The organism is Blautia sp. LMAG:89 (genome assembly GCF_008679485.1).
In the GTDB taxonomy this organism is placed as follows: Bacteria; Bacillota; Clostridia; order Lachnospirales; family Lachnospiraceae; genus Blautia_A; species Blautia_A fusiformis.
Genome location: NZ_NANC01000003.1, coordinates 57,501 through 115,171, shown reverse-complemented (window position 1 = coordinate 115,171; position 57,671 = coordinate 57,501). Strand labels below are relative to the sequence as shown.

49 protein-coding genes, 1 tRNA gene and 1 rRNA gene (2 of these 51 cut by a window edge) are annotated in these 57,671 nt (G+C 46.1%); 5 read left to right on the top strand and 46 right to left on the bottom strand.

Annotated elements, in window-relative coordinates:
• A protein-coding gene (gene tnpA, locus CCC70_RS00775; RefSeq protein WP_118625308.1) for an IS200/IS605 family transposase crosses the window boundary here: on the bottom strand, positions 1-289 show its 5' portion. Its footprint begins 143 nt before the window's first position; 289 of the gene's 432 nt are visible here — the first part of the coding sequence; the start codon lies at positions 287-289; its stop codon lies beyond the left edge, outside the window.
• 29 nt (positions 290-318) lie between these two features.
• A complete protein-coding gene (locus tag CCC70_RS00770) occupies positions 319-963 on the bottom strand; it encodes a hypothetical protein (RefSeq protein ID WP_118625134.1) in 645 nt (214 codons plus the stop codon).
• Between the two features lie 762 nt (positions 964-1,725).
• Between CCC70_RS00770 and CCC70_RS00765 the strand changes: the two genes are divergently transcribed.
• Positions 1,726-3,405 carry a CapA family protein gene (locus tag CCC70_RS00765; protein WP_330577114.1) on the top strand — a complete coding sequence of 560 codons (1,680 nt, stop codon included), beginning with the start codon at positions 1,726-1,728 and terminating at the stop codon, positions 3,403-3,405.
• A gap of 146 nt (positions 3,406-3,551) precedes the next feature.
• Here CCC70_RS00765 and glgB read toward each other — a convergent pair whose 3' ends face one another.
• The 6 genes from glgB to CCC70_RS00735 form a co-directional block, all read right to left on the bottom strand.
• Positions 3,552-5,438, bottom strand: a complete 1,887-nt coding sequence (glgB, locus tag CCC70_RS00760; protein ID WP_021653063.1) for a 1,4-alpha-glucan branching protein GlgB — start codon at positions 5,436-5,438, stop codon at positions 3,552-3,554.
• A 210-nt stretch (positions 5,439-5,648) separates the two neighbouring features.
• Positions 5,649-7,055, bottom strand: a complete 1,407-nt coding sequence (locus CCC70_RS00755) for a polysaccharide deacetylase family protein (protein ID WP_118607951.1) — start codon at positions 7,053-7,055, stop codon at positions 5,649-5,651.
• Between the two features lie 227 nt (positions 7,056-7,282).
• Positions 7,283-8,617, bottom strand: a complete 1,335-nt coding sequence (tig, locus tag CCC70_RS00750; protein WP_118607952.1) for a trigger factor — start codon at positions 8,615-8,617, stop codon at positions 7,283-7,285.
• 78 nt (positions 8,618-8,695) lie between these two features.
• Entirely contained in the window at positions 8,696-10,195 is a 1,500-nt protein-coding gene (locus CCC70_RS00745) for a polysaccharide deacetylase family protein (RefSeq protein ID WP_021653067.1), read from the bottom strand.
• 53 nt (positions 10,196-10,248) lie between these two features.
• Entirely contained in the window at positions 10,249-11,733 is a 1,485-nt protein-coding gene (locus CCC70_RS00740; RefSeq protein ID WP_330577113.1) for a polysaccharide deacetylase family protein, read from the bottom strand.
• Positions 11,684-11,887 carry a hypothetical protein gene (locus CCC70_RS00735; protein WP_021653069.1) on the bottom strand — a complete coding sequence of 68 codons (204 nt, stop codon included), beginning with the start codon at positions 11,885-11,887 and terminating at the stop codon, positions 11,684-11,686. Before CCC70_RS00735 ends, CCC70_RS00740 begins: the two co-directional genes overlap by 50 nt.
• A gap of 94 nt (positions 11,888-11,981) precedes the next feature.
• Here CCC70_RS00735 and CCC70_RS00730 point away from each other — a divergent pair, with 94 nt between their 5' ends.
• On the top strand, positions 11,982-12,422 hold the full coding sequence (locus tag CCC70_RS00730) for a type IV pilin (RefSeq protein ID WP_021653070.1): 441 nt from the start codon (positions 11,982-11,984) through the stop codon (positions 12,420-12,422).
• A gap of 99 nt (positions 12,423-12,521) precedes the next feature.
• On the opposite strand, the gene CCC70_RS00725 is transcribed toward CCC70_RS00730, so the two are convergent.
• The 9 genes from CCC70_RS00725 to CCC70_RS00685 form a co-directional block, all read right to left on the bottom strand.
• Complete coding sequence (locus tag CCC70_RS00725; protein ID WP_021653071.1) at positions 12,522-12,968, bottom strand: DUF1934 domain-containing protein; 447 nt, start codon at positions 12,966-12,968, stop codon at positions 12,522-12,524.
• Between the two features lie 32 nt (positions 12,969-13,000).
• Positions 13,001-13,822 carry a glutamate racemase gene (gene murI / locus CCC70_RS00720; protein ID WP_021653072.1) on the bottom strand — a complete coding sequence of 274 codons (822 nt, stop codon included), beginning with the start codon at positions 13,820-13,822 and terminating at the stop codon, positions 13,001-13,003.
• A 56-nt stretch (positions 13,823-13,878) separates the two neighbouring features.
• The gene (locus tag CCC70_RS00715) at positions 13,879-14,118 is read right to left on the bottom strand and encodes a hypothetical protein (RefSeq protein ID WP_021653073.1); all 240 of its coding nucleotides are present in this window, start codon (positions 14,116-14,118) and stop codon (positions 13,879-13,881) included.
• A 105-nt stretch (positions 14,119-14,223) separates the two neighbouring features.
• The gene (locus CCC70_RS00710; RefSeq protein WP_270652548.1) at positions 14,224-15,909 is read right to left on the bottom strand and encodes a GerAB/ArcD/ProY family transporter; all 1,686 of its coding nucleotides are present in this window, start codon (positions 15,907-15,909) and stop codon (positions 14,224-14,226) included.
• A 5-nt stretch (positions 15,910-15,914) separates the two neighbouring features.
• Positions 15,915-17,411: a spore germination protein gene (locus tag CCC70_RS00705; protein ID WP_110104073.1), complete on the bottom strand. Its 1,497-nt coding sequence runs from the start codon at positions 17,409-17,411 to the stop codon at positions 15,915-15,917.
• 135 nt (positions 17,412-17,546) lie between these two features.
• Positions 17,547-18,248, bottom strand: a complete 702-nt coding sequence (locus CCC70_RS00700) for a GntR family transcriptional regulator (RefSeq protein WP_022427303.1) — start codon at positions 18,246-18,248, stop codon at positions 17,547-17,549.
• Positions 18,238-19,119 carry a 4-(cytidine 5'-diphospho)-2-C-methyl-D-erythritol kinase gene (gene ispE / locus CCC70_RS00695; RefSeq protein ID WP_015525345.1) on the bottom strand — a complete coding sequence of 294 codons (882 nt, stop codon included), beginning with the start codon at positions 19,117-19,119 and terminating at the stop codon, positions 18,238-18,240. The genes CCC70_RS00700 and ispE overlap by 11 nt, the downstream gene beginning before the upstream one ends.
• Before the next feature lie 90 nt (positions 19,120-19,209).
• Positions 19,210-20,778, bottom strand: a complete 1,569-nt coding sequence (locus CCC70_RS00690) for a DUF3794 and LysM peptidoglycan-binding domain-containing protein (protein ID WP_173723148.1) — start codon at positions 20,776-20,778, stop codon at positions 19,210-19,212.
• Positions 20,779-20,781: 3 nt separating this feature from the next.
• Complete coding sequence (locus CCC70_RS00685) at positions 20,782-21,237, bottom strand: protease complex subunit PrcB family protein (RefSeq protein ID WP_237972550.1); 456 nt, start codon at positions 21,235-21,237, stop codon at positions 20,782-20,784.
• A gap of 214 nt (positions 21,238-21,451) precedes the next feature.
• Here CCC70_RS00685 and CCC70_RS00680 point away from each other — a divergent pair, with 214 nt between their 5' ends.
• The gene (locus tag CCC70_RS00680) at positions 21,452-22,192 is read left to right on the top strand and encodes a lysophospholipid acyltransferase family protein (RefSeq protein ID WP_015525341.1); all 741 of its coding nucleotides are present in this window, start codon (positions 21,452-21,454) and stop codon (positions 22,190-22,192) included.
• Positions 22,193-22,247: 55 nt separating this feature from the next.
• Here CCC70_RS00680 and pflA read toward each other — a convergent pair whose 3' ends face one another.
• The 7 genes from pflA to CCC70_RS00645 form a co-directional block, all read right to left on the bottom strand.
• Positions 22,248-22,997: a pyruvate formate-lyase-activating protein gene (pflA, locus tag CCC70_RS00675; protein WP_015525340.1), complete on the bottom strand. Its 750-nt coding sequence runs from the start codon at positions 22,995-22,997 to the stop codon at positions 22,248-22,250.
• An 8-nt stretch (positions 22,998-23,005) separates the two neighbouring features.
• Entirely contained in the window at positions 23,006-25,279 is a 2,274-nt protein-coding gene (gene pflB / locus CCC70_RS00670) for a formate C-acetyltransferase (protein WP_092073058.1), read from the bottom strand.
• A gap of 1,251 nt (positions 25,280-26,530) precedes the next feature.
• A complete protein-coding gene (locus CCC70_RS00665) occupies positions 26,531-27,856 on the bottom strand; it encodes an IS4 family transposase (RefSeq protein ID WP_287084087.1) in 1,326 nt (441 codons plus the stop codon).
• Between the two features lie 186 nt (positions 27,857-28,042).
• Positions 28,043-28,765, bottom strand: a complete 723-nt coding sequence (locus tag CCC70_RS00660; RefSeq protein WP_114001932.1) for an amino acid ABC transporter ATP-binding protein — start codon at positions 28,763-28,765, stop codon at positions 28,043-28,045.
• Positions 28,758-30,260, bottom strand: coding sequence for an ABC transporter permease subunit (locus CCC70_RS00655; protein ID WP_118609220.1), 1,503 nt, complete (start codon positions 30,258-30,260; stop codon positions 28,758-28,760). The genes CCC70_RS00660 and CCC70_RS00655 overlap by 8 nt, the downstream gene beginning before the upstream one ends.
• 15 nt (positions 30,261-30,275) lie before the next feature.
• Positions 30,276-31,133: a PfkB family carbohydrate kinase gene (locus tag CCC70_RS00650; RefSeq protein ID WP_114001933.1), complete on the bottom strand. Its 858-nt coding sequence runs from the start codon at positions 31,131-31,133 to the stop codon at positions 30,276-30,278.
• A 37-nt stretch (positions 31,134-31,170) separates the two neighbouring features.
• Positions 31,171-32,139, bottom strand: coding sequence for an SIS domain-containing protein (locus CCC70_RS00645; RefSeq protein ID WP_287084086.1), 969 nt, complete (start codon positions 32,137-32,139; stop codon positions 31,171-31,173).
• A 292-nt stretch (positions 32,140-32,431) separates the two neighbouring features.
• Here CCC70_RS00645 and CCC70_RS00640 point away from each other — a divergent pair, with 292 nt between their 5' ends.
• Positions 32,432-33,154, top strand: a complete 723-nt coding sequence (locus CCC70_RS00640; protein WP_287084085.1) for a GntR family transcriptional regulator — start codon at positions 32,432-32,434, stop codon at positions 33,152-33,154.
• Positions 33,155-33,299: 145 nt separating this feature from the next.
• Here CCC70_RS00640 and CCC70_RS00635 read toward each other — a convergent pair whose 3' ends face one another.
• The 18 genes from CCC70_RS00635 to CCC70_RS00550 form a co-directional block, all read right to left on the bottom strand.
• Positions 33,300-34,295 carry a D-alanyl-D-alanine carboxypeptidase family protein gene (locus tag CCC70_RS00635; RefSeq protein WP_330577112.1) on the bottom strand — a complete coding sequence of 332 codons (996 nt, stop codon included), beginning with the start codon at positions 34,293-34,295 and terminating at the stop codon, positions 33,300-33,302.
• Between the two features lie 252 nt (positions 34,296-34,547).
• Positions 34,548-35,243, bottom strand: coding sequence for a 50S ribosomal protein L1 (gene rplA, locus CCC70_RS00630; RefSeq protein WP_015525334.1), 696 nt, complete (start codon positions 35,241-35,243; stop codon positions 34,548-34,550).
• Positions 35,244-35,338: 95 nt separating this feature from the next.
• Positions 35,339-35,764 carry a 50S ribosomal protein L11 gene (rplK, locus tag CCC70_RS00625; RefSeq protein WP_015525333.1) on the bottom strand — a complete coding sequence of 142 codons (426 nt, stop codon included), beginning with the start codon at positions 35,762-35,764 and terminating at the stop codon, positions 35,339-35,341.
• A gap of 68 nt (positions 35,765-35,832) precedes the next feature.
• On the bottom strand, positions 35,833-36,354 hold the full coding sequence (gene nusG / locus CCC70_RS00620) for a transcription termination/antitermination protein NusG (protein WP_015525332.1): 522 nt from the start codon (positions 36,352-36,354) through the stop codon (positions 35,833-35,835).
• A 15-nt stretch (positions 36,355-36,369) separates the two neighbouring features.
• Entirely contained in the window at positions 36,370-36,576 is a 207-nt protein-coding gene (gene secE / locus CCC70_RS00615; protein ID WP_021651261.1) for a preprotein translocase subunit SecE, read from the bottom strand.
• A gap of 25 nt (positions 36,577-36,601) precedes the next feature.
• Positions 36,602-36,751, bottom strand: a complete 150-nt coding sequence (gene rpmG / locus CCC70_RS00610; protein ID WP_044961412.1) for a 50S ribosomal protein L33 — start codon at positions 36,749-36,751, stop codon at positions 36,602-36,604.
• 326 nt (positions 36,752-37,077) lie between these two features.
• A complete protein-coding gene (locus tag CCC70_RS00605; RefSeq protein ID WP_015525329.1) occupies positions 37,078-37,815 on the bottom strand; it encodes an SDR family NAD(P)-dependent oxidoreductase in 738 nt (245 codons plus the stop codon).
• Between the two features lies 1 nt (position 37,816).
• A complete protein-coding gene (locus CCC70_RS00600) occupies positions 37,817-39,634 on the bottom strand; it encodes a thiamine pyrophosphate-binding protein (RefSeq protein ID WP_118625118.1) in 1,818 nt (605 codons plus the stop codon).
• Positions 39,627-40,781, bottom strand: coding sequence for a LicD family protein (locus CCC70_RS00595; protein WP_114001936.1), 1,155 nt, complete (start codon positions 40,779-40,781; stop codon positions 39,627-39,629). The genes CCC70_RS00600 and CCC70_RS00595 overlap by 8 nt, the downstream gene beginning before the upstream one ends.
• A gap of 31 nt (positions 40,782-40,812) precedes the next feature.
• Complete coding sequence (locus CCC70_RS00590) at positions 40,813-43,092, bottom strand: LicD family protein (protein WP_118625116.1); 2,280 nt, start codon at positions 43,090-43,092, stop codon at positions 40,813-40,815.
• Between the two features lie 3 nt (positions 43,093-43,095).
• Positions 43,096-44,397, bottom strand: a complete 1,302-nt coding sequence (locus tag CCC70_RS00585) for an adenylyltransferase/cytidyltransferase family protein (RefSeq protein WP_015525326.1) — start codon at positions 44,395-44,397, stop codon at positions 43,096-43,098.
• A gap of 7 nt (positions 44,398-44,404) precedes the next feature.
• A complete protein-coding gene (locus CCC70_RS00580; protein WP_118625114.1) occupies positions 44,405-45,769 on the bottom strand; it encodes an acyltransferase family protein in 1,365 nt (454 codons plus the stop codon).
• Between the two features lie 114 nt (positions 45,770-45,883).
• Entirely contained in the window at positions 45,884-46,627 is a 744-nt protein-coding gene (locus CCC70_RS00575; RefSeq protein ID WP_118625112.1) for a glycosyltransferase family 2 protein, read from the bottom strand.
• A gap of 82 nt (positions 46,628-46,709) precedes the next feature.
• Complete coding sequence (locus tag CCC70_RS00570) at positions 46,710-48,086, bottom strand: sugar transferase (protein WP_118609214.1); 1,377 nt, start codon at positions 48,084-48,086, stop codon at positions 46,710-46,712.
• Between the two features lie 212 nt (positions 48,087-48,298).
• Complete coding sequence (locus tag CCC70_RS00565; RefSeq protein WP_118625110.1) at positions 48,299-49,660, bottom strand: ABC transporter substrate-binding protein; 1,362 nt, start codon at positions 49,658-49,660, stop codon at positions 48,299-48,301.
• Positions 49,661-49,802: 142 nt separating this feature from the next.
• On the bottom strand, positions 49,803-50,720 hold the full coding sequence (locus tag CCC70_RS00560) for a carbohydrate ABC transporter permease (protein ID WP_022427089.1): 918 nt from the start codon (positions 50,718-50,720) through the stop codon (positions 49,803-49,805).
• A complete protein-coding gene (locus CCC70_RS00555; RefSeq protein WP_015525321.1) occupies positions 50,720-51,583 on the bottom strand; it encodes a carbohydrate ABC transporter permease in 864 nt (287 codons plus the stop codon). The genes CCC70_RS00560 and CCC70_RS00555 overlap by 1 nt, the downstream gene beginning before the upstream one ends.
• Before the next feature lie 79 nt (positions 51,584-51,662).
• A complete protein-coding gene (locus CCC70_RS00550) occupies positions 51,663-52,799 on the bottom strand; it encodes an ABC transporter ATP-binding protein (RefSeq protein ID WP_021651250.1) in 1,137 nt (378 codons plus the stop codon).
• 648 nt (positions 52,800-53,447) lie between these two features.
• On the opposite strand from CCC70_RS00550, the gene CCC70_RS00545 reads away from it, so the two are divergent.
• A complete protein-coding gene (locus CCC70_RS00545; protein ID WP_114001939.1) occupies positions 53,448-54,041 on the top strand; it encodes a 50S ribosomal protein L25 in 594 nt (197 codons plus the stop codon).
• A 378-nt stretch (positions 54,042-54,419) separates the two neighbouring features.
• Here CCC70_RS00545 and CCC70_RS00540 read toward each other — a convergent pair whose 3' ends face one another.
• The 4 genes from CCC70_RS00540 to CCC70_RS00525 all read right to left on the bottom strand — a co-directional run.
• The gene (locus tag CCC70_RS00540; RefSeq protein ID WP_278603635.1) at positions 54,420-54,812 is read right to left on the bottom strand and encodes a hypothetical protein; all 393 of its coding nucleotides are present in this window, start codon (positions 54,810-54,812) and stop codon (positions 54,420-54,422) included.
• A 54-nt stretch (positions 54,813-54,866) separates the two neighbouring features.
• On the bottom strand, positions 54,867-55,181 hold the full coding sequence (locus CCC70_RS00535) for a hypothetical protein (RefSeq protein ID WP_278603636.1): 315 nt from the start codon (positions 55,179-55,181) through the stop codon (positions 54,867-54,869).
• A gap of 179 nt (positions 55,182-55,360) precedes the next feature.
• Positions 55,361-55,431: transfer RNA gene (locus CCC70_RS00530), tRNA-Trp, on the bottom strand.
• A 116-nt stretch (positions 55,432-55,547) separates the two neighbouring features.
• A 23S ribosomal RNA gene (locus CCC70_RS00525) occupies positions 55,548-57,671 on the bottom strand; it runs 763 nt beyond the window's last position.

Here is a 57,671-nt window from a genome sequence, read left to right as displayed (position 1 = left end):
GCCTGGCAATGTTCCCCTTCATGATCTTGATCATATCCGAGATATAAAACTGTGGTCTGCAATCTACAAGCAGATGGATATGATCCGGCATAACCTCCATTGCCAGAATCTGAAATTTATATTCTTCTGCAAGGTCACAGAGCATTTCTTTGCATTCTGCATCAATACCATCTTTTAAAACTTTTTTCCGATATTTTGTACACCATACCAGATGGTACTGCAGGGAATACACATATCCTCTACCATATGAAAGTTCATTGTTATTGATATTAAACATATTTTTATCCATGTTTTTATTATACCATATGCAAATAGAATTTACAAACATTTGTTCTGCTTATTCTCAAAAAATAGTGCGCCTAACTCATCACTGAAGTAACGAGAATGCGACGCACAGGTTTTCAATAATCTTCGTAGTTTCTCAGAATCCTCACCTATTATATGCGCCGACTCCTCGTATCTCATTACATAAAACGGAAGTAACATCAGTAAATTCTTCTCAAAAATGCTATCCTTTGTATAACGCTCCACCTTTACCGTCGGAACACGATATACACACACCTGCCCATCCGGAAGCAGCAGCTCCACTTCCTCAACATCCGGCGTATTCTTCGTAGATCTTAAATAAATTACACATGATCTCGGAAACTCCACATAAAACTTCCGTCCTACTCTCCGCCTACTCTCCAAAGCAATCGCAAAATCATACTCAAACATTCGGATCGCCATCGTAGTATCATCCGTACTCTGACACTCAATATGATACACCTTATCCCCGATCAAAAGCTTGGCATCCGTGATCAGTTCCCCGTCCTCCAGCTGATGCTCATTCCGAAGATGCACGATCTTCACATCCTTCGGATATGAGGTATGAAACACCTCGTTGATAAGCGGAACGAGCAGGTAAGTCATCTTCTCCACCATTGTCCGGAAAACATCGTCAAATATAGTATTGTTATTCATTAACACTCCTACTGATATATAAATTATACCATACAAAGAAAACATAAAAACCCCATAAAACGGATTTTCAGAACCTTCACAGTAACAAAAAAATGGAAAACGCTTCAGAACCCGAAGCTCCAAGAATGTCCATACAGACAAAAGATCTTATAAGATATACCAACCATACCATACACCAGAGAAAAAATCACGCAAAACCCATCCAAAAATTCCACCACAATTCGACACACTCCCAGTCGACAACGAAGCGCCTCGACACACTCCCAGCCGACAGCGAAGCGCCTCGGCCCACCCCCTTCCCATCAAACCACAAGGAAACTCAGCCTTTCCTCCACGCCGTCCAGCGCAGCGCTGACGGCTCATCCAACTCCCGCCCAGCCACCCTATCCCTACCGCCTTGAACCTCACAGCCCGAGCCGGGGATGCTGTCTGGTCTGCCTCTGCAGGAGGGGAGCTGATTCTTGGCTGGCGGAAATCTGCGTTGTTTTTCAAAAGTCCGCTGTCTGAGCGGCTGCAAGACGCGAGTTCGGACTTTTGGAAAACGCTTTTAGCAGATTCCCGGCAGCCTAGAAGCCAGCCCCCGACGAAGCCGCAGACCAGACAGCATCCCCGACTCGGGCGTACGTTCACCCCCACCACCCTCTTCCCACAAAAATAAAAATCTGCTATAATACAACCACACAACAAAAATCAAAAATAACAAAGCGAACAATCACCAATCAATCGCATTCAAAATCCAAAGAAAGACAAGGTAAAACATAAATGAAATTTCCACCCAACATCAAAATCCCCGACTCCCTCAAAGGAGTCTTCAAAAAAAGCTCCACCCCGGATTCCCTCAGAAAACCCCGGCGCAACCCCAAGGACAACATCCCCCTTAACTTCCGCGAACGCAGCAATGCCCGTGTAAGTCTTATGGCATCCGTCATCGTCCTTGCGATCCTGGTCCTCTTCTTCAATCAACTGGACTACCGCCTCATCCGCAAACCAGCCATAGACGCCCAGAAAAAAGCCGCGGCAGTCAAAGCCAAGGCCGATCAGGAAGCAGCCGACACCACTGCCGAAACTACCACTGCCTCCGTCATCGCAGTAGGCGACAACCTCTATCACCAGAGTCTCATCGACGCAGGAGCATCCTCTGACGGCAACTGGAACTACGACAAGATCTACACCCACATCCAGGACGCCATCAAGGACGCAGACATCAAAATGATCGATCAGGAAACCGTCTTCACAACCGACCATGACAGCGTAAGCTCCTACCCATCCTTTGCAACACCCACAGAAGTAGGAGACGCCATTATAAAAGCAGGATTCAACGTAGTAGAATCTGCCAACAACCACATCGATGACTTCGGAGAAGGCTTCCTCACAGACACACTGAACTTCTGGAAAACCAAATATCCGGATGTCACACTTCTGGGGATCCACGACTCCCAGGAAGATGCCGACACCGTCAAGATCCGTGAAGTAAACGGTATCAAGATCGCATTTCTGGATTACACCTACGGCACAAACGTAGGCGGCATTGAAGGAAAAGACTACATGATCGACATGATCCGCAAAGACAAGATCACAGCCATGATCCAGAAAGCAAAACAGCAGGCCGACTGCATCATCTTTGTAGCACACTGGGGTACCGAAGACGAAACCATGCCAAACGAATACGAAAAACAGTGGGCAGCCTACCTTATGGAGCAGGGCGTAAATGTCATCATCGGCGGACATCCACATGTACTCCAGCCATATGGCCGCCTTACTGATGACAAAGGCAATGAAACTGTAGTCTTCTACTCTCTGGGAAATTTCGTATCCACCCAGCAGAAGCTGGAAGAACTTCTCGGCGGAATGGCAAAATTCACCATTCAGAAAACCGTACAGGACGGCAAGACCTCAATTGAGATCCTGACCCCTACAGTGGAACCTCTGGTCATGCATTACAACAGCGATGCCGGTGAATTCGGACCATATATGCTTTCCGATTACACAGAAGAACTTGCATCTCAGAACGGTGTACAGTCATACATTGGTTCCGGTGTATTCACTCTTGACAACCTGAAAAAGAAGTTCAACGAGATCATGTCCATGAATGTCACTCCATCCACAGGGACCAACCTCCTGGATGTGACTATTGACACAGACCTGAACATGATCGATGCATCCGGAAATGTCGTAGAAGATACCGACTCCATCACAGCAGAAAAATATTACGCAGATAAAGGCATTGACATCACTTCCGAAGACTTTAACTCTGCTGATAATAACTCAGGCAGCACAGACGACTCCTCGGATGACGGTTCCTACGACGACAGTTATTCTGACGACGATTCCTACGATGATGGTTCCTACGACGATAGTTCCTACGACGATGGTTCCTACGACGACGGTTCCTACGACGACGGTTCCTACGATGATGGTTCCTACGATGATAGCGAAGAATAGCGATAACTCGTAACCAGTTTATACCCCGATCCATAAAATACCGGAGATCCGGCACCTCTGAAGCCAACACTTCAAAGGTACACAGATCTCCGGTATTTTTATTTTATCTTTTATATTTTCTTTCAAAGATTTCGCTATACAGAATATCAGTATGTAAATATACCAACTCCATAAGCTTCCAACGGATATGCAAAAGAAAATTCCCGGTTGTCACAATTTTTCTTTTCGGCTTTAAATACCTTGCCCTTCGGAAGAAGCCCCTGCTCATCCATGATCAGCTTGTACTGTTTTTTCTTCGGAACGCCTACACGGTAATCCGGACGTGCTACCGGTGTAAAGTTGCATACTATCAGGATATTATTACGTCTTGTAGGAGATTTTCTCACAAAGCTGAAGATACTTCTGTCGCCATCGTTGGCATTGATCCACTCAAATGCAGATGGATCATTATCTGCACCGTAAAGTGCCGGATATTTGCGGTAGATATGCAGAAGATCACTGACATACTGCTGCAGCTTCTGATGATTTTCCTCGCCAAGAAGATACCAGTCAAGCTCTCTGGCCTCACTCCACTCACGCAGCTGTCCGAAATCCTGTCCCATAAACAGAAGCTTCTTACCCGGATGCCCGAACATAAAAGTATATCCGGCCTTCAGGTTCTTGAATTTATCATCCAGCTCTCCTGGCATCTTCTCCAGCATAGAACACTTCAGATGTACTACCTCATCATGAGACAGAACCAGAACATATTTCTCACTGTATGCATAAGTCATAGAAAATGTCATCTTATTATGATTAAATTTACGGAAATATGGATCTAGCTTCATGTATTCCAGGAAGTCGTTCATCCAGCCCATATTCCACTTCAGAGAGAATCCAAGCCCGTCGTCTTCTGCCTTACCTGTTACCATCGGCCATGCGGTAGATTCCTCTGCGATCATGACAGTTCCATGATTTCTTCCGAGAACAACGGTATTCAGATGCTTAAAAAATTCAATAGCCTCCAGATTCTTGTTTCCGCCGTATTTATTGGCGATCCACTCACCGTCTTTCTTACCGTAATCCAGGTAGAGCATGGATGCAACCGCATCTACACGAAGACCATCAACGTGGCATTCCTCTACCCAGTAAAGAGCGTTTGCGATCAGGAAATTCTTCACCTCCGGACGTCCGTAATTGTAGATCTTGGTTCCCCAATCCGGATGCTCACCCTGTCTCGGATCTGCATGCTCATATACAGCAGTTCCGTCAAAGTTAACCAGTCCGTGTGCATCCTTCGGAAAATGTGCCGGTACCCAGTCAAGAATGATACCGATTTTCTGACGGTGAAGATAATCCACCAGATATTTGAAATCCTGCGGTGTTCCGTAGCGGGAAGTCGGTGCGTAATAGCCGGTTACCTGATAGCCCCAGGAACCGTCAAAAGGATGCTCTGCGATACCCATAAGCTCCACATGGGTGTATCCCATTTTTTTGACATACTGTGCAAGCTTCGGCGCCAGTTCTCTGTAGGAATAGAAACCATCCTCATCCTCTGCTGTCTGCGGATGCTTCATCCAGGAACCCGGATGCACCTCATAGATAGACATGGCACTTGTGTCCGGATCAAAGTTCTCGCGATTTTTCATCCAGGTATCATCTTTCCATTTATAGTTGGTGATATCTGTAATACGAGAGGCTGTTCCGGGACGCATTTCAGCGGCATTGGCATATGGATCTGCCTTGTAAAGCTCCTCACCATGTGCACCTGTAATGTAAAATTTATACAGCTGTCCGATCTTCGCTCCCGGTACAAATGTCTCATAAACGCCAATGGGTCCAACTTTTTTCATGGGATTCTTCTCCGTATCCCATTCGTTGAATTCACCTATAACAGAAACCGCCTGTGCATTAGGTGCCCACACTGCAAAATAAACCCCTTTTTTCCGGTTCTGCGTGTCCGGATGTGCTCCCAGCTTCCTGTAAATATCATAATTCGTGCCCTGACCAAACAGATACTGGTCAAGCTCCGTAAATTGTAATTTCTTTCCCATTTTCAGGTACCTCCCTTTATAGTTCTGCCACCGTCCATTCCCCAATTTTAAGTGGAGTTTTTATTCTATAATTATACCAATCCCCATATTTTCAGTCAAGGAAAAACCCTCTCCGGCTAATATGTGTCTATTATCCGACAGTGTCAGATAAAGTCAAAAAAGAGACCTGAATGACGCACATTTTGTCATTCAGGTCTCTCCTGTCATTTTTTAATATTCTTCGCTTCCATCGTCATAAGATTCGTCGTAGGAACCATCATCATAGCTTCCATCATCGGAAGATCCATCCGAATAATCACTTTCGTCAGAACCATCGGAATAGTCCCCTTCATCGGAAGATCCGTCACTGACATCAGATCCGTCAGAAGAATCACTTCCATCGGAGCCATCCTCAGAGGAATCCTCTGAATCGCTGGAATTTCCTGCATATCCAGCAACACGACCAGCCTGAAGAGAGCTGTCCCAGAAGTCAGAATAGGAAGCACTCTGTAACGTAACATCCTTCGCTTCTGCAAGCTCGCTGACTGTTACAAGCTTATATCCCTGGTCGATCAGTGCCGGGATCAGCTTCTCTGTGGCACACTTCACAGATGGTTCATGAATATCATGCATCAGGATGATAGAACCATCTCCCAAGGAAGAATCATTCATGATCTGATTATAATCTGCATCCGCATCCATCAGCTTCCAGTCCAGAGAATCCGTAGACCACATGAAGAAAGGCTTGCCAACTGCACTCATCTGCTCATCTGTGATCGCGCCATACGGTGCACGACATACCGTTGATGCCTGCCCACAGGCTTTTACCAGTGCATCATCCGTCTTCTGGAACTCCTGCATAACAGAATCCAGATCCATATTCGGCAGCGTCTGTTCCGGATGATCCCAAGTATGGTTACCGATCTCGCAGCCAAGCTTTACCATTCGCTGTATGGTAGATTCACGGCCCTCCACATTCTGTCCCAGCATAAAGAACGTAACATGGATATTGTATTTCTCAACAGTATCAAGAAGTGTCTCTGTATACTCTCCAGGACCATCATCAAAGGTCAGAGCGATCATCGGGCGCTTCTTGGAAGGATCATAAGAGCCATCCTCATTAAAATAATAGTCCTTCACACCTTTCTCCACCCATCCGGTCTGCATGTATCCCTTTTTATCAAAGCTGTATGTTGTTCCGTCAATATCCGCAAAACCATTTACATAATATGTACCATCTGGATTCTGATACCACTTTCCTGTAGAATCCTCATGCCATCCCGGAGTCATAACAGAAAGCCTTTCGCCTGCTGCACTGCCCTTTACCGGCATCACCGTTGCATCCGTACCGGAATCCGCGCTGTCTGTATCCGAAGCAGCCGTATCCGTCGATGCCGTACCGTCCTTCGTACTGCTGTCTGTGGAAACTCCGGCGGTATTTGCCTGGACATTTACTGTCTCCGCATCCTTATTGCTTCCGCCGCCTGCATGGTTGACGATGGGAAGAATTACCCCTCGAACAACAAAAACCAGCAGAAGAATCGCCGCAACTACACAGGTTATCCGCTTCATCATCCGCCGCCGTCTTAACTGCTGCTGTTTTCTGCGCATCCTCTCACGCAAAACTCTTTTGTCCATTTTTTACATCCCCGTTTATATACTCATATCTTTCTTTGATATTTAATGTCTGTCTTTAATCATACCGCATTTAACGCTTAAATACAATGGAAATTCCCGAAAGAATCTCTTAATTTGTTACTGTTCACTCCGTTCTCAGTAATACACTTCGCGATGCACATGTAAAAAAAATGGTACCCGAAACACATTCCGGGCACCACACTTTTTTAGCTGCTGATACTGTCAGATCACTCCTGACCCGCTGCATCCTGATCCGCCTCGCCGTCTTCCGGCACCATATCTGTAGCCTCTGCCGCTTCCAGCTCTTCATCCACGGTACCTTCCGCACTGCTTCCGTCCGAGGAAGGATCATCTCCGTTTACTCCCTGGGTATCACCGGCAGAAACCTTCTCCTCAACTGTTGCATTGTCCAGGATAAAATCTTCCACTCTGAGAAGTCCGATGGATTCATCCACGGCTGCCTGTCCGTATTTATCTACCAGCGCAGCCAGATCCTTCACACTGTATGCTTTGATCAGTTCATCCTGGATACTGAGAGATTTTTTATCTTCAAGTGTCATATTCTCCGCATCCATGATTCCCTGTACGATCAGGTTCTGCTTTACTTTAAACTCCGCATACTGACCGCTCTGCTCCTCAAAATCATCCATGGAGATTCCCTGAGCTTTTACAAAATCCTCCAGCGTCATATCACCCTGTTTTGCATAATTCTCATACAGACTGCGAAACTCTGTCTTGGCTGTATCCAGATCCTCCTGTGGATATTCCTTCACTTCAGATGCTGAGAGCACTGTGTTCCATGCAGTTTCACGCAATGTGTTCTGTGCACTTGTCTTCGCTTCATCCTCCAGTGTGGTACGGATTTCCTTCTTGTAATCATCCACACTCTTGCAGTCTGTATTCTTGGCTACCCAGATATCGGTAAGCTCAGGTGCACGCTTAAAGCTCTGCAGAGTGACCTTAAATACCACTTCCTGTCCGGCCAGCTCTTCCGAAGAGTATTCCTTCGGGAAAGTCAGATCGAGATTCTTGGTCTCACCTTTTTTCATTCCGATGATCCCGTCCTCAAATCCGTCGATAAACGTTCCGGAGCCTATGGTCAGCTCATAATTATTTGCAGTACCGCCGTCAAAAGCCACTCCGTCTTTGGTTCCCACATAATTAATGGTAACCACATCTCCGTTCTGAACACTGCCTTCCGTTACTTCCTCAGCCTTGTTCTGAAGCTCTTCCTTGATCCTTCCGTCAACCATATCATCGGTTACGGCTTCTACTGTGTTATCAAGAGTCAGTCCCTTATATTCTCCGATGGTCACATATTTGCTCACATCATCCACGGAAACAAGCCTTGTATCTCCGGAGGCTGCCTCTTCGCTGTCTTTATTGGAATCCGTTTCTTCTGACTCTTTGGAATCTGCAGATCCGGAATCTTCTTTATCTGTTGTATCCTGCGCTTCTGCTGCAGGTTTTTTGTCATCTTTCTGGTCTGTTGATGTGCCACATGCAGTGATCGCCAGTGCCGCACACAGTGCAAGAACCATGAGATATGCTTTTTTCTTCATAACCTACTCCCTTCATCAAGTACTGTCGGTTCGATTATAATCTTTTTTTATACAGATTTGTAAAGTGTGTTTGCTGTCTTACATTTCCGGTACCGGTGTCGGTCTGGAAGAATCCCACACCTCCGATACATCAAACAGGTCACTGAGCATATCCGGATTGTAATACATTCTGTATCCATCCAGATTCCGTCTTCCCTGACGGAAATATTCACTTGTGATCTGCACAAAATACTGACTGGAATCTACATTGCAGAAATAGCGGTAGCCACGGCTTTTGTAATACTCATACTTCTCATTATCCGAGGTGTATCCTTCCCAATCGCCGATATCCGCACCAAAGGCAAAAATGATCATATCGGTTTTTCCGAGGATGGGTGCCACATATTTTTCCCATTTTTTATTATCGGTCTTCAACTCCGCTGCTGTGGAGCTTGTAGCGTTTCTGTGACCCCAGGTATGGCTTGCAAATTCCCACCCGTCCTTTTTCATGGCCTTCGCCACTTTTTTGGCTGCTTTTACTTCTTTATCATAGTCAAAATCCGGATTGGCCTTGAGAAAAGCCTTCTGGTCATCCTGAAGATTCTTCTTGGTCTTATATGCCCCATCTGTACGGTAGCCCAGAACACCATTATAACCGGTCATTGCCAGGATACCCTTTCTTCCATGATAGGAAAAATCCGGATGTTCTTTGATAAAGGAATCCAGGATCGGCACCACATCGTAATCTCCGGTCACAACTGTACCGTCTGCCTTCTTATACTCGCATTTGATATCTCCGTTGTCGTCGATCACCAGCTTTGTGGCAAATCCGTCTCCGTCCATATAATGATAGTAGCTGACGTCATCCTCTGAAAGAACAAAAGGAATCTTGCCTTCCGGCAGCATGATCTTTCCCCTGCTCATGGTTCCGTCATCATTGATCACAGCCATATCATGAGGACTCACCAGTACGTAACCCTTATCATACATGATCTGGAGCATTTTTTTGAACTCACTGACTGTGGTCATCATCTGATTATATCCGGCCTCATCGGAATCTCCGTCAAAGGCCAGTGAGGTATTCACGATCAGGGAATGAAAAAATACATGGGTGATATTCTCAAGTGGATATTCCACACAGGCATCTCTTTTTTTCATGTAGGCTGCTGCTGCTTCCTGCATCTTGTCACTAGTGGCAAATTTCCAGTTGTTTTTCAACACGGAGATCGCGCCGGTGTAATCATACTGCTGTGCCAGTTTTTTGGCTTTTTTGAGAAGTGTTTTTTCGTCTGAGGAAGTACTGTCGGAGCTGTTCTCGGCAGCTTCCCTTTTCTGTGTTTCTTTTTCTGCCTTTTTTTCTTCCTTCGGTGTCTCGGTAGCTGCCGGCTGGTCCTCCGGGTCCGCTGCTACTTTGGCTTCTTCGGACTGTTCTTCTTCGGCTTCTGCAGCTTCTGCTTCCGCTTCATCAGACTGTGTATCCTCGTCATCCTGTGTCCCGGAGATCATATTGTCCACCTGAACAGTGACCGGATGGTTTCCGCCCACAAGAAGTGACGCCGCAAGCACTGTTGTCAGTACACCTGCAATTTTTTTCTTCATAATAATATATATGCCCCTTTCTAAAAGTCCCCTCGTATCTCCGGATATGACCGTTACATCGGCGGTACCGGTGTCGGTCTTGCCGGATCAAAAACATCTTTTACGTCAAAAAGATCGGATAACAGTTCCGGGTTATAATACATACGGTATCCATCCAGATTCCGTCTTCCCTGACGGAAGTACCGATCCCGGATCTGTACATAATACTGGCTGGAATCCACGTTGCAGTAATAATTATATCCCTGCCCCTTCAGATATTCGAATTTATCCCCGGAATACTCCTGGTCATTGGTAATGTCGGTTCCAAAAGCAAAAATGATAACATCCGTTCCCCCGATCAGCGGATCTACATTTTTCTTGAAACGTTCGGTATCTGCCTGAAGCTTCTCCAGTGTGACCTGTCCCACATTCTGATGTCCCCAGGTATGGCTCGCAAATTCCCAGCCTTCTGCCTTCATGGCATCGGCAACCTTTTTTGCGGCTGCCCGTTCTTTTTCCAGGCTGAAATCCGGATGTGCATCCAGCCACTGTACTTTATTTTCATCCAGATCTGCCGGACGGGTCTCATAGCTTTCGTCGGTCCGGTATCCCAGGATCCCGTTGTATCCGGTAAGTGCCAGGATTCCTTTTGCACCGCGGTATGAGAAATCCGGATGCTTTTCCACAAAACGGTCGATCAGCGGAACCATGTCATAATCTCCCACGGAGACACTTCCGTCATCTTCCACATATTCATTGCGGATCTTTCCTTTATCATCCACGATCAGCTTCGTGGCATAGCCGTCACCGTCCATGTAATGATAATAGCATACATCATCCTGTGAGAGGACAAACGGCGTTTTCCCAGGCGGAAGAAGAATCTCTCCCTCTGTGATATTCCCGTTGTCGTCTGCCTTTGCCATGTCCTTGATGCTTACCATCACATAGCCCTTGTCATACATGGTCTGCGTGATCTTGTTAAACTCATCAATGGTTGTCATGACCTGATTATAATCTGCTTCTTTGTAGTCTCCGTCAAACGCTTTGGATGGATCCTTGATCAGAATATGATAAAAGACATGTGTCACCTTTTCAAGGGGCCATGCCGTACAGGTTGCTTTTATGTCTTCGTATTTTTTTGCAGCTGCCTGCATCTTCTTATCAGAATCATAGGACGGAGCCTTTTTCAGAAGATCGATAGCTTTGTCATAGTTATATTGACTGGCCAGAAGCTCTGCCTCTGCGAGAGTATCTTTGGAAGCGGTCTCTGTATTTTTAGTACCTGCTTCTAAAGCTTTTTCTCCGGAAACGGTCTGTTCTTTCTGTTTGTCAGAAGAAACCGTCTTCTCTTTTGAAGCCTTCTCACTTCTGCCCTTCAGCGCACCGACTCCTACTGATGCCCCGACTGCGACGATCATTGCCGCTGTTATGATGGCCAGACGCTTTCTGCGTTCCTTCAGCTGGCGCTTTCTGCGGCGTTTCAATACCTCTTTCCGCCATTCTTCGTACTCAGGAGTCCCCATTTCCGGTCGGGTTCCCCCGGGCTTTTTCTCTTTCATATAATATTTCCTCCATCTCTGGTTTATCCATTACATATGTTAGCTCAAAGATAGTTATGTCCTGTATTCTCTGCAGCATACACAGATGAACTGCATCGTAATCATTATAACTGGTAACTGCTGAAATTTCCACCGTTCCACCTGTCTTTTTCACTTTTTTAATTGCCTTTTTGATGAAACAATGCTAAAATGTTGTTTGCGTAATGTAACCGATTGCGAAACAAATATATATACAGGGGGATTCTCAAATGAGTACAGTTACCATCGTTCTTCTGGTCATCCTCGTTATTCTGATCGCAGCAGTGATCGCGCTCTATTTCTTCGGAAAAAAAGCTCAGAAAAAACAGGACGAACAGCAGGCTCAGATCCAGGCTAACAAACAGACAGTTTCCATGCTGGTCATCGATAAAAAACGGATGCCGCTGAAAGATTCCGGACTTCCACAGATGGTCATCGACCAGACACCTAAGCTTATGCGCCGGTCCAAGCTTCCGATCGTAAAAGCCAAAGTTGGTCCGAAGATCAACATCCTTATTGCAGATGAAAAAGTTTTTGATCTGATCCCGGTCAAAAAAGAGATCAAAGCTGAAGTCAGCGGCCTTTACATCGTTGGCGTAAAAGGAATCCGTGGTTCTCTCGAAGCACCACAGAAGAAGAAAAAAGGCTTCCTCGCAAGATTCCGTAAATGATCAGAATCCAAAACAGCCGCCATGCTTTCAGGAATTCCCCTGATGCATGGCGGCTGTTCTTATGTAGTGTAATTATATATCTTTTATTTTCTGCAGGATCTATAAAACAAAATCCTTGCAGTCTCTTGGCTGTACCTGGATCGCCAGATAGCAGTCTGCCACATGTTCTTCATTCATATCCAGCGCATAATCTGCTTTGATCTGAAGGTTCTCTTCGCTTTCCGTCAGCTCCAGATTCGTAGCTGAGATTCCCATCTGAAGTGTTCCGTAAGGGGTAGTATAATAGGTCATGTTTTTTTTGCCCTGTTCAAATACCATGTGTACATTGACCAGTCCCTTCTTGCTGACTTCCAGACCCTTTCCGGATACTTTTATGTAATTGATGGTGGGCTCTGCTGTTTCATCCAGCAGTTCCTCATATCTGAGGTAATGAGAACCATTGCGGAAATAATACTGTCCCGGAACAATGATCTCTATAGGTTCCTGATCCCCCTGTGCATCCATCATCTGAAGCCCTCTTACATGGATCAAAACTTCTTTCTGCATTCTTTTCTCCTATCATTTATGTACAGATCTGTTTAATATTTTTCGATATCGATCTTCTGTGTTTTTTCTACGTTATACGGCAGGATGGAATTGGCAAAATCCTTAAACTTCTCTGCAAGATCACTTACATAAAAGCGATACGGGAATTCCTCCTGTGCTACCTCATTGCTGGCAAGATCCAGTCTGGAGAGTAACTTTTTAAGCTCCAGCGCCGTCTCATATGCAGGATTCACAAGGCAGACCTCCTCACCCATGATCTTGCGTATGGTAGATCTTAAAAGAGGATAGTGCGTACATCCGAGGATCAGTGTATCGATCTCCTGCTCCTGCAGCTCCTTCAGATATCTTCTGGCAACTTCCTCGGTGACCGGATCATGATACCAGCCCTCTTCTACCAGCGGAACAAACAGCGGGCACGCTTTTCCGATCACGGTGATCTCCGGATCCAGTTCCTTCAGATAAGAGGCATGGATACCGCTTCCTACCGTGCCCACCGTTCCGATAATGCCCACCCGTTTATTTCTGGTTTCCTGGGCAGCAACTTTGGCACCAGCCTCGATCACTCCAAGGATCGGGATATCCAGTTCATCCTTCACCGCATCCAGAGCAAATGCACTGGCTGTATTACAGGCCACCACAATGGCCTTCACCTTCTGTTCCTGCAGAAAATGAATGATCTGGCGGGAATAACGGATCACTGTTTCTCTGGATTTGCTTCCATAGGGAACTCTGGCTGTGTCTCCGAAATATACGATTTTTTCCGATGGGAGATTGCGCATGATCTCCCGGGCTACTGTCAGTCCTCCGATACCGGAATCAAACACACCCACCGGTGCGTTTCTGTCTATATTCATTGATCTTATCTCCTGAAATAATTAATCGAACGTGATTGGTCCGTTGAAATATTGTATCACCAATCCAGGGCTTGCGCAAGCCAGAAGGATATCTTCACCGGCTTATTTTCCCCGTTGTCCTCTGCTTTTTCAAAGCAGAATTCCGGGTAGATCGTTCCCCACCAGGCATAAAACTGTGGCTGCCGATCACCTGCAGTTCTTCTCTCCCAGGTACTCCCTGCAAGGATCACTGCCGTGAGCAAAAGGAACCCTCCTGCTTTTTTTAATACATGCTTCTTCATTTTTATATGCTCCATGAGCAAGCCCTCCTGTCAAAAATCTTCTGATGATCTTATCCAGAGATATACTGTACGATTTATCGTACTGATCATCATCTGTATTATTAACAGTCCGGCTCCCATCTATTCATTACTGCCGTAATCCACTTCCAGAAGCTCACCTTCCACCCATATCTCCGGAAGCCAGGGCAGCGTTCCATCCTGACAGAACTGATGATATACCTCCCGCAGAGTCACACCCTTCTTCTGCTGCCCGGATGTGCGGTTCTCCTGGATTCCCTGAAGGTATTCCCCTATGGAGCTTTCCCGGGCTCCCTTCCAGTGAAAAACATCTCCCAGCATATCCGTCCGGAACACGTAGACATCCTCTCCGATATGCTCTTCCTGCTTCAGATATCCGATCAGTGCTTCCCGGGATCCCTCTTCCAGAATCTGTTCATCCAGGATCAGCACTTCAAGATGACCCAGATCCAGAAATTTTTCCTGAGACCGGTTGTAAACTGCCTCGATCTCCTGAAAGTCCCGGCCGGAAAGAGTCAGCACAGAAATCGGATCTTCGTCCGGTTTTTCCTGTCCGGTAGCTGTACTCATATCCGGCATTGCATATTTCAGCACAAAGCCATTCTCTGAAACACCGGCCCCCAGTGCCAGCGGATAAGCTCTTTTTTCCGGTTCTACTGCCGCACAGCCTGATCCCGTCAAAGTGATGACCAGGACAAGTCCTGCCACAGTTACTTTTTTCTTCCGTCTTCCCCGGTTTTCCGTACTGAGAAAAAGCTGTATCACAATCAGAAACGGCACAAAGATGTACCCCAGATACCAGCCATAATACTCCCGGATCCCCATCCCGTTTCTCTCATACAGGGAAAGCAGCCAGCCTGCTGCCGGGATCCAGTACCGACCGGTCCCGAATCCGGTTTTTTCCGCGATCTGATTTCCGTAATGAAACAAACTTCCCAGAGAAAACAAAAGTCCGAATACCAGAAACCCCATCCATATCACATCAAATCTCGCCAGTACGTTTCCCGGAAGATCTGCACCCTCCAGAAGAGGCAGTACCGGACAGATCTCGTTTTTAAGGCGTGCACCACCAAAGACTGCCGGAAGAAGGAGCTGCATTCCAAAAATGATCCCGCAAACTGTAAGAAAAGCCAGGATCACAGGTTTTCTGGCACTTCCCTGTTTTTTTGCATACTCCAGCCCGAAGGGAAGAAGTCCTGCTCCTGAAAAAGCACACAAAAGTGTATACAAATCATGGAGCCATCGCTCTCCTGTAAATCCTGTTTCCGGATCTTTCATCACTTCCATAAAGTACTCTGTTTTTCCTTGCCCTGCACATAAAAGCATCAGAAGAAGGATCCCTGCCAGAAAAATCCTTCCGGACACCTCAGCGATCCGCCCTCTTCTCTGCATTCCGCGATGCGTTCCCAGACTACAGGCTGCAACTGCAAGAAGAGACAGCCATTTTCCGGAAATCCCGCTGATCAGACTTTCCGGGATCACCTCCCCCAGAAGGCCCGAAAGAAATGCCGAACTTGCGATCACATATACCAAAAAGAACAGGCCAATAAATCGTACAGTAAAACTTCCTGTCCTTTTGGAAAGCTCCCCATATGCAGGTGTCAGACGTATCAGCCAGATTACATAAAAAGAGAGCACTACGGCCGCAGCAGCTGTCCCTGCCATGGCACTGATGCCCAACATCGCTCCATTCTTAAACAGGCACAGCAGAAACGGCGCCGGAAACACCAGTATGATCTGACGAAAAAGCTGTCTGTGGGAAATCCTGTTATTCTCCGCAAATCTCATAGCCTTTATCCTTTCCGGCTCCATGGCCTTGTCCGAAGCCTGCGTTTCTGGGCATTTCTGGCATACAGCGGCCGGAATTTCCGCTTCCGGAAGGGCTGTCGCAAAATCCTTCCACCGGTTTCCGCCTCACTGTTCTTCTCTACAAAAGGTACCAGATATGGGACACCGAAGCTTAAAAGTCCTGCCAGATGCGCCATGGTGAGATACAGTCCCAACACGATTCCGAATATACCTAGAAATCCTCCCAGAAACAGAAAAACGTACTTCAGAAGCCGGAATGCAGAAGCAAATTCCTCATTAGGTATAGCCAGTGATCCCAGTGCTGTCAGTGCCACGATGATCACTACCACCGGGCTGACAAGATTGGCTTCCACCGCAGCCTGTCCGATGATCAGTCCTCCTACGATCCCAATGGCATTTCCAAGAGCTCCCGGGATCCGCACACCAGCCTCCCGTATCAACTCAAAAGACAGTTCCAGGAACACCAGCTCCACTACACTGGAAAATGGAACGCCCTCTCTTGCCTGTGCAAAGGAAAGGATCAGATTCGCCGGAAGGATCTGTGTATGAAACCGGATCACAGCCAGATAAAGTCCGGGGAGCAGCGTTGCCACAGCCATGGCCAGATACCGGAGCACCCGCAGGAAGGATGCCATCTCAAAACGATTGTACCAGTCTTCACTGCTTTCCATAAAACTGTTGAATGCTCCGGGAACCACCAGTGCCACCGGCGAATTGTCACAGAGCAGAACTGCTTTTCCATTCAGCAGCTCCTGGGCAGCCCGATCCGGCCGCTCCGTTGTCTGAAACTGAGGAAAGGGAGAATACCATGCTTCTTCTGTCAGCTGTTCCAGCATCCCGCTGTCCAGGATCCCGTCCACTGCAAAAGATTCCAGGCGCTCTTTCACAGCAGTCAGAAGCTCCTCATGGACCAGATCCTCCACATAAAGAAGCTGTACCACCGTATTGGAGCGTACACCGATGCTGCTCTGCTCCACCTTCAGCCTGGTATCACGGATCCGCTTTCTCACAAGGGCCGCATTGGTTTTTACACTGTCACAGAACCCCTCCTTGGAGCCTCTGAGGACCTTTTCCGTTTTCACCTCTGATACAGCCAGCCCCGGATATCCTTTACTGGAAATTTTCATTGCTTTGTCGTATCCATCCAGAAAGAAAACTGCATTTCCCGAAAGAATGGCACCAAATACCTCCTCCATGGAAGACAGCTCCTTCACATCTGCAATTCCAAGACTGTTTCGGCGGATAAATTCCCGGATCTTTTCCTCCGGGATCTCCCAGAAATGATTGATCATTTTTCCGATAGCAGAATCATCCAGCATCATGTTTGAAACCGCAACCTCAATATAGACCATCAGACAGTCCGCCTTATGTCCCTCACCAAGGCGCATGGGCCTGATCAGGATATCATCGCAGTTTTCACACCGTTTCCGGATATACGATTCATTTTCATGAAGAGATATCGATATCTTCCTTGTTTCCATAAAGCCACCATCCTTTACAGCAAGTTCCCCCACTGCTTATTGCTTTTCGCAATTGAAACAGGGGACTTACTTGATTCGGTTAAAAAAAGAGATGCCCCAATGACATCTCTCTTAATATTCCCGCATATCCGGTTCTTATTCTTTTTTCTCGGCCTCTTTGGCCTCATTCTCCGCGCGGATAGTACGGATGATCGCTTTTCGTTGATTCTCCAGATGATGGAAAGAAATATCCTGCGCCTTTTGCACATCTCCTTCACGGATGGCTTTTACCAGTTCTTCATGCTCACTGACCAGAAGATTTCTTGTCTGCTCCTCCTTCAGATACTCTACACGATAGCGATACATCTGCTCACGGAGATTATTCAGGACCTGATTCAGACGCTTATTATCAGAAGCCTGATATATGATCTCGTGGAAAGCCACATCGGTTTCCGCCAGACGGACCAGATTTCCCTCTGCTTTTGTTTTTTCAAATTCCTTGGCTGCCACCCAGAGCCTTCCCAGCTCATCCTCTGTGATCAGCTTGCACGCTTTTTCTATGGCAACATTTTCGAGGGCGATACGCACCTCCAGAACATCGTTCAGATCCTTCTCTGTGATGCTGGCTACCTGTGCACCTCTGCGTGGGATCATCACTACAAGACCTTCCTGCTCCAGCTTGCGCATAGCCTCACGCACCGGTGTTCTGCTCACGCCAAGACGCTCTGCAAGGGCGATCTCCAGAAGTCTTTCGCCCGGCTTCAGCTCTCCCTTCAGGATTGCCTGCCGCAAGGTGTTAAAAACAACATCCCGAAGCGGCAGATATTCATTCATATCCACAGAAAAATCACTTGTCATTTGTAACTCCTCCATCTCTATTGTAAATATCCGTGGCAAATACAGTCTTTGCAAGCCCGCTCTTTCTGAGGCTTCTGGCTGCCGCGGCCATCTTATCTCTGTTATCAAAGATTCCAAACACAGTAGGACCGCTTCCGCTCATCACGGCTTTCAGCGCACCTTTTTCTTCCATAAGGTTCTTGATATTGCCGATCACAGGATACTGTCGGATGATCCCCGGTTCAAATACATTCTCCATTCTGGATGCCATGGCATACAGATCATTATTTCTGATAGCTCCGATGAGTCCATCGATGTCCGGATGTTTTCCGATCCCTTCCAGATTCAGATTCTCATAGGCTGTTTTTGTGGAAACATTGATTCCCGGTTTTCCTATCAGAACATAACATTTCGGAACTTCCGGAAGTCTGGTCAGCTTCTCTCCGATTCCCTCCGCAAGAGCTGTTCCCCGCATGATACAATACGGAACATCTGCTCCGACCTTTACTGCACGTTCCATCAGCTGTTCTTCGGTAAGCCCTAAATGGAACATCCGGTTCACACCCACAAATGCGGCCGCTGCATCGGAGCTGCCTCCTGCCATGCCTGCTGCCACCGGGATAAATTTACGAAGCTTGATGGAAAGTCCCTCTTCAACATCGAACTCCTCCATCAGCATCTGTGCTGCCTTATATACAAGATTTCTCTGATCTGTAGGAATAAACGGAAGATTGGTCGTCAGTACGATCCCCGGCCGTCTGGTCTTTCTGATATCCAGGATATCATACATACGGATGGTCTGCATGATCATGCGTACCTCATGATAACCGTCCTCTCTCTTTCCCAGAACATCAAGTCCGAGATTGATCTTTGCCATTGCTTTTAAACGCATAAGCCCCTCCATTTGTACTTTGTATACAGTATTTATACATGTATTTTATATGATTTTTACATTCTTTTCAACAGCAAAATATTCCACTTTTTATTTGATCTGACCTTCCACTTTTTTTACAACAAGAAGCGGAGTTCCCGGAGAGGGTTCCTGATTTTCCTTGAGAGCATTGATCGTCCGGATCTCCTGGATAGATGTGTGATATTTCCTTGCGATATCCCACAATTCATCTCCCGGTTTTACCATATAAACCAGGATTCCCGGCATAGCCTGGAGTTTTTTCATATCCAGTGGTTTTTCCTCTACTTTCTCAATGATAAATACCGGTTCTCTGGCAACTGCCAGAAGCTCCAGTCCTACAGTTGCCCGGATCTCGATCTCATTTCCATCTGCCATGGCTGCGGAAAGCTGCTCCAGCTTTGCTTTTAACTGATAACAGCTGTCCTGTCGGATTCCTCTTGCTTCCACCATATGGGAAAACGGTATCATTGCCTCCATGGAATAAAACGGCATATCATCATTTCCAATAATGTACAGGATCTTCAGCATGACCACGCCATCTGCCTGCACACCGTTCTCTACGATCCTGGTCTTATCGATCTTCACTTTTCCCTGACTGTGACACAGCTGGAGGACTTTTCCCTGAGTCTCCTTTACCTGGATCCTGTCACTGATCCTGCATCTGGAAAAATTACGTACCAGAAGCCGTTCCAGTACCTCATTCTTTCCTTCCGGAACACATTCACGGATCGGTGTATACACATCGGTAATAAGATCATATTCCTCTTCCCTGAAAAATTTCATATCCAGCTCCAGCACAACATCCGAAACAAGGATCCGTTCTTCCCCATCGACATCCGGTTTGGCCTCCAGACTCTGATGCATCACCGAAGCTTCGATCAGCGGGATCAGTTCCTCCGTGCAGTCCGGACATTCCACTTCCCCGGAAAAAGGCAGCGAATATTCCAGCCACTGCACCGGGGCTTCTGTATCTTCAGCTCCGTACAGCACAAAAACGGACAGCTCTCCCCTTGCCTTTACCACATTTTCCTCCGGCTTCAGATCCAGCCCCCGTACATCCATAGTATACCAGATCAGGCTGGCGATATCCGGACGATTGGAGGCAATGGTATACTCATCCTTGATCCGGAGTGTATCTTTTTTATGTACGGTAAGTCCCAGAAAACGGACTGTTTTTTTTCTGACGGATACCTCTTCTGCATCCAGCGCCACCGGCAGGCGGATCTGTTCTGTTTCATCCACAGTCGCACAAAAAGTTACCAAAGCTTTGATATTAAGCTTTCTGGAATGGATCAGGCGGATCGTAAGATCTTCAATTTCCCACTTCAGACACATTTTATCCCCGTTTATGATATCCTTCAGGTTCAAGGTTTCCTCAAATGGAAGTTTTGCAGTAAGACTGCTGACGATTCCTCTTTCTTCCCCCACATAAAGGATATCTACCTGCAGATTTCCCGTAAGAATACCTTTCCCGTCAGTAAGACGGACATCATCCATAATGATCCTGCCCTTATTCTGGATCAGTCTTCCTGCATCCGGTTTTGCATCCGGTACATTAAAATCCTCATCAAAAGTGATCTGACTTTTTGCCCTGCTTTTTTCCTTTAATATCTGCATGCTTTCTTTTTTTAATTCCACAGTCTATTCCCCTTTCTCCGACTCTTTTTTCACCGGACTGCTGCTTTCCCGGAACGTTACCGGCTTTTCCTGTTTCCGGGTTTTTATCACAATGCAGGGATAGGACGGAACTCCTGCCTCCTTAAGATCCTCCGGTCCAAGAAGTTTTGTAACAAAAAATATCCCATTCGAGGATTCTCCAAGCTCCTCTACCTGGATGCTGTATCCGCCACTCATCTGCCGCCCGTACCCTTTGGCCAGGTAAAGATCCTCTCCGGTTTCATAACTCAGCTGAAATTCCTTTTCCTTTTTTTCTTCCATAAGCCTAGAAAGCTCCTCCGGGATATCCCGGCGCTCCACAACGATGTAATCTACCGGTTTTCGTTCTTCTTCCTCCACCCGGACAAATCGACACCCGGAAAGCAGCAGTGCCAGCACGGCAGCTGTCAGCACGATCCGCAGAAATACTGCTTTTTTCATAATATAAGCCACCTGCATGATTCGTTACTGTTCACTCCGTTCTCAGTAACACGCTTTGCGAAAGATCACCAGTAAACAGTAACCATTATTCAGTATTTATTCTATGTGAGCAGGGAAAGATTTATTGCAACTATCGGATTTTCTTCGTATAATATAAAATACCATCTTACTGCGGAACTCTCCGCAAGTATCTATAACAGAAAGGACAAAAGACATGATTCGATTCATACTTGTCTGTATCGTGGTGATCGCCTATCTGGTGCTGACCATTCCGGTTCTCCTTGTAGAATGGATCATCGGGAAATTTTCTCCCATGACTAAGGATATCAGCTCTCTGCGCATGGTACAGGCCATATTCAAATTCATCCTGTGGATCACAGGCGCCAAAGTCACCGTCATCGGCGAAGAAAACGTTCCAAAGGATCAGGCTGTTCTCTATGTAGCAAACCACCGGAGCTATTTCGACATCCTGCTCACCTACAGCCGCTGTCCGATCCGCACCGGCTATGTTGCCAAGAAGGAAATGGAGCATTATCCGCTGCTCTCCAACTGGATGCGCAATCTCTACTGTCTCTTTCTCGACAGAGAGGATATCAAGCAGGGTCTGAAAACGATCCTTCAGGCCGCAGACTATGTGAAATCCGGCATTTCCGTATGTATCTTCCCGGAAGGAACCAGAAATAAGAATGCTGATGAAACAGAAATGCTGCCTTTCCATGACGGCAGCTTCAAGATCGCAGCCAGAGCCAAAAGCCCGATCATTCCTATTGCGATCAGCAACTCTGCCAATATCTGGGAGGCCAATTTCCCGAAGATGACACCTACACACGTAGTGATCGAATATGGCAAGCCTATCATTCCTTCAGAGCTTGACCGGGATACTCAGCGCCGCTTAGGTTCCTATACACAGGATATCATCAAAGAAATGCTGATCAAAAACAAAGAACTGGTGTGAACATCAAAAAAACCATATCTATGTCTGTTTTTCGACATAAGATATGGTTTTTTTATTACTGTGTACCTGCTCCCAGGATTTTTTCCGCATTTTCGATGCGTTCTTTCGTTGGCGGATTGATTCCCTTCAGCGGATAATCAATATGCAGATTTTCCCATTTAAAGGTTCCGAGTGTGTGATATGGAAGAACCTCCACTCTCTCAACTGTCTTCAGTGTTGCGATAAAGTCAGCCAGCCGGTGGAGATAGTCATCCCGGTCATTGCGTTCCGGAACCAGTACGTGACGGATCCACATGGATACGCCCATATCGGAAAGCTTCCGGGCCATAGCAAGGATATTTTTATTGGTACATCCTGTGAGGATCTTATGCTGTTCCTCATCAATGTGCTTGATATCCAGCATGACAAGATCTGTGTACTTCATCAGCTCTTCCCATTTTTCATACCACGGACCCTCTTCTGTGTAAGGGTTGCCGCTGGTATCAAGTGTTGTGTGGATCCCAAGTTTTTTTGCTTTTCTGAACAGCTCAGTGAGGAAATCGATCTGTAACAGTGGCTCGCCTCCACTCACAGTAATACCGCCCTTACTTCCCCAGTAAGAGCGGTATCGACAGGCTTTTTCAAGCAGCTCATCTGCTGTGTACTCCGTCCCTGTTTTCATTTGCCAGGTGTCCGGATTGTGGCAGAACTGACAGCGCATGGCGCAGCCGCTCAAAAAGATCACATACCGGACTCCTGGTCCGTCAACAGAGCCGAAGCTCTCCAGTGAGTGGACGTAGCCAGTGATTTTTTTCTGGTCGTCCATATTTTTTATTACATCCTTTCGTGGCAGGTTCTTGCGATAACGTCAAGCTGCTGCTCTCTTGTAAGGTCGATGAACTTAACAGCGTATCCGGAAACACGGATCGTGAAGTTTGCATACTCCTCTTTTTCCGGATGCTCCATAGCATCGATAAGTTTCTCTTTACCGAATACGTTTACATTGAGGTGATGTGCACCACGGTCAAAGTATCCGTCAAGTACATTTACAAGATTCTCTGTACGCTCTTCCTCAGAATGGCCAAGTGCATCCGGGTTGATCGTCTGAGTATTGGAGATTCCGTCAAGGGCATCCTCATAGTCAAGCTTTGCAACAGAGTTCAGGGAAGCAAGAAGTCCGTTCTGCTCTGCGCCGTAAGACGGGTTTGCTCCCGGTGCCAGAGGCTCGCCGGCTTTTCTTCCGTCCGGAAGAGATCCTGTAGCTTTACCATAAACAACGTTGGATGTGATGGTAAGGATGGATGTGGTTGGCTTGGAATCACGATAGGTATGGATGTGTTTCAGCTTCTCAAGGAATGTGGAAAGCAGCGTTGTTGCGATCTCGTCTGCTCTGTCATCATCGTTACCATAACGTGGGAAGTCACCCTCAACCTGGAAGTCTGTTGTGATTCCGTCCTCGTCACGGATTGCTTTTACTTTTGCATATTTGATAGCGGAAAGGGAATCTACTACGTGTGAGAATCCGGCGATACCTGTTGCGAAGGAACGGTCAACCTTTGTATCGATAAGTGCCATCTCAGCTGCCTCATAGTAGTATTTATCATGCATGTAGTGGATCATGTTCAGTGTTCCAACATACAGATGTGCAAGCCAGTCCATCATCTGATCATATTTTGCGATTACTTCGTCATAGTCAAGGTACTCGGAAGTGATCGGCTGATACTGAGGTCCTACCTGCTGTTTTGTCTTCTCATCAACACCGCCGTTGATCGCGTAAAGAAGGCATTTTGCAAGGTTTGCACGAGCACCGAAGAACTGCATCTCTTTACCTGTCTCTGTAGCAGATACACAGCAGCAGATGCTGTAGTCATCGCCCCATACCGGACGCATAACATCATCGTTCTCATACTGGATGGAACTTGTTGTAACAGAGATGTCTGCTGCATATTTCTTGAAGTTCTCAGGCAGTCTTGAAGAGTAGAGAACTGTAAGGTTCGGCTCCGGAGCCGGTCCCATATCCTCAAGTGTATGAAGGAAACGATAGTCGTTCTTTGTTACCATGGAACGTCCGTCCTGTCCCATACCTGCTACTTCCAGAGTTGCCCATACCGGGTCACCGGAGAAGAGCTGGTTGTAAGACGGGATACGAGCGAATTTAACCATACGGAATTTCATTACGATATGGTCAACAAGCTCCTGTGCCTCTTTCTCTGTAAGAGTTCCGTTCTCAAGGTCTCTCTCAATATAGATATCAAGGAATGTGGAGATACGTCCAACACTCATTGCAGCTCCGTTCTGAGTTTTGATCGCTGCAAGATATCCGAAGTACAGCCACTGGAATGCTTCCTTTGCATTCTTAGCCGGCTGGGAAATATCAAAGCCATAGATCTGAGCCATTTCTTTCATCTTCTTCAGAGCACGGATCTGATCTGCGATCTCCTCACGAAGCTGGAAGTCATAACGTCTCATACCCTGACGGTCGCATGCTGCGAAATCTTTCTCTTTACCTGCGATCAGATGATCGATTCCGTAAAGAGCAACTCGTCTGTAATCACCTACGATACGTCCACGTCCGTAAGTATCCGGAAGTCCTGTAAGGATCTTGTTGTGACGTGCTCTCTTCATCTCCGGTGTGTAGATATCGAATACACCCTGGTTGTGTGTTTTGAACTCATAGTTGTTGAAAACATCTTTGATTTTGTCGCTTACATGGTATCCATAAGTCTCACATGCCTGCTCTGCCATTTTGATTCCGCCGTATGGCATGAAAGCACGTTTCAGAGGTTTGTCTGTCTGAAGACCTACAACCTGCTCCAGGTCTTTGAGTTCCTCATCGATATATCCAGGACCGTATGCTGTAATTCCTGTTACTACCTCTGTCTCCATATCAAGAACGCCGCCTTTAGCACGCTCTTCTTTCTGAAGCTCCTGAAGCTTGCCCCAGAGTTTATCTGTTGCCTCTGTTGGTGCTTCCAGGAAGGAAGCATCTCCATCATATGGTGTATAGTTCATACTGATGAAATTACGAACATCGATCTTCTCTTTCCAACGATCACCCTTAAAACCATTCCACTGTTCAAAATCAACTTTTGCCAATTTGTTACACATCCTTTCCTGTTGTCTCAATATTTCGTTCACCGCCCGCGCAGTTAGTAATATATAACATTTCTCATGACGACCATAAGATAACAGATTCCGAATTTAAAGTCAACAGCTTGGAAGTATGTTCTTTATAATATACATGTAATTGTATTATTGATAAAAATAATGAGAAAATTGTACCAGATATTGTACAATGTCGGGCGTCTGACGGACGCTCCTGGGCGGAGAGCCTGTGTCTTCTGACGGATAGTTTCTTTCCAGGGGGGGGACACTTTGGCAGTGAAGCTCTTTCCCTTTCGGGGGGACACTTTGGCGTGGGCAGGTTTGCGAGGGGGAAAGGCGCTCGGAGTTACGAAGCCCGCTTTTCCCCCTCGCGCTCCCCCTTTCCGGGCACGTCGCTGTTCTGCGCTGTGGTATGGGGTAGTGTATTGGTAAATGCCTGTATGCTGCTGTATTGGTGGCGTCAGGCTGAGCCGATTTTTTGTTCCGCCGGACGGAAAGCGGTCTGCGCAGCCGACCTGTTCCTGGTGGTTGTTGTATTGCTGGCGCTAATCTGCTCCTGCCTGTTGTATTGCTGGTGCTGACCTGCTCCTGCCTGTCGCTGTATTGCTGGTGCTGACCTGTTCCTGCCTGTCGCTGTATTGCTGGTGCTGACCTGCTCCTGCCTGTTGCTGTATTGCCGGCGCTCACTTGCTCCCGTCTGTTGCTGTATTGCCGGCGCTCACTTGCTCCCGTCTGTTATCGCATCACTGGCATAGACCTACTTCTGCCTGTTGCTGTATTGCCGGCGCTCACTTGCTCCCGTCTATTGTCACATCACTGGCATAGATCTACTTCTGCCTGTTGCTGTATTACCGACGCTCACCTGCTTCTGTCTATTGTCGCATCACTGGCATAAACCCGCTCCCATTAACAACAGGGAACAGGCCCGCTGCGCGGGCCGCTTTCCCGTCCGACGAAATAAAAATCGGCTCAGCCTGACACTGCCAATACAGCAGCATACAGGACTAAGCCGATAAATTAACACACTCCAAGGCGTAGCACAACGGCGTGCCCGGAGGGGTGGGGTGTGGGGAGGGGAAACGGGCCAATGTCATTTAGTTAGGGACTTTTTATTAAAAAATATTTTTAGGATATAAGTTATGCTGTAAGTTTTCATTATATAATACCCCAAAACGCACAGACTTCCCCCTTGGCAGGCAATTACAGTTTTTAAACAATCTCTTTTCTATTCTTAAAAATTATAGTATTCTTATATTAAGATACTCTATATCCAAAGGCTACAAAACCTTTCATCTTCTTGGAACGGGGGAATTTCCGGCCGGGTCTGACCGGAGTCAGGTATTGCAGCAAGAGTGTCTCGATATGCGGCGGAATTGTGGAACAGCTTTTTTGCAGGAAAATTTTGCAGATATGTACAGCCATTGTGAAATTTATCTGATAAACGTATTTTTGGTCTTTCTGTTTGACAGTTACATGTGCGGTAACTGATTCGCAGAAATTGTACATGATGATACGTGCGTATATTTCCTGTTCTACATATTCCGCCTTCTTTGAATGAAGATTCGATACCCCGATATTATATTTCAGTTTTCGGAATGAAGTCTCGATCCCCCATCTTAAATGATATAGTTCTTTTATTTTTTCCGGAGGAAAACGGTCTTTTCCCAGATTCGTGACAATACATTCATATTCCCCTGTATCCAGCTGAAAACGTACCAGCCGCAGGTGCATGGGATAAACAGCCTGTTTGCCATCTTTTTCCAGATTCAGAAAGTCAAATGCAGATCTGGGAGAAAGTTTTTTATATCTTATCGGGTCCCGTTTAGAGTGGACCGTACTACGCGTAATAAAAAAATCCAGCCCTTCATCCAGTTCCCGGTCCGGAAGACGAAAGCCGCAGGAAATGCCTCCTTTGCTGAAAATATCTTTTGTACGGATGACAAAGGAGAGACCTTTTGCCATGATGTGTGCAAAGACATGGTAAGTTTCATATCCGCGATCGGCCAGTATGATCGTTCTGTCAGGGTGAGGTATATTCCGCAGCATTTGTATCAATGCACGGGATTCATTGCTGACCATTGTTTTTTCAATAAGGACATCCACATATTTTTTATTACAAAGATCATATAGGGCATGAAGATGAAGCTGATTGGAGCCTTTTTTTCCGGAACCGGAAGGCTTACAGCTGTCTTTATCATCCGGATTATAAAAGATGTTCAGATCCGAGCCATCACATGCAAGAAGCTGAAAACCCTCATAATCATGTTCAGAGGGAAGTGATCGTGAAAAACGGTGCAGAAGATGATAAAAAGCATCCGGATGTATCTTGGCCCGTTGCTGCTGGAGAGCAGAAAGGGATGGGAGATCTTTTTGAGACCGGCATGAAAAGAAATCAAAAAATGCTGTATTGAGAGAACCGCCCCTCATAGTTAAAAGAAAAAGGATCGTATCCTGGAAAGATATCTTACGTTTCCTGGAAAAATCAATACCAGGTCTGGTGACAAAAGAGTTTATTTCGCTCTCCAGTTCAGAAATGAGTGACATGAGCAATTCATAATTATAAGTAAACGCTGAATTCATAGGCACATCTCCTTTGCATAATAAAAAAAGTTACAGTGTATAGTCTTTTTTTACCATACACTGTAACTTTTGGGAATAGGGCGTCCCTAACTAAATGACATTGGAAACGGGCTTCGCAACTCCGAGTGCCTCCCCTCCCCACGAATTTCCCCGCTTTTTCAAAGCAAAACTTTTCCACGAAAAACCCTACAACACTTTGGAAAGAAACTCCTTCGTCCTTTCCTCTCGAGGATCCCCAAACAGTTCTTTCGGATTTCTATCCTCAAGAATCACCCCATCATCCATAAAGAGCACTCTGTCGCTGACCTCCCTTGCAAAGCCCATCTCATGGGTAACCACCAGCATGGTCATGCCTTCTTTTGCAAGCTCCTTCATAACCTCAAGAACCTCTCCGACCATCTCCGGATCAAGAGCTGATGTCGGCTCGTCGAACAGAAGCACCTGGGGATTCATTGCAAGGGCTCTGGCAATGGCAACCCTCTGCTTCTGTCCGCCTGAAAGCTTTCCGGGATAGACATCGGCTTTTTCTTCAAGGCCGACTCTTTTCAAAAGAGCCCTCGCCTTCTGATCAGCTTCCGCTGCATTCCATTTGCCAAGGCGCACCGGCGCAAGGGTGATATTTTTCAATACTGTCATATTTGGAAACAGATTAAAATGCTGAAAAACCATTCCCACATTTTCCCTGAATTTATCTACATCCAGCTTCGGGTCCAGAAGCTGCTGTCCGTTTACAGTGATCTCGCCTTCCTCCGGTTTTTCCAGAAGGTTCAGGCAGCGCAGAAATGTAGATTTTCCAGAGCCGGACGGACCGATGATGCAGATACACTCACCCTTGTTTACGTGAGTTGTGATTCCCTTTAATACGTGTACGTCCCCGAAGGACTTTTTCAGATTTTTAACATCAATCACTTTCTCTCAGTCTCCTTTCAAATCTCTTCAGCAGAAGGCTCAGGCACTTCACGATCAGATAGTACATGATACCTGCAACGATCAGCGGAATAAACATCTGATAAGTACGGGAAGAAACATAGCTTGCCGCTTTTGTCAGATCCATGATACCTACATAACCTAAAATAGATGTTTCTTTGATCAGCTGGATAAACTCATTACCCATTGCCGGAAGGATGGTTTTTACAGCCTGCGGAATGATAATGAAACGCATAGTATCTTTATACCCAAGACCCAGAGAACGACCAGCCTCGCTCTGGCCCTTGTCTACAGATAAAATACCTCCGCGGATAACCTCGGAAACATATGCACCGCTGTTGATACCGAAGCTGACCACTGCTGCCACATATCCCAGCCTGCTGTGGAACACTGCAAAATAGATGATCATCAGCTGAAGGACTGACGGTGTTCCACGGATCACATCAACATAAATATCCGCGATCGTGGAAAGAATGGTTCTTCTGCCTTTTTTCGCAGCTCCAAGCCGTACCAGAGCCACTACAAGACCGATCAGGATACCTACGATCACTGACAAAAGAGAAACGATCAGTGTAATACCAAGACCGTTAATATAAAACTTCCAACGATTATCCTGAAGGAAAATAAAGCTTAAAAGTCCCAGAAAACCATCGGTTGCCGCTACATCTGTCACATCCTCGCTGTTTTCAAGTGTGTCCACAAAATACTTCTGATAAAGATCATCATATTCCCCGGATTTTTTTACTTTTGCAAGTCCGTCATTGATGATCTGGACAAGCTCTGTGTTTCCTTTTTCAATACAGAAAACCGTATCCTCTGCTGTACTTGGCACGGACTCATACTGCAGGTCTGAGTTCTGTTTGCAGTAGATCTCAGCCATGATATTGTCGATCAGAACTGCATCTGCTCCACCGTTTTTCAGCTCCATGACTGCACTGGAAGCGTTTTTAAATCTTTTTACTTTGGCATCCTTAACTTCACCGTAATCGGTAGTCTCGCCGGATGCAATCATATCACTCTGTGCACCCTCCAGAACTGCAACGGTTTTTCCGGACATCTCCTCAAAATCCTTGATCGGATTATCCTTACGACTGATGATGCACTGTGTACCGGTGTAATAAACATCGGAAAAATCAACGCTTTTTTTACGGTCCTCCGTAGGTCCGATCCCGGCTGCGATCACCTGTACATCACCAGCCTCCATGGAACCCATCAGGGAATCAAAGGGCATATCCTTCCATACCAGCTTTACGTTTTCTTCCTTGGCGATTGCCTCCAGAAGATCGTAATCAAAACCTGTAATATTTCCATTATCATCCAGGTATTCAAATGGTGAATACTCTGCGTTCGTTCCTATGATGATGGTCTGCTGTTCTGCCGCTTTTACTGCCACTGCACTGCTGAAATATATCGGCAGAGCCATGATCATACACAGTACAAAACAGATAAGAGCTCTGCTTTTTCCATTGCGTCCCATTATTTTCCCCTCCTGCTATTCATATTTTTTTCCGTAGCCAAAAGCACCTTCCATGCCACAAATGCCCGCTGCAAAAGCAGCTGCCTCTTCAAGACTTTCACAGATCGCGGTTTCCTCCGCCATGCCGTTTTTCATTCTTCCGATATACCCGGTAAGGAAAGATGCGATCAGTGAATCCCCGGCGCCAAGAGTATCTTTTACTTCCGTAAGCGGCGCTGCCGGCTGTCGGTAAAAATTCCTTCCGTCATAAAGAATGCAGCCCCTGGCTCCTCTGGAGGCCATGGCAAGCTTCGGCCCCATGGAGATGATTTTTTTCAGATGCTCTTCTGCCTCCTGGTCGGTTCCGTCAAAGGAGCAAAATGCGTAAGTAACCTCCGGTGCTGTTTTTTCATAATATTCCTCTGTGGAATCATCAGAAAAGTCAAAAGAAACCGGAATTCCCGCCTCTTTGATCTTATGCAGCTCTTCCTCCGTAAAAGAGTAATTTCCGCTATGTACCACATCAAAGCCTTTCATATATTCCAGATCAAAACGATCAAGGATATACGGTGTTTTTCCACGGATACCACCATCATTAAAATCCAGGAACTCACGGTCTCCGTCTTTTAATGTGATTCTGGAATAACCGTTCTCGCCATGCAGCTGTCTGCACTTTACGGTTTCCACGCCGATTTTTTCCAGTGTATCCATGATCAGTTCTGCTCTGTCGTCATCTCCGAAATATCCCATATACGCTGTTTTTTCACATCCGGCCATCTTTCCGTAAACACTGACGTTTACGCAGTTTCCGCCTGGATACATGGTTTTCAGATGATCATAGATATCCACTACATTGTCTCCGAAGCCAAGAAGCTTTGTACTGTATTTACTCATATTTTCCCTTTCTCTGTGCACAGGCACAGCAGCACCTTTAGTACTCTACAACGCCCATATATCTTCTCATATCCAGCGGATGACGGCGTTTATCCTGGAGAGCGGTACGGTAAACGGTCGTCATGGTGTAGAACAGCATCGGAGTAAAATATTCCACACAGCTGTCATCAATTGCTTCCATACCAAGCTTATCCGCATCGATCACTTCGTATTTCTTTCCGTATTTTTCAAGGAAAGTCAGCACACGCTCATCCATCATACGGTTTCTGCCCCGGCTCATCATAAGGATATAAAGATGATCCTCATCCGTTACCTCAAACGGTCCGTGGAAATATTCCGCACTGTTCAGATAACCGCAGTCCATCCACTGCATTTCCTGAAGTGAGCAGATCGCAAAGCCATATGCCTGAGAATAGGAGGCTCCCGATGCCATGATATAGAGGTTCGGTTCCTCTGAATATTTTTCTGCAAAAAGCCATGCTGCATTCTGCTGATCCTTCACTGCAGCTGCAATAACATTATCGATCTTTTCAAAGCCTTCCACGATCTTATCGTAAAGCTTATATCCCGGCTCCTGTACCTTCATCAGCTCATTAAGAATACGAAGTACGATTCCCTGAGGCTTCTCTGCTTCCTTTACCCCCGGTGCCCAGTCGTATACAACGGAGATCCATTTATCGGTATCACATGGGGAACCTGGCGCATGTGTCATTGTAACAACAGCTGCACCTGCATCCATTCCTGTTTTTGCTGCCTCCAGACACTCCTTTGTCTTGCCACTGTGGGAGCAGATGATCAGAAGACTGTCTTTTCCCAGCTTCTTCGGCGGTGTCAGTGCAAACTCTCTTGCAGGGATCCACTGTGCATCCATCACTGCGGATTCCGCACGGACAAAATAATATCCCGGATACAGATCCACAAGAGATCCTCCGCATGCAAGAAAATACACATTTTTGATTGTTCCATGCTCTTTGTTGATCTTATTTACGATTTTTACTGCGTCCATTTTCATCCTCCGGTTTTCGTGGAAATTCGTCTGGTAATCCTCTGAATCCATTGAAAATACAGGTTTTTTTCGGATTTTCAGATGAATTTCTCCTTCTTGTACTTTTGCATTTTACCTTTTTGAAGAATATAACATATTATAACGTTATAGTAAAGAGTATATTCATGATTTATGATTAATTATTCATCCAATGTCCCTTCTGACGCACTGCAGAGGTTTGTCCCTTACTGGACAAATACATCCGCACTATAGTAAAATATCTTTTATGAACAACCTCAGAAAGGATATTTTCATGTTAAATAAAAATTCGATCCAGCCGCTTTACAAGCAGCTTATGGATATCATCACCCAGCAGATCAAAAACGGTACTTATAAGCCCGGAGAAAAAATCCCTCCTGAGCCGGAGCTTGCCGATCTTTACCATGTCAGCCGGATCACTGTCCGACGTACCGTGGAGGAGCTTTGCACACAGGGCTATCTTATCAAGCATCAGGGAAAAGGAACCTTTGTAAAATCCCCCATGATCTTCCGGAAATTTGAATCCCAGAAAAATATGAGTTTTTCCGAATCCTGCCGTCAGAATGACCGGATTCCGGAATCTCACGTACTGTCCTTCTGCAAAAAAACTGCGAACAGCGTAACCTCTGATTTTCTGCAGCTTACTTCGGATGAGGAAGTTTTTTTCCTGGAACGTCTTCTTCTGGCTGACAGTATTCCGGTTATTGATGTTCACACCTGGCTCCCCACACGGCTTTTCCCGGATTTTGATCCGAACGCTGTAGAAAACGGTTCTTTTTTTGAATATATCAAAAACACCTACCGCTGTACGATCGCAGAATCCAGCCGCAGCACCATTTCTGTTACTGCAGCCTCCCCGGATATGGCAAAAACTTTGCGTCTGTCTTCCGGCGATCCCGTGCTGATCCTGGATTCCTATATGGAAGCTCCTGATGGAAAACCGCTTTACATCAGCCGTGAATACATTGCAGGTTCCCGCTATACGATTTCATTTTGAAGAATCAAAAAACGGCACAGAAGCGTTATGCTGCCAATACAGCAGCATACACCTCTGTGCCAGTGTTTATTTATCCAAAAATATTACTGTTCACTCCGTTCTCCGTAACACGCTTCGCGATACACAAAATTTACCCTTTATCTTTTCAAGACTCCGATCCATCACTGCCTGTCATCTGTGCCTCAATGGCCTTTCCAAGGCGGTTATAGATCGTCACCGCATCCTCCACATGGAGTGGGCTTCCGGTATTTCCCGATGCGCCTGCCGTTACCAGTATGTATTCCCTGTCGTAGACCTCTGCAAAGCTTGCAAGACACAGACCCGCCTCGCTGGTATATCCTGTCTTGCCGCCCAGGATCTTGCCGCCGGTAACGGAAGGGTCAGAAAGATTTTTGAACATGGTACTGTAATATGTGATCCCGCTGGGATGGATATTCGTCACTCCTGTGGAATGCCGCGGACTCTCAATTATTTCTCTGAACGTATCGTTCCGAAGCGCATACCTGAGCAGCACCGCAATATCTCTCACTGTACTGTAATGATCCGGATCATGAAGCCCTGTCGTATCACAGAAATGTGTACCATTCATTCCAATCCTCTGTGCCTTCTTATTCATCAGCTCCACAAATCCATCCCTGGAACCGCCTACGGTATCCGCCAGTGCGATACAACACTCCGCACCGGATGGCAGCATGGCACCATAAAGAAGGTCGATGGCCCGCACGGTCTCACCGGGCTGAAAGCCTGCCTGGGTGGCATCCTGCTCATAAAGCCCCTGGAACATTTCCTGGGTCAGAGTGATCTCCTGATCCAGATCATCCAGGTTCTCAATAGCCACGATCACCGTCATGATCTTCGTCATGGAAGCCGGATAGATCTTCTCATCGCCCTTCATATTTCCGATGATCTTTCCGCCTTTTACCTGCATCAGCACTGCGTAGGGACTGTTGATACCGCTCATCTCAAGCTTACGGACAACCGGTCTCTGCAGAGACTCCATCCAGTCACCTACCCCTTTATTCCAGCCGATGATCACTATAAGTGTCAGGATCACGATAGCCTCTACCACCAGGCAGAGTATCATTTTTATTTTGTTTACCTGTTTTTTTATTTTCTTCGCTTTACGCTTTTTTGATCTCAATTTATACTCCCTGTTCCGACAAATTCATCTGTAAGTTTTACTTACAGAAACGTTTTCCCTATCTTTTTTATATTAACATGATTATTATTTTCTTCTGTAAAATCTATATGAAAAAACTCTGATGAGCTTTCGGTCTGTTACAACTCTGTTTGTGCCTTATTGTAGGATTTTTGCCCCCAAAAATCAAGGTGTATAAATGTATAAAAAAATACCCTATACAAAGTTTCCTCTGTACAGGGTATTTAAAATTTATTACTGAGCTAATTTAATCGGGTTAAGCTTAACACCAGGTCCCATTGTCGGAGCGATTGTAACGCTCTTCAGATACTGACCTTTCAGTGTGCTAGGTCTAGCCTTTGTGATAGCTCCCATAAGCGTCTGGAAGTTGTCGCTTAACTGCTCCTCGGTAAAGGAAGCCTTTCCGATCGGAACATGGATGATGTTGGATTTGTCAAGACGATACTCGATCTTACCTGCTTTAATGTCGTTAACAGCTTTTGTTACGTCCATTGTTACAGTACCAGCTTTCGGGTTTGGCATTAAACCTTTCGGTCCAAGTACACGACCAAGACGGCCTACAACGCCCATCATATCCGGTGTTGCAACTACAACGTCAAAGTCAAGCCATCCCTCGTTCTGGATCTTCGGAATGAGGTCCTCAGCTCCTACGAAGTCTGCTCCTGCTGCCTTTGCCTCTTCTGCCTTAGCATCTTTAGCAAATACAAGTACACGAACTTTTTTACCTGTTCCGTGTGGCAGAACAACTGCTCCACGGATCTGCTGATCTGCGTGACGTCCATCGCAGCCTGTACGGATGTGAACTTCGATGGTCTCGTCGAACTTAGCTACAGCTGCTTTTTTAACAAGGCTGATAGCCTCTGGTGCATCATATAATGTTGCGCGGTCTACTGCTTTCGCAGCTTCCACATATTTCTTTCCTCGTTTCATTTCTATAACCTCCTGTGGTATTTGCGGGGAAAAGCCCTCCCACTTGAAAATTTCACTTTTTCTACGGGAACCCCGAACTTAAGCTTCGGTATTTATTAGTCTACGACTTCGATTCCCATACTTCTTGCTGTACCGGCGATCATGCTCATAGCAGCCTCGATGGATGCTGCGTTGAGGTCTTTCATCTTCAGCTCAGCGATCTCCTGAACCTGTGCCTTAGTAACTTTAGCTACTTTGGTCTTGTTCGGTGTACCGGAACCAGATTTGATGTTTGCAGCTTTCTTAAGAAGAACTGCTGCCGGCGGAGTCTTGGTTATGAAGCTGAAACTTCTGTCAGCGTAAACAGTGATGACAACCGGGATGATAAGATCTCCCTGATCAGCTGTTCTTGCGTTGAACTCCTTAGTAAACTGTACGATGTTTACACCATGCTGTCCAAGAGCCGGACCTACAGGTGGTGCTGGAGTTGCTTTACCAGCCGGAATCTGTAATTTGATATATCCTGTTACTTTCTTTGCCATTTTCGGCACCTCCTATGTGGTATTGGCGGGGGTGTGTCCCTCCCACTTGCTGTTACCTTGTTTTTGAATTACTCAGCTTTTTTGATTTCTGTGAAACTTATTTCTACCGGTGTTTCACGACCGAAAAGCTCAACATTGATCGTTACCGTCTGTTTCTGCATGTTGATACCTGTGATCACACCTGCGGTATCTTTCCATGCACCACCGGTAACGACTACCATGTCGCCCTCTGCGAAGTCCACTTCGATATCCGGTTTCTGGATACCAAGCGGCATCATTTCCTCTTCTGTAAGAGGCACAGGCTTTGATCCCGGTCCTACGAATCCTGTAACACCGCGGGTATTACGGACAACATACCAGGTATCGTCATTCATCACCATATTGAGAAGCACATAGCCTGGAAACATCTTTTTCTGAACCTGTCTTGAGGTTCCGTTCTTCATCTCCACTACATCCTGCAGCGGAACACGTACCTCCAGGATCTGGTCTTCCAGGTGTCTGTTCTCGATCGTCTTTTCAATGTTGGCTTTTACCTTGTTCTCATACCCGGAATAGGTATGGACAACGTACCATTTTGCTGCTTCTGACATATAATCACCTTGTCCTTACTTCATTAAGAAATTAATGCATTCCAGAATTCCGGAATCCATTACACTGATAACCACTGCCAGGATGATCGTGATGATCACGACCACAACAGTCTGCTTTGCCAGTGTGGGACGGTCTGTCCAGACAATCTTCTCAAATTCTGACTGAAGTCCCTGAAACCAACTTTTCTTCTGCGGCTTATCCTCAGATTTCTGTTTTTCCATAGCATAACCTCACAAATCTCTGTGATTACTTTGTTTCCTTGTGCAGAGTGTGTGTATGACAGAACTTACAATATTTCTTGGTCTCCATTCTCTCAGGATGGTTCTTTTTCTCCTTCGTCATATTGTAGTTACGCTGCTTGCACTCGGTGCATGCTAATGTAATCTTAACGCGCACAACTTCCACCTCCAGTGTTTTCATTTGCATGGTCTTCTATGCCGCCCGGAACGTATATCCGTCGTCATTTTCGGGCATAAAAAAAAGACCTAACTTCCATGTCGCTCGTCAATTTTATCACAGAGCAGGTGTGCAAGTCAAGCCTTTTTCGCTTAAATATAAAGAATTTCACAGATTCCGTACGGACGTCTCAAGTGCGCAAACCCGATTCTGCTTCGCTGCATTTCGTTTTCGGGACGTCGCCCCTGTACAGAAAGTAATAAGAAGACCCTTATGTGCAGGCACAACATGTCTTCTTCTGTCTTCCTGCACACTTTCAACTTCTATTAAAAGTAGTCATAACCACCGTGGATATCCACCACACTGCCGTTCATATATCCGTTGGACAGCACTGCATACGCCATATCCGCCACTTCCTCCACAGTTCCAAATCTGTGGAGTGCGATCTTCCGGTTGATACGGTCGTAGCTCTCCTGGGTGCGGGCGCTGTGCCAAGGAGTTTCGATGAAGCCAGGTGCAATAGCGTTGACCGTGATGCCCTTTGGCTCAAATTCCTTTACCAGGGATCTGGTCAGGAAATGGATAGCTGCCTTGGTGACTCCATATACAAGGGAGGAAGAATACGCCTGCTGTCCTGCATAGGAACCGGTAAAGAGCACACTGCCGCCCTCTACCATCATGGATCTCAGCTCTTTGACCATAAATACAGGTACGGAAAGATTGGTGTTTACGATCCGTGTCCACTCCTCAAAGCTGTAGTCTTCATATTTTGCGTAGGTACTGATGCCGGCATTGCTTACAAGCCAGTCAATATGGTCTGTCTGCTTTTTCAGCTCCTCCACAAAAACCATCATCTCTTCATAGGAAGACATATCTGCCTTTATCAAAGTCACCTGAGATCTTTTTTCCTCAGGAAGGCTCTCCTGAAACGACAATGCCTTCTTCTCATCATGTCCATATGTTACGAAGATCCTGTCAGTTTTTGCCGACTCTGCCAGGATCTTTTCGGCGATTCCTCTTCCGATTCCGGAGGTACCGCCTGTGATCACAGTTATTTTTCCCATTTTACAGCTCCATCAGTTCATCAAATATCGGTTTCGGTATATAAGGCTGCTGATTGTGAATCGGCTCACCCAGACAGGTCTTCGGGTATGCGTAGGTTCCATGCTCCAGCATGATCTCCAGAAGCTCCGGTCCGTTCTGCTCCAGGAATCCACCGGCATATTTTTCCACGTCTTCTCCCTGGATGCGCTTTGCAGGAATTCCGTAAGCCTGCGCCACATCTGTAAAATCGCAGGACGAGAATCCGCTGCCATCGGAGGTATCCGCATATACACAGTCAAAATAATCTCTCTGAAGATGACGGATCATTCCCAGAGCCTCATTATTCATTACGATCATCTTCACCGGGATATTCTCACGCTTCACCCACTGCAGCTCCTGGATATTCATCTGGAAGGCTCCGTCTCCGCAGATACATGCCACCGGCTTGCCGGTAGCATAATAAGCTCCGATAGCCGCCGGAAGTGCATATCCCATAGCACCATGTCCGCCGGAAAAAAGTGTCTTCTGCCCCTGCTGATTGTGGAAGGACTGATAGCTCCATACCATATGCTGTCCCACATCCACAGCAACCGCTCCGGTATCGGAAAGCTGATCACTCAAATATGCGATCATGCGGTTCGGATAACGCTGCGGTGTCTCATCGTCCACTTTCCAGAGTTCCTTACGGATCTTCTGGCAGACAGCAAGCCATTCCTCATAGAAACCGATCTGTGCCTGCTGCTCTGTCAGCTTACGCACCACAGTCTCTGCGCTGACGCAAAAGCATTTCTCACCTTCTCTTCCCTCATGGATCTCTCTTTGAAGATTATAAGGATCAATATCCACACGGATGATTTCGGCATTCTTCGCAAACTCATGAACCTTAGTACCAATCTGACGGGTACACAGGGAAATTCCAAAGCAGAGCAGAAGGTCGCTTTTTGCATTGGCGATCATATTTGCATACCGGTGTCCGTAGGCACCTCCGATGCACCCGAAGTTCAAAGGATCATCAAAGCTCAGTGCGGACCGGGCAAGTACGCTTGTGATCACCGGAATGTGATGGGCACGCGCCAGATCTGTGAGCATTTTTTCTGCTTCTCCGGAAGCTCCGTGACCGATCATAAATACCGGCCGTTTTGCAGTCCTGATCTTATCCAGAATATATTCTGCCGCCTCTGCTCCATCAGAAGAATCCGCCTTTGCAACTGCATCCCTGTAAAAGGCTGCCCCGTTTTCCGGATCATTTTTTCCATATACAGCTGTCTCGATCTCTTCCTCGGAAAATTCCATATCATAAGCCGGATCTTCCACCTCGCCTCTCTGCACGTTCATGGGAAGATCGATAAGAACCGGCCCTTTCCGTCCTGTATTGGCGATCTGCCATGCAAGATTCAGTTCACGAACGATATTTTTCGGATCACGGACCTGCACCGCGTACTTGGTTACCGGCTTTGCCATGGAAACCATATCGATCTCCTGAAAGCCCTGCTGACGAAGGCCTGTAATACCGGAATATTCATAGGTATTCAGCTGTCCGGTGATAAAGATCACCGGAAGAGAATCGAAATACGCATCTGCCACACCGGAAAGCAGATTGGCAGCTCCCGGACCACTGGTGGCATAGGCACAGCCGCAGGCATTCTTTGCCTGAGCATAACCGCAGGCGGCAAAAGCAGCTCCCTGCTCATGATAGCTGGAATGACTTCTTGCATGGGGATTCTTTTCAATGGAATCTACCAGATGTGCGATCATGGTTCCCTGGTATCCAAAAAAATCATGAATCCCTTTTTTCTGCAAAAATTCCACAACATAATCTGTAAGCTTGACCTTAGACATATTTTTTTACCTTCTCCATATACGAGATCCTTCCTGTTTTTTCCAGATACTTAAGATACAGGTCAAAAACCTCCGGATCTGTTTCAAATGCTTCTTCATATTTCAGGCAGCGATCATTCATCCTGGTATATCCTGCAAATGCTTTTTCCAGTTCCACATAATCTTCATTTTTGAAGAGATTCCGGATATAGCTGAGCTTTTTGCGATAAGCCAGTGCACAGGTATATTTTTCCCCGCAGAATTTTGCATAATCCCAGCACTGTGCAAGATATTCCCGGTAATTCATTCCAAACTGCCTGCGCTTTTCCCTTTTCTTCCTGACAGAAGCAAATTTCTTCAGTTCCTTTGACTGCTGCAGAAATTCCTCGCATGGGATCAGTGTGCTGCACACCACCAGCGAGCCGGGAACATAGTTTTCCATTGACTTATTTCGATAATTTTTGCCGTAGGCCCGGGTGAGATAGCTGTCTGTGTTTCCCGGGACCATAAAGGATTCTCCTCCAAGCATTGCCTCCCCGGGATTTTCAAAAATATGCGCAGGAAAATAAAGATTCTGGTCAAAATATCGGAGTACATAGGTTTTTGCGCCATCCTGCGGCTGCCGGAGCAGATCCCGGAATATGCTCTTTGCCAGCCAGCCTCGTCCGCAAAGAGAAAGGACTCGCACCATCCAGATACATCCCAGCTCACGCCGGTTCCGCCACTCGCCTTTTTTTCCGTAGATTCTTTTCCATCCCTCTTCGCGCATACGGTTCCAGAGATATTTTCCCTTTGGGCCATATTCACACTGCAGCGGAAGGATATTGATCCCCAGTCCCGGATGTTTGTATTTTCCATACTCGTCCAGCTTATAAAACAATGTATCTTTATCTGTATAACGCAGAAAAAATCCGGGGAAACGGCTGTTATTCTCCATAGATTCCAGAGTTCTGCGCAGCTCTGGTTCTTCATCAAAGATATTTTTAAACCGGGCCATATCACCGGTCTTCATATAAATATCATTGCTTGCCGGATTCATGGGAAAAGGGCGCTCCGTTACCGCACAGAGGGTAAGATACGGAGAAAGATAATATGTGATCTTATTTTTTCTGCATATGGTATCTATTTCTTTTAGAAGTTCCAGTACTTTCTGCTGTTCTCTGTTCAATACACTCTGCCTCGTTTCTGTTGATCTGTCATTACAGGATCCGCTTCAGAAGCTCCTGAAGCTCCTCCTGACTTTTATACTTATCCAGCCAGCTGTTCAGAAATTCTGTCACGTCTGCCTTCTTTGCGAAAAATCCGGTACGCCGGCTTCCATCGTAAAGATCCTCCAGGAAGATCCTGGAAAGCTCATTTTTTATATAGGGATGCGGCTCATGATCCAATGCCAGGAAATAATTTTCGAAGGCTTCCCGGGTACGCCCCTGTTTCTTCCGGATATCTCCCAGAAGCTTGTATACCTCTCCCTGCCATTCCTTATGAACCAGAAAGCTGCGGATCTCCTCTGCCAGATATTCCATCTCGCCCTCTTCCTCACTGCACAGGATCCTGGTACGGCCCTCTGCCAGTGCTTTGGGATAGCCGAATCTCTGCCATGCACAGGTAAGTGCCTCTTTGTACACTGGCTCCTCAAGGGTTCCCTCCCTTGGAGAATTACCGGTGATCCCCAGTTCTTTGCAAAGCTCTCTCACCAGCTCTTCCAGCTCCCCTTTTGTACGGACGGAATATACCTTCGCAAGATAAAGAGCGCCTCTGATCTCCTCATCCTCCGGCATCAGTCTGCTCCAGAACTCCATCAGAGAGAGTGCTTCTGATCTTCTCTGGCTTCCAAGCAGATCCCGACAGTCCCGGATCGCCTGGGACTTCTGTTTTTTCAGGAATTTATCCAGTTCCAGCTGCACAATGCCGTTATTGGTGCATTCTCTGGCTTTCAGATACTCTGCCATTGCTTCGTTCCGGAGGCCCTTTTTCCAGAGAAGATCCCCCTTATATTTCATAAAATATCCATCCTGGGGAAATACTCTCAGGCAGTAAGACAGAAATTTCTCCGCTTCTGAAGCATTCTGCGGTCCTTCCAGGCGCTCCATCACAAACCGGCATTTAAATTTCAGGAATCCCGGAGCATCCGGATATTTTCTGAGAAGATCATCCACAATCGCCTCTGCTTCCTGCATTTCTTTAAATTCATAGTGGCTGGCTGCTTTTCGGAAACGTCGGATATCCTCCACTGTCTGCTCCATTTCCGGAGTAAGATGATCCATTTTCTTACGTACCTCGTACATACGGTATGCCTTGGAAACACGCTCCTGATAAATCAGTGTCAGCATGGCCGCCTGAAAAGCCTCATCCTCCAGCGGGATCAGGACCGGATGATAGAACGGACGGATCCCCTTAAAATCCTCACGTCCGATAAACTCCATGCTGAGCTGTACACGGTAATACTCCTCAAAGATCTCACCAAGCACATCATATCTTCTCTCTTTCAGCAGGGTCTCCGCTGTTTTTTCGGATCTCATCAGTCGGGCAGACACATCCCGGGCTACAACACCGGCTTTGATCCTTCTTCGTCTGTCATCCTGTTTATGGTCTCCCTTTGCCATAAGAAGGCAGTAGAATTTGCGGAAAAGCATCTGTCTGCGGATACGTTTTTTGTCGATCCTTGGCATATATTCATCCCGCACCTCCTGATAGCTGGCGCCCGGAACATCAACAGACTCATGAGATTCTCTTTCCCCATGAGGCGGTATATAGGACCATTCGTCCCCGTAATGCCAGATCAGATAATCGCTGGTCCTGTGAGGGATCATAACCTTTTCGCCCTCGAAGTCCATATATTTTACAGGGAACATCATATCCTTGTCAAAAAGAAACGGGCAGCCTCCCCATCGCATGGCATAGCGGCTGCACTCCTCTTCTTTATAAGAAAACATGATCTTCTCCAATTTCTTTAAGGTTCTGTCCTTTCCGCAGAAGGTATAGCGGAAAAGCCAGTACAGATACCGCCAGGGAGAAATTTCCCATCTGACTCCCACGACCATGCTGATATTCAGAAGTTCCGTATAGATCATCATATGGTCCCGGTATTTCTCATACTCACGGTCATCATCCGGAATGGGATCCAGAGTCAGTACGTCAATGATCTCACCAGCCTTGTCGTCTCCTATGATCTGATGCTTGTGGATCGCACAGGTATCCGTACTTCCGTAGCGCGGAAAACCGTTGGTATAATTACGGTCCACTTCTGCACAATAAACCGCCCGGTTCGGCGGCATCTCGTTCTGACATATTTCTACAAATTTATCCCAGTCACTTTTGGGCATGTAAATGTCCACATCATCGTCCCATGGGATAAAGCCTTCATTTCGAAGAACACCGATCAGAGTACCTCCGGCCATTACATATCTAAGATTATGCTTTTTGCAGATCGCGTCAACCTCCCGGAAGAGCTGCAAAAGAAGCTTCTGTTTTTCTGTCATCTGTCAACCTCTTTGATTAATTATTTTCAAAAGCTCAGCCAGAGTTTCTGATTCTTCATAAAAAAATCTCGTACATTCTGTCCGTCTGTCACGGATCATGATGACCAGCTCCTGAAGCAGATAGCGAAGACCATTTCCCTCAAAATTAAAGCTGTAGCGTTTCAGGAATTCCTGACCTTCTATTTTGGCTTCAAAATATCCGGTATTCCACCAGTCACCGGGTACGGTGATACGCCCCCTGGTTCCGATGATCGCAAGCTCGTTTTCCACATCCACCGTTGTTCCGATCTCAATGGTCGCCAGTGCCCGGAGATACTTCATCGTGATCATATCATAAATAAAGCAGCCGTCACTGCTTTTCACCGCATTGCTCTTCACCTCCAGGTAATCCTTACCGAGAAGCTTGATGCATGCACACAGCGCCTGGCTGACTGTTTCACTGAAATTCTTTCCGCCCTCAAAATCATCCTGAGAAATCGCGCATTTTACAGCTACCACATCTCCCACAAGCGCTCCATGTGTCAGCCAGACAAGCTGCGTAAACGCGCGCAGATAGACCATGGTAAGCTTCTCTACCAGAACAACCTGATGTGCCTTTGCCAGTGCAAACAACTCTCTTATCTCTTCCGGCTCCAGAGCCATAGGCGTGTCACTGATCACATATTTATCACATTCCAGTGCCTTTCGGATATAATCTGCCCTGTTTTTCAGACCGGATCGGATATAAATGATATCCAATCCTTCCAGAAACTGCCCGTAATCTGTACCATAAGAGTCAAGTTCGTATCTGTCACAGAATTCTCTCGCAACAAAAACGTCCTCGGAATACACACTTTCTACATGCAGTCCGCTGACATACTTGGACTCCATCACCATTTCGTTGTCCTCTGTATCATCCGTAACAATGCCCATGCTGTAGATCATACCCTCACTTCTGAGCTTGGTACTGGAAATATTTTTGGTACGTTCCAGATAAACGACCTCACAGTAATTCTTCAGATAATCAAATTTGCCACGCCAGTCCGAACCGACTACCAGAAGGTCGATATTGTATTTTGTAATGTCATTTAGCTTCTGCCCCTGATATTCCTCTACAATGATCTCATCCGCAAAACCAGTCTTGCGGACATTTTCGATACGCTTCAAAAGGCTGTCCTGTACATTCAGCTTGCCGCGTTCGATATCATAGCTTTCACTGGTGACACCCACAACAAGATAATCCCCCAGCTCCCTGGCTCTTTTCAGAATATTGTAATGTCCCTGGTGGAACAGATCAAAGGTACCGTAAGTAATGACTTTTTTCATTATTAATTTAATCCTGCGCTTTCTCTTCTTTATTTTTCAAAAGCACTTCCATTTCCCCCTGCGGTTCTGTGATCTCTAATATATCATCCAGGTCCTGGAGCTGCTCAAATTCCTGTGGAGCTCCGGCATCATCCATGCCTTCCTCCATCTCAAGATCCTCATCTACAAAGAAATCCTCGTCACGGATTTCTTCCGTCTCTTCTGTCTCATGTTCCAGTACAGCCGCCACATCGTCCTTCACCTTACGTGCATCCTCCTCGTCCAGAGTTGCCGCAAGCTCCTCAATGGCTTTCTTTCTTTTCAGTATGATCTCATAACGGTCATCTTCATCATATTCATCCTCAAGTCCTTCATCCTGCACCTGTCTCTCACGTTTGAACAGAATAAATGTAAGCAGGTTCAGTACCCCTCCGTAGAGGAAAGATACCGGCTTGCTTCCAAGGATCAGCACAAGCACCCAGGATACTCCGAAAAGCACCCAGACATTCAGCATCTGCGGGATGCTGAGAAGAAACAGGCCGTTGAGTACGATCATGATCGGATAATGGAAAAAATAAATCCCCATGGTATTTCTTCCAACAAAGGTAACCGGCAGCTTCACATCCGGGATCAATGCTAGAAACGTCAGCACCAGCACAAAAGATACCAGATACATCAGAAGGCGGATCAGCATTCCTGTGATATCATCCATTCCCGATAACTGATACGTATGATTCCCACGGAAAATATCTACCGGGATCTCATTGGCGATCATAAAATTCGGAACTGCATACAAAAGCAGGGCTGAAACCAGGAGCAGGATCCATTTACCCTTGAATTTACGGACCACGTCTGTGTAATCACTCTTCCACAGATAGCCTGCCACAAAAAACGGAAAAAATACAACAATCCTGGAGCTTGAAAGATAAGTCGTAAATTCCGGTCTTGTTCCTGCCCACAATGCAAAAATAATGCTCAGAGGCACGATAAAACGTATCTTGCCAAGTGCTTCGATAGTCAGCCTGTAGATAAACAGTGCCAGCACATACCACATAACTGTTCCGGACGGACGGAGCAGCTCATAATCCATGCTTCTGCCGGTCCAGATATACGCATACCAGGTCAGACTGTATCCAAGAATATAAGGGATCAGCAGATTCTTCACATTCTTCAGTACATCCTGTGGCTTCTTGGAAAGATATCCGGATATAAAAATAAAAGCAGGCATGTGAAAAATGGTGATCCCATACCATACATAACGCACCACCATGTCCACCTTGACCAGCTGAAATGCGATCAGATGATTAAATACGACAAGAAAGATCAGTACTACTTTAATGTTATCGACCAGGTAAGAATACGGCACTCCCTGGTTATCCGTTCTCTGTTTCATTTGTTTCCACCTTGTAATATTTGATAAAAGTATGAATAAATAATAACATATATTTATGAATTTGGAAATAAAAAATTAATATATGTCAGAATTATTCACCTTTTCCAGAATTTTTCAACGGTATTTCCATATCCCGTGGAGCGCATAGGAAACAAAGAAAAACAGACTCTTCAGCGGACCATATCCTACATACCGATACACCTGATAAGTCATTGCCGCAGACTTCAGCTTATTTCTGGATTTTCCCCCTTCACTGAGCCGGTATTTCAGGTAAGGTCTGTTGATCCCTGCTGCAAATCCTCCCTTTCCCAATATCCGGAGCCAGGTAATGTAATCTTCATGGCTGTCATCATGCTCCATTGGAAACGCAAGTGCATCTTCTCTGCGCAGCAATACGGAAGAACAGTTGATGCTGTTATGCTTCAGAAGCTCCCTGTATGTGATCCGTTCCTTTACCGGAATATATTTGCCGGTAGTGCGCCCATCCGGCGTCATCAGCTCTCTTCCGGTGGAGCAGATCGCACAGCCGGTCTGTTCCATAACCTCTGTCTGGGCTTTCAGCTTGCCCTTTCCCCACCAGTCATCCGCATCCAGAAATGCGATATATTTTCCCCTGGCTTCCTTTACGCCCCGGTTTCTGGAACGGGCAGCACCCATATTCTGTTCATTTCGGATATAACGGATCTTTCCGCTGTCCATATATTTCATTACAGCAAGCTCTGTGCCATCTGCAGAACAGTCATCAATGACCAGCACTTCTACCGGAACCTCCTGTCCCAGTGCTGATTCGATCGCTTTTCCAATATATCTTTCCCCGTTATATACGGGCATCACTACGGAAACCAACGGCTTTTCCATAAAAACAACCTCCGTCCTCTCTATCCACAAAATGCGCGTCAGGATGATCTGCCGCAGCCTGACACGCATTTCGTTTCGTTACTTATTTTTTGTCTTCGGAATCCTTAAGAGCGTTCTTCTGATTATCATCCACGCCCTCGGAAACTTCTTTCTGGAAAAAGATCTTTACAGTCATAAACAGAAGCTTGATATCCAGAAGGAATGAATAATTTTCAATATAAAACAGATCCAGCTTCAGCTTATCATACGGTGTGGTGTTATATTTGCCATATACCTGAGCATAACCGGTCAGTCCGGCTTTTACCTTAAGACGATAGTGGAATTCCGGGATTTCCTGCTCATATTCCTGCATGATCACATCTCGTTCCGGACGTGGACCTACAAGAGACATATCACCCATAAACACGTTAAACAGCTGGGGAAGCTCATCCAGATGCAGATTACGCAGGACATGTCCTACCGGTGTGATACGGGAATCGTGCTTGGACGCAAGACGCGCCCCGTTCTTCTCGGAATCCACACACATGCTTCGGAATTTCCGGATGCGGAATTCCTTTCCCTGATAGGTAAGACGATCCTGGAGATAAAATACCGGACCGCCGTCATAAGCCTTCACCGCAATGGCAATGATCAGCATGATGGGTGAGGATACGATGATCCCAAGTCCGGAAACAATGATATCCAGAACTCTCTTGGCTGCACGCTGCTCCATGGAAAGTCCCTGATTCCTGCACATCAGAAGCGGCGTATCAAACAGATGGATCCTGTCTGTTCCAAGCAGGATGATATCGGAAATCTTCGGGCTCATATAGCAACGGATGGAATGAGAAAAACAATATTTCAGATACTTGTTTCGGATCTGGGACGGAAGATCCCAGATGATCACGCCTTCATAATCTTCCATCATGGCATGGATCTTCTCTTCGCCCTCACGGATATGAACCTTACCGCTGATATCGTATTTATCCTTTCGGGTGTTCATCTTGTGGATCACATCACCGGGATCACGGTCTCCGTAGATCACCAGCAGCCTTCTGGCTCCGTACAGTCTGGAGTAAATATACCTGGAGCCCCAGATCCACAGTACCGTCACAACAATCTGGACTCCGGTCATTTCGATCACCGGTCTGGCCGACATAAACCATCTGTTGATCAGTGTGATCTGAAAATACGTCACAACATTGGTACAGATCGTTGCCAGCGTCAATGAATAAAATACATCGATACGCTTCAGATAGCCTACCTTCAGACCTCCGTAAAGCTTGGCAAACATCAGATAGATCAGCGCATAGATCAGGATCATTACCCAGTTACCCTTTCTCCAGAATGGCTTCAGGATCAGGTCACTGTAAAAATCATACCATACATAAGCAAAGATCGCTGCCTGTGCGATCACGATCAGACTTGCCAGACAAAATACCACAAATCTCTTATAATCTTCTCTTTTACTTCTATTCACAGATTTTTCTTCCTTCCTGAGGAGTAGATATTAACTTCATCATTATAGCCAATATATACTCTTACGTCCAGAGATTCCTCTGATTTTTCTCCTGATATTTTCCTGTCAGGATGTTTTTTTCCGTGACTATAGCAAAAATCCCCTGGAGTTTACCCGGGGATTTTTGGCTGTATATATTTATTTTTCTTTTTCAGTTTCCACGCCTTTTCGAATTATTCATTCACCAGGTTATACTCTTCGATGGATTTGTTGATGGAATCTGCCATGTTTTTCACAGCTGTATCCACATCCTCTTTTCCGTTGAGCATACTTTCAATCTCGGATTCCACGGTAGCTCTTGCCTCCGGGAATACACTTAACAGAGCGCCTACATAGTCGGCGGAAGAATCATGGAGCTGGTCGATCGCTGTCTGGAACTGCGGATATTTTGCAACATTATCCTTAAATACCTGCTCTTCCTGAGACTTTACAGTTACAGGGAAATATCCGGTCTGTGCGTTCCAGTAAGCCTGAGACTCCGAAGAGATCAGGAATTTTACGAACTCCCATGTTGCACGAAGCTTTTTCGGATCATTGTTGTTCAGTGCCCAAAGAGATGCACCTCCGATGGAAACACCGCCCTCGTCACTGGATTTGATCTTCGGGAAGTATGCAGTACCAACCTCAAATTTTCCGTTTACATCCTGAAGGATCTGTTTTAGGGAAGCTGTGGAGCCAAGAGTGATCGCAGATTTTCCTGCAGAAAAATCTGCCAGACCTGCATCGCCGCCTTTTCCTACGACCGGTGCGAAGCCCTTGTCGTTAAGATCCTTCCATGCTGTAAGGATATTTTTTGCAGCACTGTTCTCATCAAAAGCAACAGCTGTAGCAGCCTCTTTACGTCCGTTTCCGTTGTTTGCATACTCAAGGCCCTGCTTTCCGATAAACTGCTCGAAGAACCATCCGTAGATTCCAAGAGACATTACCTCGCCTGCGCCGCCTCTGTCCAGAAGATCCTGTCCGATCTCACCGATGCCCTCCAGGCTGTCCGGAATTTCTGTGATGCCTGCTTTATCAAACATATCCTTGTTGTAATACATGATCGGTGTGGAAGAGTTGAATGGCATGGAGTACAGCTCATTGTCGATGGTGTAGTATGCAGCCAGGTTCGGCTCGATCTCAGATACATCGTAGCTGTCTGCGTCGATCATCTGCTGCATAGGCACGATCCATCCGGAATCGATCATGAATCTTGTTCCGATCTCATATACCTGTACAAGATCCGCACCCATGTTTCCGATCTGTGCACTTTTCAGCTTGTTCAGGGAATCATCATATTCACCCTGATACTGAGCATCTACCGTAATTCCGTATTCATTCTCATCGTTAAATTTTTTTACCAGTGTATCGATCGCCTCACCATTGACACCACCCATGGAATGCCAGAAGGTAATGGTAGTTCCGTCTACATCGGAAGCATCTGCCATTTCCACTTTTTCATCTGTGCCGGCATCTGCGGCGAATACAGTTACTCCGGAAAGAGAACCGATAGTCATTGCTGTGGTAAGGAAAGCTGCGATGATTTTTTTCTTCATAACTTTTTTCTCCTCTTGAAAAATTTTCTCTTTTTTCATTTTTTTATATAAGATGAACTGCCCGTCTTACGACTTTGCAGTATCTTTTTGCAATATTTTCCCCTTACAGCAGGATGCTGCAGGGTTGCTGCCTGCTCCGATATCAGCCCTTGACTGCACCCGAGAACATTCCTCTGATCAGCTGCTTCTGTCCAACGATAAAGATGGAAATGGACGGAATGATGATCATAACAACGCCTGCGATCATCAGGGTGATAGACTGTGAATCCACACTATCCAGCATACTGATACCAATCTGAACGGTTCGCATATTGTTGGAGCCTGTTACAAGCAGCGGCCACATGTACATATTCCATGCGTTGATAAAGGTATACACTGCCATAGCGCCGATAGCGGATTTTGTCAGCGGAAGCAGGATCCTTACGATAAATTTCAGATTGCTGCAGCCGTCAAGCTTTGCCGATTCATACAGTGAGATCGGGAAAGTCATGTAAAACTGACGGAACAGGAAAATTCCCATTGCGGATGTAAGGTAAGGCACGATCAGTACCTGATAAGTATCCAGCATTCCCCAGCTTGATACCGTCAGGTAGTTGGAAATGATCGTTGCCTCTCCCGGAACCATCATGGTTGCCATCACAACCATGAAGAGAATACCTTTTCCTTTGAATTCCAGGAAAGAAAACGCAAAAGCAGCAAGAGAACAGGTAATGATCTGTCCGATGGTAATGCATCCCGCCATGATAAAGGAATTCAATATGAATCGGAGAAGTGGAACGGTGCGGAATGCATTGATAAAGTTGGAAAAGGTCGGATTCTTGGGAAAGAGATTCAACTCTGTAGTAAACAGTTCACTGGAAGGCATCAGTGCAATACTGATGGCATAAAGCAATGGAAGCAGGATCAGAACTGCAAACACCACATTTGCCGTAACACGGAGCGCTGTTCTTGTCCTTCTCTTTGCAAGAGCCTTTGCATTCATAGCTTTTTTCAGCTCCAGAAGCTCCTCTTTTGACATGTTTCCCACTGCCGGGACTGCCATATTTTCCATCTGGCTCATCAGTAATTCACTCCCTTCTTCTCAATACGGAACATGATCAGTGTGATGATCATGATGATCACAAACAGGATAACAGACTGGGCTGCCGCACTTCCGAAGCGGTAGTTAAAAAACGCATCCCTGTAAATGGAATAAACAATAACATTGGTAGACTCATTAGGACCACCCTCTGTCAGGATCTTGATCTGTCCAAAGGACTGAAAGGCCTGTATGATATTTACCACCAGTGTGTAAAACATGATCGGGGAAAGTCCCGGAAGCGTCAGGCTGAAAAACTGCTGCACACTGCTGGCTCCATCCACAGAAGCTCTCTCATAAATGGTCTCATCAATATTTCCGAGTCCTGCGGAAAAATACAGAAAATTGATCCCGCTGTTCAGCCACGCAGTAAGAATGGCTACGCAGATCAGAGCCGTGTTCGGATCGTTCAGCCAGTTGATATCCAGGCCGGTAAGCTTATTCACAATACCTACTGCCGGGTGGAGCATGATCTGGAAGATCATTGCTGCAGAGCTGGATGCGATAGCCATTGGCAGAGCATAGGATGTACTGAACACCCGGATTCCCGGAAACGCCTTGTTACAAAGCACTGCTGCGATCAGACCAAGAAGCATGCCGCCGACCACAACGATCAGCACAAAGATCAGCGTTACCTTCAGACTGTTGATAAAGGATGCTGACTGAAGCAGTTCTTTATAGTTTCCCAGACCAACGTACAGCTTTGCCTGTCCCATCTTGTTAGTCTTGTAAAGACTTAAATAAATTGTTTTCACAAACGGATAAAACAGAAAAATTCCAAAAATAAGCATACAAGGCACCAGATATAAGTACGGTGTGATCTTGCTTTTGCTGTTATTTTCCATAACTATTTCTCCTCCTTGCATAATCAGATTCTATCTACAGGCTGATCTGCCTGTACTCAAGCTCTTCCGTGACATAAATTCATGACACAAAAATATTTTCTTCTGTCTCCGGATCAAACACATGGGCCTTCTCCATATCAAAATACAGAGAAACCTTCTCCCCTACCTGTGTCTGATTTTCCGGACTTAAGCGGACTGCCAGGGTTTTGCCCTGCTCATCAAAATAGAGGATCACTTCCGCTCCCAGCATCTCGCGGTTTACTACAGGCTCATCTACATCTACGCTTTCATTTTCAATACCAAGCTTTTTCGCCTCATCAAACTCGTAGATATCCTCCGGACGGATTCCAAGGATCACGTGTCTGCCGTTATATCTGTCTGCGATCTGTTTTCCTCTGGTTCCGTCCAGATAAACCTTTTTCACAGTTTTGGCATCATCCAGAAGAAGGGCCGTGCGATTATTTTCTTCTGCTTTTACCGTACACCGGAAAAAGTTCATGGACGGAGAACCAAGGAAGCCTGCCACGAAAAGATTTACCGGATTGTCATAAATACTCTGAGGTGCTCCCACCTGCTGGATCAGACCATCCTTCATGACCACGATCTTAGTCCCAAGAGTCATGGCCTCTGTCTGGTCGTGCGTTACATAAATAATGGTGGTGTCCAGCTGTTTATGTAATTTCACAAGCTCCACACGCATCTGAGCACGGAGCTTTGCATCCAGGTTGGAAAGGGGCTCATCCATGAGAAAGGCTTTCGGCTTCCGGATAATTGCACTTCCAATGGCAACTCGCTGTTTCTGACCGCCGGAAAGAGCCGCCGGCCTCCGGTCAAGAAGCTGGTCGATCTCCAGGATCTTTGCCACCTCATGGACCTTTCTGTCGATCTCATCCTTCGGAAGCTTACGGATCTTCAAGGCGTATGCCATATTTCCATAAACTGTCATGTTCGGATATAAGGCATAGTTCTGGAACACCATGGACATTCCCCTCTCCTTCGGTTCCAGATAATTGGAAAGCTCACCGTCGATCCACAGCTCACCGTCTGTGATCTCCTCCAAGCCTGCGATGATACGCAAAGTGGTGGATTTTCCACATCCGGACGGACCTACAAAGATCACAAACTCTTTATCATGTATATCAAGATTAAAATCCTTCACACCGTAATGCTCCGAATCAAATTGCTTACATACATTTCTGAGTGCAATTTCTGACATTACTTATCTCCTTTCTCTTCTCTCGCTCACATAGTTTGTAGTATAGGATTTTTCCGGCTGTTCAGATATCGTGGTTGAGATAAAGATTTGTGAATTGTATGTTAAATTGTTTCAGAAATTATATGCAATTCCGTTAAATTCTTTCTCCAGAGTAAAATACCCATCGCGTTATGTTGCCACCTTCTTTCGCCGTCATCTCTGTCCTGCATCATATCTTCCAATTTTTATTACATTGATCACAACAGCTCTCTCCAATATGTCAGCAATATGGATATTTCCCGTCTCCTCGCATATCTGAATCAAATAAAAATAGAATATTCATATTTAATACTTGCCTCTCTTCCAGATAAATGACAACTTTCAGGCTTTTATGATCACTTGATTTGTGCAATTTTTTATGTTGTTTTAATTTTTTCTGTAAAATCTCAAATATATGCTTTGTTTTTGTCTAATTTTACCCTTGAAGTTTTGTATATAAGTCAAACAATACAAAATATTGTTCTTAAATTTTCTAACTTTTTGTTAGCCACCTCGTCCGAGAAGTGCTATAATAATCCCAGTCAGAAAAGAAATGCAGAATTCGTGTTACTGCGAACAGCGCGAACAGCAACATTACCGGAATCCATGCATCAGGAGGAGGAATTTGACATGATCACATTGAAAGCAGAGAAAAGAAACCCGAATGTAAAAGCTAAAAAATTAAGACGTGAGGGTTACGTCACAGGAATTCTTAGTGGAAAAGAAATGAAAGAGCCTGTAGCACTTCAGTTTGACGGTGCCGAGGCAGCCAAATTCATTAAAGCAAATAAAGAAGGTACACAGGTTTACCTGGACATCGAAGGCGAAAAAGTTGATGCCCTGGTAAAAAATATTGACTATAATCCAATTGAAAAACAGCTGATGGCTCTGGATTTCCAGGCACTGGTAGCCGGTGAGAAGGTTTCCACAACAGTCGCTGTCAAACTGGAGCACACCGACATGGTTCAGGGTATCGTTGAGCAGGAGATGGAAGAGATCCACTACAAAGCAGATCCGTCCAACCTTCTTGACACCATCGTCATCGACTTCAACGGCTATCCTGCAGACGTCCGTGATATCCATGTAAAAGACCTCCCGATCCCGGAAGGCAAACACGTCCACTTCATCACTCCTGAGGATGCAGTTGTTGTTCATATCGGTGAGTATGAGGCAGCTCCGGAAGAGGATGAGGACGCTGAAGGCGCTGAAGCTGAAGCGAAGTAATTTTATAATTTCATATGAAATATTTCAGGGGATTGCCTGGTGGCAATCCCCTGGTTTTGTTTACATAATTCTAAGAATGTTATTTCATTTGTAATTTCTTTACCTCATCCAGCGGCAACTCGGAAAAATTAGAGATATCTTCCAGTGTAATCTGCTGTCTTTGAGCATTTTCTGTGCAGTAAGCAGCGCCTGTTTCTGAAGCCCAATGCTTTCACCCTCTGTAAACCCCTGTGTTCTGCCTTCTGCTCTTGCATCATCACACATTTCCTGTACAGCCTGACACATATCAACACTCCTTAGTAAATTTTTGTTAGCGATCTATAAACGCTCCGTCAAAAACTGCCCTACAGCGTATCGGCTTCGCCTTGTTTCTTAACCTCACTCTACTACTAAACGATTATATACAGATTTTATTATCACATTACTATATGTATCGGAAGCAAGGTTCTCTTTAATGTTCCTTATTTCCTTATGATAATCTCCTTTATCAATCTGATTTCTATAAATGACTTTCTTACAATTTGCAAATTGAATAGTCACTTCCGAAAATATTTCTTCACCATCTATATCAGTAATGATGCCTTCTCCCAGTTCTTTGTGGATAAGATGTTGTCCCACCATAATTTCTTTTTGATTTATATTTCCAGAATAATTATCCACTATATATTGAATAAATGAATTTAATATGTAAATATAATCTTCAAAATTGTTTTCTATTTCTTTAAAACACCTATTTCTCCATTCTACAGAACTTCCATTTTGGTCATACAATAAATTTATTTCTGAACAAATATAAGAAACACCTGGAACAATGAAATAAGAAAATTACTTAGGTGCAATTAACTTTTGATGTTTAGACCAAAAAGCGTTTTTTCCAATCAATATATGAAGTAATAAATGTTCAATATAATTACAATAAACTAGACGTTCTGCTTTTTGGTACTCAAACGGTTGTTCTAATGCACATCCTGTATGCGAAAGCATATAGCCTTTATCTTCATCTATATGATGACAAAATAACCCTTCTTTAGTTCTTGAAATTCGCTTACTTTTAGTTTTACAAGTAGCATTTGTAAAATAATCATATTTAGCTGGTCCATATTTCTTTAATAAATATGACACAAATTCATCGTAATTCATTTCCATCTCTTGCTCAAAATGTTCTAATTTGCAATCATACCGGGGTAAGAAATCTTTGACGTGCAACCTCCTTTTTGTCTGGATTTTGGCAGAGCCCCAAAGTTGGTACCCTGCCCTTTTTGGACAAAACAAAAGAGCCTGAATGCCTTGATTTTAAAGGCTTTCAGGCTCCTAAGGAGCAGGGGATGAGAGAATCGAACTCCCACCAAAGGTTTTGGAGACCCCTATCATACCATTTGACCAATCCCCTATATACAAGAAAAAGTGGCTGTTGGCCACAAATTCTTTTACATTGTACTCTCAAAACTACATACATGCTTGTTGATTGTTAATCAAACTCTTGAATCAATTCTTAACCTGCGTTTCTTGGTCAAGCCCTCACCCGATTAGTAACAGTCAGCTCCATGTGTTACCACACTTCCACCTCTGCCCTATCTACCTCGTCGTCTTCAAGGGGGTTTACTTCATAAGAATGGGATATCTCATCTTGAGGGGGGCTTCACGCTTAGATGCCTTCAGCGTTTATCCCTTCCGGACTTGGCTACCCGGCCATGGCTTTGGCAAGCCAACCGGTCCACCAGCGGTCCGTCCATCCCGGTCCTCTCGTACTAAGGACAGCTCCTCTCAGATATCCTACGCCCACGCCGGATAGGGACCGAACTGTCTCACGACGTTCTGAACCCAGCTCGCGTACCGCTTTAATGGGCGAACAGCCCAACCCTTGGGACCTACTACAGCCCCAGGATGCGATGAGCCGACATCGAGGTGCCAAACCACTCCGTCGATGTGAACTCTTGGGAGTGATAAGCCTGTTATCCCCAGGGTAGCTTTTATCCGTTGAGCGATGGCATTCCCACTTAATACCACCGGATCACTAAGCCCTACTTTCGTACCTGCTCCACCCGTCGGTGTCGCAGTCAAGCTCCCTTCTGCCTTTGCACTCTTCGAATGGTTTCCGTCCATTCTGAGGGAACCTTTGGGCGCCTCCGATACCCTTTCGGAGGCGACCGCCCCAGTCAAACTCCCCGCCTGGCATTGTCCCACCGCCGGTTCACGGCGGCTGGTTAGAAGCCCAATATCACAAGGGTGGTATCCCAACAGCGGCTCCGCGGCAACTGACGTTACCGTTTCTCAGCCTCCCACCTATCCTGTACATGCAACACCGGACCCCAGTGCCAAACTGGAGTAAAGCTCCATGGGGTCTTTCCGTCCTGGCGCGGGTAGCCAGCATCTTCACTGGCACTTCAATTTCACCGGATGTATTGCCGAGACAGCGCTCAAATCATTACGCCTTTCGTGCGGGTCGGAACTTACCCGACAAGGAATTTCGCTACCTTAGGACCGTTATAGTTACGGCCGCCGTTTACTGGGGCTTAAATTCAAAGCTTCGCGTTACCGCTAACCTCTCCTCTTAACCTTCCAGCACCGGGCAGGCGTCAGCCCATATACCTCACCTTTCGGTTTCGCATAGACCTGTGTTTTTGCTAAACAGTTGCTTGAGCCTATTCTCTGCGGCCTGCTCTCGCAGGCACCCCTTCTCCCTAAGTTACGGGGCCATTTTGCCGAGTTCCTTGGCAATACTTCTTCCGCCGGCCTTAGGATTCTCTCCTCATCCACCTGTGTCGGTTTACGGTACGGGTACAATATGAACGATAGCGGCTTTTCTTGACGCATGGCTCACGGGCTTCGTTACTAAAATTCACTCCACATCACGTCTTCCCATTGCATGGCGGATTTTCCTACCATACTGGTACCTCGCTTGTACCGGGCTTTCCATTCCCGGCTCCCGCTCTCCTTACGTGTCCCCACAGTTCTGTCATACTGCAGTACAGGAATATCAACCTGTTGTCCATCGGCTACGGCTCTCGCCCTCACCTTAGGTCCCGACTCACCCAGGGCAGATCAGCTTTACCCTGGAAACCTTGGATATTCGGCCTAGAGGATTCCCACCTCTATCTCGCTACTCATTCCGGCATTCTCTCTTCCATGCAGTCCACAGCTCCTTACGGTACTGCTTCTTCCCGCATGCAATGCTCCTCTACCAATCTTTTCAGATTCCTTAGTTTCGGTGGCGCGTTTCAGCCCCGGACATTTTCGGCGCAGGACCTCTCGACCAGTGAGCTATTACGCACTCTTTGAATGTATGGCTGCTTCTGAGCCAACATCCTGGTTGTCTTCGAAATCCCACATCCTTTTCCACTTAACGCGCACTTTGGGACCTTAACTGTAGGTCTGGGCTCTTTCCCTTTTGACCGCCCAACTTATCTCGTGCAGTCTGACTCCCGGTGATATCTACACGGCATTCGGAGTTTGATATTCTTCGGTAGGCTTTGACGCCCCCTAGGAAATTCAGTGCTCTACCTCCGCAAGACTCACACCGAGGCTAGCCCTAAAGCTATTTCGAGGAGAACCAGCTATCTCCGGGTTCGATTGGAATTTCTCCCCTATCCACACCTCATCCCCACCCTTTTCAACGGATGTGGGTTCGGT

Excerpts from the sequence above, each read along its gene's own strand:
- CCC70_RS00770 (WP_118625134.1), bottom strand. The coding sequence starts at position 963 with ATGAATAACAATACTATATTTGACGATGTTTTCCGGACAATGGTGGAG.
- CCC70_RS00765 (WP_330577114.1), top strand. The coding sequence starts at position 1,726 with ATGAAATTTCCACCCAACATCAAAATCCCCGACTCCCTCAAAGGAGTC.
- glgB (WP_021653063.1), bottom strand. The coding sequence starts at position 5,438 with ATGGGAAAGAAATTACAATTTACGGAGCTTGACCAGTATCTGTTTGGT.
- CCC70_RS00755 (WP_118607951.1), bottom strand. The coding sequence starts at position 7,055 with ATGGACAAAAGAGTTTTGCGTGAGAGGATGCGCAGAAAACAGCAGCAG.
- tig (WP_118607952.1), bottom strand. The coding sequence starts at position 8,617 with ATGAAGAAAAAAGCATATCTCATGGTTCTTGCACTGTGTGCGGCACTG.
- CCC70_RS00745 (WP_021653067.1), bottom strand. The coding sequence starts at position 10,195 with ATGAAGAAAAAAATTGCAGGTGTACTGACAACAGTGCTTGCGGCGTCA.
- CCC70_RS00740 (WP_330577113.1), bottom strand. The coding sequence starts at position 11,733 with ATGAAAGAGAAAAAGCCCGGGGGAACCCGACCGGAAATGGGGACTCCT.
- CCC70_RS00730 (WP_021653070.1), top strand. The coding sequence starts at position 11,982 with ATGAGTACAGTTACCATCGTTCTTCTGGTCATCCTCGTTATTCTGATC.
- CCC70_RS00725 (WP_021653071.1), bottom strand. The coding sequence starts at position 12,968 with ATGCAGAAAGAAGTTTTGATCCATGTAAGAGGGCTTCAGATGATGGAT.
- murI (WP_021653072.1), bottom strand. The coding sequence starts at position 13,822 with ATGAATATAGACAGAAACGCACCGGTGGGTGTGTTTGATTCCGGTATC.
- CCC70_RS00715 (WP_021653073.1), bottom strand. The coding sequence starts at position 14,118 with ATGGAGCATATAAAAATGAAGAAGCATGTATTAAAAAAAGCAGGAGGG.
- CCC70_RS00710 (WP_270652548.1), bottom strand. The coding sequence starts at position 15,909 with ATGAGATTTGCGGAGAATAACAGGATTTCCCACAGACAGCTTTTTCGT.
- CCC70_RS00705 (WP_110104073.1), bottom strand. The coding sequence starts at position 17,411 with ATGGAAACAAGGAAGATATCGATATCTCTTCATGAAAATGAATCGTAT.
- CCC70_RS00700 (WP_022427303.1), bottom strand. The coding sequence starts at position 18,248 with ATGACAAGTGATTTTTCTGTGGATATGAATGAATATCTGCCGCTTCGG.
- ispE (WP_015525345.1), bottom strand. The coding sequence starts at position 19,119 with ATGCGTTTAAAAGCAATGGCAAAGATCAATCTCGGACTTGATGTTCTG.
- CCC70_RS00685 (WP_237972550.1), bottom strand. The coding sequence starts at position 21,237 with ATGAAAAAAGCAGTATTTCTGCGGATCGTGCTGACAGCTGCCGTGCTG.
- CCC70_RS00680 (WP_015525341.1), top strand. The coding sequence starts at position 21,452 with ATGATTCGATTCATACTTGTCTGTATCGTGGTGATCGCCTATCTGGTG.
- pflA (WP_015525340.1), bottom strand. The coding sequence starts at position 22,997 with ATGGACGACCAGAAAAAAATCACTGGCTACGTCCACTCACTGGAGAGC.
- pflB (WP_092073058.1), bottom strand. The coding sequence starts at position 25,279 with ATGTGTAACAAATTGGCAAAAGTTGATTTTGAACAGTGGAATGGTTTT.
- CCC70_RS00665 (WP_287084087.1), bottom strand. The coding sequence starts at position 27,856 with ATGAATTCAGCGTTTACTTATAATTATGAATTGCTCATGTCACTCATT.
- CCC70_RS00655 (WP_118609220.1), bottom strand. The coding sequence starts at position 30,260 with ATGGGACGCAATGGAAAAAGCAGAGCTCTTATCTGTTTTGTACTGTGT.
- CCC70_RS00650 (WP_114001933.1), bottom strand. The coding sequence starts at position 31,133 with ATGAGTAAATACAGTACAAAGCTTCTTGGCTTCGGAGACAATGTAGTG.
- CCC70_RS00645 (WP_287084086.1), bottom strand. The coding sequence starts at position 32,139 with ATGGACGCAGTAAAAATCGTAAATAAGATCAACAAAGAGCATGGAACA.
- CCC70_RS00640 (WP_287084085.1), top strand. The coding sequence starts at position 32,432 with ATGTTAAATAAAAATTCGATCCAGCCGCTTTACAAGCAGCTTATGGAT.
- rplA (WP_015525334.1), bottom strand. The coding sequence starts at position 35,243 with ATGAAACGAGGAAAGAAATATGTGGAAGCTGCGAAAGCAGTAGACCGC.
- rplK (WP_015525333.1), bottom strand. The coding sequence starts at position 35,764 with ATGGCAAAGAAAGTAACAGGATATATCAAATTACAGATTCCGGCTGGT.
- nusG (WP_015525332.1), bottom strand. The coding sequence starts at position 36,354 with ATGTCAGAAGCAGCAAAATGGTACGTTGTCCATACCTATTCCGGGTAT.
- secE (WP_021651261.1), bottom strand. The coding sequence starts at position 36,576 with ATGGAAAAACAGAAATCTGAGGATAAGCCGCAGAAGAAAAGTTGGTTT.
- CCC70_RS00605 (WP_015525329.1), bottom strand. The coding sequence starts at position 37,815 with ATGGGAAAAATAACTGTGATCACAGGCGGTACCTCCGGAATCGGAAGA.
- CCC70_RS00600 (WP_118625118.1), bottom strand. The coding sequence starts at position 39,634 with ATGTCTAAGGTCAAGCTTACAGATTATGTTGTGGAATTTTTGCAGAAA.
- CCC70_RS00590 (WP_118625116.1), bottom strand. The coding sequence starts at position 43,092 with ATGACAGAAAAACAGAAGCTTCTTTTGCAGCTCTTCCGGGAGGTTGAC.
- CCC70_RS00585 (WP_015525326.1), bottom strand. The coding sequence starts at position 44,397 with ATGAAAAAAGTCATTACTTACGGTACCTTTGATCTGTTCCACCAGGGA.
- CCC70_RS00580 (WP_118625114.1), bottom strand. The coding sequence starts at position 45,769 with ATGAAACAGAGAACGGATAACCAGGGAGTGCCGTATTCTTACCTGGTC.
- CCC70_RS00575 (WP_118625112.1), bottom strand. The coding sequence starts at position 46,627 with ATGGAAAAGCCGTTGGTTTCCGTAGTGATGCCCGTATATAACGGGGAA.
- CCC70_RS00565 (WP_118625110.1), bottom strand. The coding sequence starts at position 49,660 with ATGAAGAAAAAAATCATCGCAGCTTTCCTTACCACAGCAATGACTATC.
- CCC70_RS00560 (WP_022427089.1), bottom strand. The coding sequence starts at position 50,720 with ATGAGCCAGATGGAAAATATGGCAGTCCCGGCAGTGGGAAACATGTCA.
- CCC70_RS00555 (WP_015525321.1), bottom strand. The coding sequence starts at position 51,583 with ATGGAAAATAACAGCAAAAGCAAGATCACACCGTACTTATATCTGGTG.
- CCC70_RS00550 (WP_021651250.1), bottom strand. The coding sequence starts at position 52,799 with ATGTCAGAAATTGCACTCAGAAATGTATGTAAGCAATTTGATTCGGAG.
- CCC70_RS00545 (WP_114001939.1), top strand. The coding sequence starts at position 53,448 with ATGATCACATTGAAAGCAGAGAAAAGAAACCCGAATGTAAAAGCTAAA.
- CCC70_RS00535 (WP_278603636.1), bottom strand. The coding sequence starts at position 55,181 with ATGAATTACGATGAATTTGTGTCATATTTATTAAAGAAATATGGACCA.